This is a genomic window from Streptomyces sp. NPDC088252 (assembly GCF_044740965.1).
Classification (GTDB): Bacteria; Actinomycetota; Actinomycetes; order Streptomycetales; family Streptomycetaceae; genus Streptomyces.
This window is the reverse complement of record NZ_JBIURS010000013.1, coordinates 1-57,305: the sequence shown is the minus strand read 5'-3', so window position 1 is coordinate 57,305 and position 57,305 is coordinate 1. Positions and strand designations below refer to the sequence as shown.

General features: G+C 71.0%; 48 protein-coding genes and 1 pseudogene (1 of these 49 running past the window's edge). 28 read left to right on the top strand and 21 right to left on the bottom strand.

Annotated features, from left to right (window positions below):
• The 4 genes from ACIOHC_RS25605 to ACIOHC_RS25590 form a co-directional block, all read right to left on the bottom strand.
• Positions 1–979 carry the 5' portion of a glycoside hydrolase family 13 protein gene (locus ACIOHC_RS25605; RefSeq protein ID WP_351082851.1) on the bottom strand. It extends 728 nt beyond the left edge of the window, so the window shows 979 of its 1,707 coding nt (coding positions 1–979); the start codon lies at positions 977–979; its stop codon lies beyond the left edge, outside the window.
• A 182-nt stretch (positions 980–1,161) separates the two neighbouring features.
• Positions 1,162–2,055 (bottom strand): carbohydrate ABC transporter permease, encoded by an 894-nt coding sequence (locus ACIOHC_RS25600; protein WP_351082854.1) that lies wholly within the window; start codon positions 2,053–2,055, stop codon positions 1,162–1,164.
• Positions 2,052–3,068: a sugar ABC transporter permease gene (locus tag ACIOHC_RS25595; protein WP_365688426.1), complete on the bottom strand. Its 1,017-nt coding sequence runs from the start codon at positions 3,066–3,068 to the stop codon at positions 2,052–2,054. Before ACIOHC_RS25595 ends, ACIOHC_RS25600 begins: the two co-directional genes overlap by 4 nt.
• A gap of 19 nt (positions 3,069–3,087) precedes the next feature.
• Positions 3,088–4,362 carry an extracellular solute-binding protein gene (locus ACIOHC_RS25590; protein WP_351086481.1) on the bottom strand — a complete coding sequence of 425 codons (1,275 nt, stop codon included), beginning with the start codon at positions 4,360–4,362 and terminating at the stop codon, positions 3,088–3,090.
• 357 nt (positions 4,363–4,719) lie between these two features.
• Between ACIOHC_RS25590 and ACIOHC_RS25585 the strand changes: the two genes are divergently transcribed.
• Together ACIOHC_RS25585 and ACIOHC_RS25580 are read left to right on the top strand one after the other, a co-directional pair.
• Entirely contained in the window at positions 4,720–5,787 is a 1,068-nt protein-coding gene (locus tag ACIOHC_RS25585) for a LacI family DNA-binding transcriptional regulator (protein ID WP_351086479.1), read from the top strand.
• A gap of 168 nt (positions 5,788–5,955) precedes the next feature.
• Positions 5,956–6,852, top strand: coding sequence for a phosphatase PAP2 family protein (locus tag ACIOHC_RS25580; protein WP_389637335.1), 897 nt, complete (start codon positions 5,956–5,958; stop codon positions 6,850–6,852).
• An 87-nt stretch (positions 6,853–6,939) separates the two neighbouring features.
• Here ACIOHC_RS25580 and ACIOHC_RS25575 read toward each other — a convergent pair whose 3' ends face one another.
• Complete coding sequence (locus ACIOHC_RS25575; protein ID WP_351086476.1) at positions 6,940–8,538, bottom strand: amidohydrolase; 1,599 nt, start codon at positions 8,536–8,538, stop codon at positions 6,940–6,942.
• A gap of 11 nt (positions 8,539–8,549) precedes the next feature.
• A complete protein-coding gene (locus tag ACIOHC_RS25570; protein WP_351086474.1) occupies positions 8,550–10,028 on the bottom strand; it encodes an APC family permease in 1,479 nt (492 codons plus the stop codon).
• Between the two features lie 150 nt (positions 10,029–10,178).
• Here ACIOHC_RS25570 and ACIOHC_RS25565 point away from each other — a divergent pair, with 150 nt between their 5' ends.
• Positions 10,179–10,811, top strand: coding sequence for a TetR/AcrR family transcriptional regulator C-terminal domain-containing protein (locus ACIOHC_RS25565; protein WP_351086472.1), 633 nt, complete (start codon positions 10,179–10,181; stop codon positions 10,809–10,811).
• A 51-nt stretch (positions 10,812–10,862) separates the two neighbouring features.
• Here ACIOHC_RS25565 and ACIOHC_RS25560 read toward each other — a convergent pair whose 3' ends face one another.
• Entirely contained in the window at positions 10,863–13,853 is a 2,991-nt protein-coding gene (locus ACIOHC_RS25560) for a bifunctional [glutamine synthetase] adenylyltransferase/[glutamine synthetase]-adenylyl-L-tyrosine phosphorylase (protein WP_351086470.1), read from the bottom strand.
• 461 nt (positions 13,854–14,314) lie between these two features.
• Between ACIOHC_RS25560 and ACIOHC_RS25555 the strand changes: the two genes are divergently transcribed.
• The gene (locus ACIOHC_RS25555) at positions 14,315–14,827 is read left to right on the top strand and encodes a pyridoxamine 5'-phosphate oxidase family protein (RefSeq protein WP_351086468.1); all 513 of its coding nucleotides are present in this window, start codon (positions 14,315–14,317) and stop codon (positions 14,825–14,827) included.
• 84 nt (positions 14,828–14,911) lie between these two features.
• Positions 14,912–15,232 (top strand): DUF6191 domain-containing protein, encoded by a 321-nt coding sequence (locus ACIOHC_RS25550; protein ID WP_365688422.1) that lies wholly within the window; start codon positions 14,912–14,914, stop codon positions 15,230–15,232.
• Between the two features lie 38 nt (positions 15,233–15,270).
• Here ACIOHC_RS25550 and ACIOHC_RS25545 read toward each other — a convergent pair whose 3' ends face one another.
• Positions 15,271–16,071: a putative protein N(5)-glutamine methyltransferase gene (locus ACIOHC_RS25545; protein ID WP_389637318.1), complete on the bottom strand. Its 801-nt coding sequence runs from the start codon at positions 16,069–16,071 to the stop codon at positions 15,271–15,273.
• Between the two features lie 344 nt (positions 16,072–16,415).
• The gene (locus tag ACIOHC_RS25540; protein WP_351086483.1) at positions 16,416–17,918 is read right to left on the bottom strand and encodes an MDR family MFS transporter; all 1,503 of its coding nucleotides are present in this window, start codon (positions 17,916–17,918) and stop codon (positions 16,416–16,418) included.
• Between the two features lie 149 nt (positions 17,919–18,067).
• On the opposite strand from ACIOHC_RS25540, the gene ACIOHC_RS25535 reads away from it, so the two are divergent.
• Positions 18,068–18,658, top strand: a complete 591-nt coding sequence (locus ACIOHC_RS25535) for a TetR family transcriptional regulator (RefSeq protein WP_351086462.1) — start codon at positions 18,068–18,070, stop codon at positions 18,656–18,658.
• 180 nt (positions 18,659–18,838) lie between these two features.
• A pseudogene (locus ACIOHC_RS25530) lies at positions 18,839–18,935 on the top strand (integrase); the annotation flags it as partial.
• Positions 18,936–19,036: 101 nt separating this feature from the next.
• Here ACIOHC_RS25530 and glnA read toward each other — a convergent pair.
• Positions 19,037–20,398, bottom strand: a complete 1,362-nt coding sequence (glnA, locus tag ACIOHC_RS25525; RefSeq protein ID WP_093897617.1) for a type I glutamate--ammonia ligase — start codon at positions 20,396–20,398, stop codon at positions 19,037–19,039.
• A gap of 245 nt (positions 20,399–20,643) precedes the next feature.
• Between glnA and ACIOHC_RS25520 the strand changes: the two genes are divergently transcribed.
• The 5 genes from ACIOHC_RS25520 to ACIOHC_RS25500 all read left to right on the top strand — a co-directional run bounded on the left by ACIOHC_RS25520 (position 20,644) and on the right by ACIOHC_RS25500 (position 26,661).
• Positions 20,644–21,321: a DUF3105 domain-containing protein gene (locus ACIOHC_RS25520; RefSeq protein ID WP_351082455.1), complete on the top strand. Its 678-nt coding sequence runs from the start codon at positions 20,644–20,646 to the stop codon at positions 21,319–21,321.
• Positions 21,318–22,043, top strand: coding sequence for a DUF305 domain-containing protein (locus ACIOHC_RS25515; protein ID WP_401844143.1), 726 nt, complete (start codon positions 21,318–21,320; stop codon positions 22,041–22,043). Before ACIOHC_RS25520 ends, ACIOHC_RS25515 begins: the two co-directional genes overlap by 4 nt.
• Positions 22,044–22,170: 127 nt before the next feature.
• The gene (locus tag ACIOHC_RS25510) at positions 22,171–22,596 is read left to right on the top strand and encodes a CBS domain-containing protein (protein ID WP_351082461.1); all 426 of its coding nucleotides are present in this window, start codon (positions 22,171–22,173) and stop codon (positions 22,594–22,596) included.
• 403 nt (positions 22,597–22,999) lie between these two features.
• Complete coding sequence (locus ACIOHC_RS25505) at positions 23,000–24,829, top strand: multicopper oxidase domain-containing protein (protein WP_365688414.1); 1,830 nt, start codon at positions 23,000–23,002, stop codon at positions 24,827–24,829.
• 77 nt (positions 24,830–24,906) lie between these two features.
• On the top strand, positions 24,907–26,661 hold the full coding sequence (locus tag ACIOHC_RS25500) for an NAD+ synthase (RefSeq protein WP_351082466.1): 1,755 nt from the start codon (positions 24,907–24,909) through the stop codon (positions 26,659–26,661).
• A gap of 106 nt (positions 26,662–26,767) precedes the next feature.
• On the opposite strand, the gene ACIOHC_RS25495 is transcribed toward ACIOHC_RS25500, so the two are convergent.
• From ACIOHC_RS25495 to ACIOHC_RS25480, 4 genes are all read right to left on the bottom strand, one after another.
• Positions 26,768–27,991: an MFS transporter gene (locus ACIOHC_RS25495; protein ID WP_401844141.1), complete on the bottom strand. Its 1,224-nt coding sequence runs from the start codon at positions 27,989–27,991 to the stop codon at positions 26,768–26,770.
• A 386-nt stretch (positions 27,992–28,377) separates the two neighbouring features.
• Positions 28,378–29,406, bottom strand: coding sequence for an endonuclease/exonuclease/phosphatase family protein (locus ACIOHC_RS25490; protein WP_351082470.1), 1,029 nt, complete (start codon positions 29,404–29,406; stop codon positions 28,378–28,380).
• 191 nt (positions 29,407–29,597) lie between these two features.
• A complete protein-coding gene (locus ACIOHC_RS25485; protein ID WP_351082472.1) occupies positions 29,598–30,260 on the bottom strand; it encodes a TetR/AcrR family transcriptional regulator in 663 nt (220 codons plus the stop codon).
• A 129-nt stretch (positions 30,261–30,389) separates the two neighbouring features.
• Positions 30,390–32,003, bottom strand: a complete 1,614-nt coding sequence (locus tag ACIOHC_RS25480) for an MFS transporter (RefSeq protein WP_401844138.1) — start codon at positions 32,001–32,003, stop codon at positions 30,390–30,392.
• A 179-nt stretch (positions 32,004–32,182) separates the two neighbouring features.
• Between ACIOHC_RS25480 and panB the strand changes: the two genes are divergently transcribed.
• The 3 genes from panB (at position 32,183) to ACIOHC_RS25465 (ending at position 35,130) form a co-directional block, all read left to right on the top strand.
• Positions 32,183–33,070: a 3-methyl-2-oxobutanoate hydroxymethyltransferase gene (panB, locus tag ACIOHC_RS25475; protein ID WP_351082476.1), complete on the top strand. Its 888-nt coding sequence runs from the start codon at positions 32,183–32,185 to the stop codon at positions 33,068–33,070.
• A gap of 180 nt (positions 33,071–33,250) precedes the next feature.
• Complete coding sequence (locus ACIOHC_RS25470) at positions 33,251–34,273, top strand: ATP-binding cassette domain-containing protein (protein WP_351082478.1); 1,023 nt, start codon at positions 33,251–33,253, stop codon at positions 34,271–34,273.
• The gene (locus ACIOHC_RS25465) at positions 34,270–35,130 is read left to right on the top strand and encodes an ABC transporter permease (RefSeq protein ID WP_351082480.1); all 861 of its coding nucleotides are present in this window, start codon (positions 34,270–34,272) and stop codon (positions 35,128–35,130) included. Before ACIOHC_RS25470 ends, ACIOHC_RS25465 begins: the two co-directional genes overlap by 4 nt.
• Before the next feature lie 17 nt (positions 35,131–35,147).
• Here ACIOHC_RS25465 and ACIOHC_RS25460 read toward each other — a convergent pair whose 3' ends face one another.
• Complete coding sequence (locus tag ACIOHC_RS25460; RefSeq protein ID WP_351082482.1) at positions 35,148–38,471, bottom strand: BTAD domain-containing putative transcriptional regulator; 3,324 nt, start codon at positions 38,469–38,471, stop codon at positions 35,148–35,150.
• 204 nt (positions 38,472–38,675) lie between these two features.
• On the opposite strand from ACIOHC_RS25460, the gene ACIOHC_RS25455 reads away from it, so the two are divergent.
• Positions 38,676–39,473, top strand: a complete 798-nt coding sequence (locus tag ACIOHC_RS25455) for a site-2 protease family protein (RefSeq protein ID WP_351082484.1) — start codon at positions 38,676–38,678, stop codon at positions 39,471–39,473.
• Between the two features lie 8 nt (positions 39,474–39,481).
• Here the strand turns inward: ACIOHC_RS25455 and ACIOHC_RS25450 are convergent, their stop codons facing one another.
• A complete protein-coding gene (locus tag ACIOHC_RS25450; RefSeq protein ID WP_351082486.1) occupies positions 39,482–39,709 on the bottom strand; it encodes a hypothetical protein in 228 nt (75 codons plus the stop codon).
• 39 nt (positions 39,710–39,748) lie between these two features.
• Positions 39,749–40,459 (bottom strand): NADPH-dependent F420 reductase, encoded by a 711-nt coding sequence (npdG, locus tag ACIOHC_RS25445; RefSeq protein ID WP_351082488.1) that lies wholly within the window; start codon positions 40,457–40,459, stop codon positions 39,749–39,751.
• Between the two features lie 141 nt (positions 40,460–40,600).
• Here npdG and ACIOHC_RS25440 point away from each other — a divergent pair, with 141 nt between their 5' ends.
• Together ACIOHC_RS25440 and ACIOHC_RS25435 are read left to right on the top strand one after the other, a co-directional pair.
• A complete protein-coding gene (locus tag ACIOHC_RS25440; RefSeq protein ID WP_351082489.1) occupies positions 40,601–41,203 on the top strand; it encodes a hypothetical protein in 603 nt (200 codons plus the stop codon).
• 82 nt (positions 41,204–41,285) lie between these two features.
• Entirely contained in the window at positions 41,286–42,587 is a 1,302-nt protein-coding gene (locus tag ACIOHC_RS25435) for an MFS transporter (protein ID WP_365688400.1), read from the top strand.
• A gap of 63 nt (positions 42,588–42,650) precedes the next feature.
• Here ACIOHC_RS25435 and ACIOHC_RS25430 read toward each other — a convergent pair whose 3' ends face one another.
• On the bottom strand, positions 42,651–42,881 hold the full coding sequence (locus ACIOHC_RS25430) for a hypothetical protein (protein WP_351082491.1): 231 nt from the start codon (positions 42,879–42,881) through the stop codon (positions 42,651–42,653).
• A 58-nt stretch (positions 42,882–42,939) separates the two neighbouring features.
• Here ACIOHC_RS25430 and map point away from each other — a divergent pair, with 58 nt between their 5' ends.
• On the top strand, positions 42,940–43,797 hold the full coding sequence (gene map, locus ACIOHC_RS25425; protein ID WP_351082493.1) for a type I methionyl aminopeptidase: 858 nt from the start codon (positions 42,940–42,942) through the stop codon (positions 43,795–43,797).
• Between the two features lie 265 nt (positions 43,798–44,062).
• A complete protein-coding gene (locus ACIOHC_RS25420; protein ID WP_365688398.1) occupies positions 44,063–44,728 on the top strand; it encodes a biliverdin-producing heme oxygenase in 666 nt (221 codons plus the stop codon).
• 63 nt (positions 44,729–44,791) lie between these two features.
• On the opposite strand, the gene ACIOHC_RS25415 is transcribed toward ACIOHC_RS25420, so the two are convergent.
• From ACIOHC_RS25415 to ACIOHC_RS25405, 3 genes are all read right to left on the bottom strand, one after another.
• Entirely contained in the window at positions 44,792–45,541 is a 750-nt protein-coding gene (locus tag ACIOHC_RS25415) for a PhzF family phenazine biosynthesis protein (protein WP_351082498.1), read from the bottom strand.
• Positions 45,542–45,635: 94 nt separating this feature from the next.
• The gene (locus tag ACIOHC_RS25410; RefSeq protein WP_401844132.1) at positions 45,636–47,225 is read right to left on the bottom strand and encodes an HtaA domain-containing protein; all 1,590 of its coding nucleotides are present in this window, start codon (positions 47,223–47,225) and stop codon (positions 45,636–45,638) included.
• A 47-nt stretch (positions 47,226–47,272) separates the two neighbouring features.
• A complete protein-coding gene (locus ACIOHC_RS25405; protein WP_401844130.1) occupies positions 47,273–48,721 on the bottom strand; it encodes an HtaA domain-containing protein in 1,449 nt (482 codons plus the stop codon).
• 134 nt (positions 48,722–48,855) lie between these two features.
• Here ACIOHC_RS25405 and ACIOHC_RS25400 point away from each other — a divergent pair, with 134 nt between their 5' ends.
• The 8 genes from ACIOHC_RS25400 to ACIOHC_RS25365 form a co-directional block, all read left to right on the top strand.
• The gene (locus ACIOHC_RS25400) at positions 48,856–49,938 is read left to right on the top strand and encodes an ABC transporter substrate-binding protein (protein WP_351082537.1); all 1,083 of its coding nucleotides are present in this window, start codon (positions 48,856–48,858) and stop codon (positions 49,936–49,938) included.
• Complete coding sequence (locus ACIOHC_RS25395) at positions 49,935–51,038, top strand: FecCD family ABC transporter permease (RefSeq protein ID WP_389637331.1); 1,104 nt, start codon at positions 49,935–49,937, stop codon at positions 51,036–51,038. Before ACIOHC_RS25400 ends, ACIOHC_RS25395 begins: the two co-directional genes overlap by 4 nt.
• Positions 51,035–51,874, top strand: a complete 840-nt coding sequence (locus ACIOHC_RS25390) for a heme ABC transporter ATP-binding protein (protein WP_401844128.1) — start codon at positions 51,035–51,037, stop codon at positions 51,872–51,874. Before ACIOHC_RS25395 ends, ACIOHC_RS25390 begins: the two co-directional genes overlap by 4 nt.
• A gap of 189 nt (positions 51,875–52,063) precedes the next feature.
• Complete coding sequence (gene efeO / locus ACIOHC_RS25385; protein WP_351082507.1) at positions 52,064–53,200, top strand: iron uptake system protein EfeO; 1,137 nt, start codon at positions 52,064–52,066, stop codon at positions 53,198–53,200.
• A gap of 19 nt (positions 53,201–53,219) precedes the next feature.
• Positions 53,220–54,497: an iron uptake transporter deferrochelatase/peroxidase subunit gene (gene efeB, locus ACIOHC_RS25380; RefSeq protein ID WP_351082509.1), complete on the top strand. Its 1,278-nt coding sequence runs from the start codon at positions 53,220–53,222 to the stop codon at positions 54,495–54,497.
• 17 nt (positions 54,498–54,514) lie between these two features.
• On the top strand, positions 54,515–55,351 hold the full coding sequence (efeU, locus tag ACIOHC_RS25375) for an iron uptake transporter permease EfeU (protein WP_351082511.1): 837 nt from the start codon (positions 54,515–54,517) through the stop codon (positions 55,349–55,351).
• A gap of 170 nt (positions 55,352–55,521) precedes the next feature.
• Positions 55,522–56,514, top strand: a complete 993-nt coding sequence (locus ACIOHC_RS25370; RefSeq protein WP_389637334.1) for a hypothetical protein — start codon at positions 55,522–55,524, stop codon at positions 56,512–56,514.
• Between the two features lie 154 nt (positions 56,515–56,668).
• A partial coding sequence (locus ACIOHC_RS25365) for an IS701 family transposase (protein ID WP_401844124.1) occupies positions 56,669–57,305 on the top strand: 637 nt, incomplete at its 3' end.

Sequence of the window (57,305 nt, the reverse complement as noted above, 5' to 3'; positions counted from 1 at the left end):
CGTCCCAGGCGGTGGACAGGTACTGGAAGTTGAACGCCTGATGCATCTCGTCGGGGCGCACGTAGTTGGCGGTGCGCTCGACGGTCGGGGTCCAGGCCTCCGCGACGAGGATGCGCTCCGACGAAGGCCCCCCTTCGGGCCCCCTCTTCGCGGGGTACTCGTCGAGGATGGTGCGCCAGGAGCGGTAGATCTCGTGGACCCCGTCCTGGTCGAAGAACGGCATGACGTCGTTGCCGAGCAGCTTGAGCTGGTCGTGGGTGCCGAGGTCGGGCAGGCCCTCGGCCTTGACGAGGCCGTGGGCGACGTCGACCCGGAAGCCGTCGACGCCCATGTCGAGCCAGAAGCGCAGGATCGAGCGGAACTCGTCGGCGACGGCCGGGTGTTCCCAGTTGAAGTCGGGCTGCTCGGGCGCGAACAGGTGGAGGTACCAGTCGCCCGGGGTGCCGTCCGGGTTCGTGGTCCGCGTCCAGGCGGGGCCGCCGAAGATGGACTCCCAGTCGTTGGGCGGGAGTTCGCCGTCCTCGCCCTTGCCGGGGCGGAAGTGGTAGCGCTCGCGCAGCGCGGAGCCGGGGCCCTCGGCGAGGGCGCGCTTGAACCACTCGTGCTGGTCGGAGGAGTGGTTGGGCACCAGGTCCACAATGATCCGCAGACCCAGGTCGTGGGCGTCCCGGATCAGCGCGTCGGCGTCCAGCAGGGTGCCGAACATGGGGTCGATGGCACGGTAGTCGGCGACGTCGTAGCCCGCGTCGGCCTGCGGGGACGCGTAGAACGGGCTGAGCCAGACCGCGTCCACACCGAGGTCCTTGAGGTGCTGGAGTCTGCCGCGTACGCCTGCGAGATCGCCCATGCCGTCGCCGTTGCCGTCGGCGAAGCTCCGTGGATAGACCTGGTAGATCACCGCGTCCTGCCACCAGCCGGTCTGGTGGGCCGGAGCGTCGGCGGACGTGCCGGTGGAGGGGGCAGCGAGGTGCTGGGTCATGTCGTCCCTGGGGTGTCTGGGGTGGGGAGCGTCGCCGGACCGGGTCGGGATACCGGCGATCACCCCGGCACGGGGTCGGCCCGTGCCGGGGGGCGTGGTCGGTTGCGGTGGGGAAGGTGTTTCCCCGAGGTGCCGGCGGACGCCGTGACTTGGTGCGTGCGGGTCGTACGGGGCGGGCCGCGTCAGCCCTTGACGGCTCCGGCGGACATGCCGGTGACCAGATGGCGCTGGGCGAAGAGGAAGACGAGGGCCGCGGGTATCGCGATCAGCACGGACGCGGCGGTCATCGCTCCCCACTGGGCTCCGTACTGGTTGACGAAGAGCTGCAGTCCGCCCGCGAGGGTGAGGTTGTCCTCGCCGACCATGAAGGCGGAGGCGTACGCCACTTCGCCCCAGGCGGTGATGAAGGAGTAGAACGCGGTGACGGCGAGGCCGGGCTTGGCGAGCGGCAGGATGAGCCGCCAGAACGTGCCGAACGGGGTGAGGCCGTCGACCTGGCCCGACTCGTCGATCTCGCGCGGAATGGTGTCGAAGAAGCCCTTCATCATCCAGGCGCAGAAGGGCACCGAGATGGTGAGGTAGGTGATGACGAGGCCGGCGGGCTGATTCAGCAGCCCCATGCCGGCCATGATGTTGTAGATCGGCACGATGAGGACGGCGACCGGGAACATCTGGGTGATCAGCAGCGTCCACATCAGCCCGCGCTTGCCGGGGAACCGGAAGCGGCTGACGGCGTAGCCGGTGGAGGCGGAGACGATGACGCCGAGAAGTGTGGTGAGCCCCGCGATGAGCAGGGAGTTGCCGAACCAGGTGAGGAACTTCGTGTTCTGGATCAGGTTCGTGTAGTTCTGAGTCGTGGTCTCTTTGAAGAAGTCCGTGGTGGTCGCGTACGCGGCGGGCTTCAGCGAGGTGAGCAGGACCCACAGCACGGGGAAGACGGCGATCACGGATGCGACGATGAGCGTGAGGTGCAGCCCGACCGAGGCGATCGGCGAACGCTCGCCGCGCAGCCGGACCTTGCGCGCGGAATGCCGGGCGGGCGCCGCCGGGACGGTGGTTGCGGGGGCGGTGGTCACCAGTCGTCTCCCTGGGTGCGCAGGACGCGCCGGTACACGGCGGCGAAGATCAGCAGGAGTACGAGGATCAGCACGCCCCAGGTGGAGGACTGCGCGAAGTCGCGTGGGCTGATCTCGAAGGAGAACTTGTACGCCTGGGTGACCAGGATCTGGGTGGCCTCACCGGGTCCGCCGCGGGTCAGCAGGTAGATCACCGGGAACATGTTGAAGGTCCAGATGGTGGAGAGCAGGATCACCGTGGTGGAGACCGGCCGCAGTCCGGGCAGCGTGATGTGGCGGAACCGCTGCCAGGCGGTGGCGCCGTCCATCTCCGCGGCCTCGTAGTGCTCACTGGGGATCGACTGCAGTCCGCCGAGCAGGGCGACCATCATGAACGGCACGCCGAGCCAGACGTTGACGGCGATGACGGAGAGCTTCGCCCAGGTGGGATCGTTCAGCCACGGGACGGCGTCGATCCCGCCGCCGGAGAGGATCTTGTTGAGCAGCCCGCGGTCCTCGTTGTAGAGGAAGCGCCAGGCGAAGACGGAGACGAAGCCGGGGATGGCCCAGGGCAGGATGAGTGCCATCCGGTACGCGGAGCGGCCGGCGATCTTGCGGTTGAGGATGTTGGCGAGGGCCATGCCGAGGGAGAAGGTGATGGCCACGCAGGAGACCGTCCACACCAGGGTCCAGCCGAGCGTGCCGAGGAACTGCTCGCCCGTGAGCGCCTCGGTGTAGTTGTCCAGACCCACGAACTTGTACGTGGCGGGCATGTGGTTGACACCGATGGACCGGGCGACGTTGCGCTCGTTGGCGTCGGTCATCGACAGGTAGATGCCGCGGACCAGCGGATAGCCGATGATCACGCCGATCACGACGACGACCGGGGCGACCATGGTCCACGCGTACCAGTGGGTCGACAGGGCCCGCCGGAGCCTGCTCGGCGGCGGGGGGTTGCCAGTACCGCGGCTCCGGCCGCGGGCGACGTCGTCGCCCGCGGCCTTCGCCACCGACTGGCTGGTGTGGACAGCCATCAGCCGGCCTGCCTTCCTGTTACTTCCAGCCCTTGAGGAGCTTGCGGTAGGAGTCGCCGGTCGTCTTGACGGCCTTCTCCGGCGTGGTCTGGCCGGTGAGGACCTTGGTGTACTCGGTGACGAGCGGCGCGAAGAGGCTGCCGGTCTCCGGGATCCAGGGGCGCTCGACGGCGGTCTCGACGACGGGCTTGAAGAAGCCGACGATCTCGTTGTCGACGACGTCCTGCTTGGCGTAGGCGGAGGTACGGGTCGGCAGGAGGCTCAGCTCCTTGGTGACCTTGGCCTGGGTGTCCGCGGACGTCATGTAGTCGACGAACGCGTAGGAGGCGTCGAGGTTCTTGGAGCCCGCGTAGACGGCCAGGTTGTGACCGCCCTGCGGGGCGCCCTGCGCGGCGGAACCGGCCGGAACCGGGGCGATGCCCAGGTTGGCCTTGTCCTTGAACTCCTTGCCGGCGTATGTGTCGGCGACGGCCCACGGGCCGTTGATCATCATGGCGACCTTGCCGTCCTTGAAGGACGTCTGCATGTTCTCCCAGCCGTCCGTGGCATCGGTCTTGGCCGCACCGGAGTCGACGAGGTCCTTGACGACCTTCATCGCCTTGACGCCCTCGGGGTTGTCGATGGTGACGGACTTGGTGGAGGCGTCGACCATGTCGCCGCCCTCGCCGTACAGGAAGGAGAGGAACCAGTACGCGTCGTCGCCGCGCAGGTACATGCCGGTCTTGCCGGTCTTGTCCTTGATCTTCTTGGCGACGGTCTTCAGTTCGTCGACGGTCTCGGGGACCTCGACGCCTGCCTCCTTGAAGATCTTCTTGTTGTAGAAGATACCCATGGAGTCGATGACCTGCGGCACCGCGTACGTCTTGTCCTTGTACTTGGTGGACGCAGCGGCCTGCTTCAGGAAGTCGTCGGAATTCTTCAGCGCGGCGGTGCCGTCGAGCGGGGCCAGGTAGCCGAGGTCCGCGAACTCGGGGGTCCAGGCGACCTCGGAGCGGATGACGTCGGGAGCGTCGGAGCCGGACTGGGCCGCGTTCTTGAACTTGTTCTGCGCGTCGCCGAAGGGCACGTTGACGTACTTGACGTGGACCTTCGGGTGCTGCTTGGTGAAGTCCTCGGCGATCTTCTTGAAGACCTTGTCCTCGCTGCCCACGGTGGAGGTGTCCCACCACGTCACCGTGCCGGAGAGCTCGCCCGAGCTCTTGCTCGTGCCGTCGGACTCGCTGTCGCTGCCGCAGGCGGTCGCCGCGAGCGCCAGGGCCGCGACCAGGGCGGTGGCCGTTATGCCACGTCGCATCTGAACTCCTTCAACTGCCGTACCGCTCCGTCGCGGCGCCGGGTCGACGTGAACGTAACAAGGATGAAAGAACGCCGAAAGAGTTTGCGGAAGATTTCTGCAAGCTTCGGCGATCGTTACATTCGCGTGTCCTCACGGTTGCCGTCAAGCCTCTTGACGGGAGCCGTCGATCCCTGACAGGGGCAGGCCACAGCGCGTGAACCCGTGGTACGACGATCCGACCGCAGTCGGCAAACCGGGCCCGCAAGGCTTTGCAAGAAGTTGCCGCGGCACCCTCCCGGACCGGCGGTCGGTCGCGGCCGCCCGATTCCTGCGGATGGTGGGCAATCCGACATACGCCCGGTACAGTCCACTTCCATGACCGCACGGCTTGCCGATATCGCAACTCAGGCGGGGGTCAGCGAAGCGACGGTCAGCCGCGTACTGAACGGCAAGCCCGGTGTTGCAGCGGCCACCCGTGAATCCGTTCTCGCCGCGCTCGACGTTCTCGGCTACGAACGGCCGGTACGGCTGCGCAGGCGCAGCGCGGGGCTGGTCGGGCTGATCACGCCCGAGCTGGAGAACCCCATCTTCCCCGCGCTCGCCCAGGTCATCGGCCAGGCGCTGACCCGGCAGGGCTACACCCCGGTGCTGGCCACCCAGACCCCCGGCGGCTCCACCGAGGACGAGCTGACCGAGATGCTGGTCGACCGCGGCGTCTCGGGCATCATCTTCGTCTCCGGGCTGCACGCCGACACCTCGGCCGATATGCAGCGCTACGAGCAACTGCGCGCCCAGGGCGTCCCGTTCGTCCTGGTCAATGGCTTCTCCCCCAAGGTGCAGGCGCCGTTCATCTCACCGGACGACCGGGCCGCCATGCGGCTCGCGGTGACGCATCTGGTGTCGCTGGGCCATCAGCGGATCGGTCTGGCGGTCGGGCCCAAGCGATTCGTGCCGGTCCTGCGCAAGATCGAGGGCTTCCGTTCCACCGTGCAGGAGCAGTTGAACCTCGCTCCGGACGCGGTGGAGGAGCTGATCCAGCACTCGCTGTTCACTCTGGAGGGTGGTCAGGCCGCCGCGTCGGCGCTGATGGAGCGGGGCTGCACGGCGGTGGTGTGCGCGAGCGACATGATGGCGCTCGGTGCGATCAGGGCCGCCCGGCGGCTGTCGCTGGAGGTACCGCGCGACCTGTCGGTGGTCGGCTTCGACGACTCGCCGCTCATAGCGTTCACCGATCCGCCGCTCACCACGATCCGTCAGCCGGTGACGGCGATGGGCCAGGCCGCCGTCCGCACCCTCCTTGAGGAGATCGGCGGGACACCCGCTCCGCACAGCGAGTTCGTCTTCATGCCCGAGCTGGTCGTTCGCGGTTCAACGGCCGCGGGCCCCGGGCCCGCTCCGACCGCCGCAGCCGGAACCGTTCCAGGATCGCACGCCCGCTCCTAACCCGCAGTCCCGGCGCGGACTCCACTGGTTCCGGCGGTCAGATGTGCGGCCTGTTCCCGAGCGGCGGATGATCGGGTGGGAGGAACATTTCTGGCAGACTCTGTGCCTATGGGTGAATTGAGTGTGACGTCACAGGAAGGCCCGTCGGAGGCCACCCCGTCACCCATCGTGGACGAGGCGGCCTCTGCGGCTCACGCGAAGCGGAACGCCAGGCGGCGCGACAGCGGCCTGGCGAGACTGCGTTCCCTGCGATCCCCTCGCCGGCCGCGCATCTGGTTCGAAATCCTGCTCGTCGCGGCCAGTTACTGGGTGTACTCACTGGTGCGCAACGCCGTCCCGGAGCAGAAGGCCGAGGCCCTGCGCAACGCCGACCGGATCTGGTCGGTCGAGACCTATCTGGGCATCGCCGTGGAACAGACCGTCAACCACGCGGTGAATTCGGCGACATGGCTGATCGTGTCGATGAACTACTACTACGCGACGCTGCACTTCGTCGTCACCGTCTGCGTGCTGGTGTGGCTGTTCCACCGTCACCCCGGCCGGTACGCGGCGGCCCGGCTGGCCCTGTTCGCGACCACGGCCGTGGCGTTGCTCGGTTACTACCTGTTTCCACTCGCGCCGCCCCGCCTGATGAACGGCGGCCATTTCATCGACACCGTCCTGGCCCATCACACCTGGGGTTCGATGGCCTCGGGCAACTTCAAGAACATGTCGAACCAGTACGCGGCCATGCCCTCGATGCACATCGGCTGGTCGCTGTGGTGCGGCCTGACCGTCTTCGCACTGGTCTCCGCCCCCTGGGCCCGCGTCCTCGGCCTGCTCTACCCGGCGGTCACCCTGCTCGTGATCGTGTCGACGGCCAACCACTTCTGGCTGGACGCGCTGGGCGGCATGACGTGTCTGGTCCTCGGTTACGCGGTCGCATGCGCCTGGCACGGCTCGCTGCCGCACCATCTCCCGAAACGGGTGCCGCCGACACGGGGGAGGCTGCGGCCGGCCGGCCTGTCCACGGGCACGGCGGTCCGCACGCCGCGTCCGACGGCGGACGCGACGGCGCGCCGCTGAGAGCACCGGCCCGGCCCGCCCGAGGGCCGAGGCCGATACGGGGACCATCGGGGAGCAGGCGCCCGGCGGGCCCGCTCCCCCACCGCCTCACCCCTGGTGCACCACACGCCCCCCGCACACCGTGAGCCGCACCGGAGCCTCCCCCAGCTCGTCCGCCGGAGCGGCCACCGGGTCCACCCCGAGCGCCGTCAGGTCGGCCCGGTACCCCACGGCGATGCGCCCGGCGACCCGCTGCTCCCCGGCGGCGACCGCCGCGTGCGAGGTGCAGCCCTCCAGCGCCATCAGCCCGGTCAGCGCCTGCTCGGCGGTGACCGGTTCGGTGTCGGACGCCCCGGGCAGCCGGCGCAGCCGGGCCGTGGCCAGCACCTGCCGTACGTCGTAGTGGGCGATCGGCCAGTCCGAGCCCAGCGCCAGGTACGCCCCGGCGTCCCGCAGGTCCCGGCAGCGCCAGGCCCGCCCGGCCCGCTCGTCGCCGAGCCGCTTCGACCACTCGTCGGTGTGGTCGGCACGCGTGTACGCGGTGTGTGTGGGTTGCATGGAGGCGATCACCCCGAGTGAGGCGAACCTGGCCGCCAGACCGTTCGGCACGGTCTCGATGTGCTCGATGCGGTGGCGGAGCCGGCCGCTCTCCCCCAGCGCCTCCACCGTGTCCAGCACATGCCGGACGGCCGCGTCCCCGATGGCGTGCGTGGCGGTCCCCACCCCGGCACGGTGCAGATGGTGCACGGCCGCGGTGTACGCCGCCGGGTCCGGCCAGAACGCCTCGGTTCCCTCCCCGTGGCAGTCGGCGTGCTCCAGCCACGCGGTGCCGCCCTCGACGGTGCCGTCCATGAAGAACTTCACGCCGCCGACCCGCCAGAGCCGGCCCGCCTCGCTCTGCACCCGTACCAGCTCGTCCAGGGCCTCCTTGTCGGCGCCCGGCATGCACCAGGGGGCCAGCCGGAGCCGTACCGGCAGATCCGTCCGCTCCTCCACGCCGGCCAGCAGCTCGGGTACGGAACCGTCGCCGAGGTCCATCACATGGGCCCCCGTGAGGCCGGTGGCGGCCATTTCGGAGAGGAGTTCCACGAGCCGGCCGCGGCGCTCGGCGGACGAGGGCCTGGGCAGTCGTTCGGCGACCAGATCCATCGCGGCGTGCTCGACGAGATGGCCGGTGGGACGCCCGTCGGGGTCGCAGACGACGGCGGAGCGCTGGGCGAAGGCGCGGGGGCCCGTGATTCCGGCGCGTTCCAGGGCCGCGCCGCTGACCAGCGCGGAATGTCCGTCGTAGAGCCGGATGAAGGCGGGGGCGCCGCCGACGGCGTCCTCGATGAGGGCCCGGTCGACGGGCCGGCCGCCGAAGGCGTTGTGGTCCAGCCCCCAGGCGATGACCCAGCCCTCGGTCCGTTCGGCCCCCGCGAGTGCGGCGCGCAGCTGGTCGAGGTCGCGGACGGCGGTGAGGTCGGCGCCGTTGGCCATCTCCAGACCCCAGACGGGGTGGCTGTGCGCGTCGACCAGGCCGGGCGTCAGGGTGGCCCCCGCCAGGTCGATGCGCTCGGTGCCGGTACCGCGCCATTCGCGCAGCCCGGCCTCGTCGCCGACGGCGGTGATCACCCCGTCCTTGACCGCCACGGCGGTGGCCTCGGGCCGGGCCGGGTCGAGGGTGCGGACATGGGCTCCGGTGAGCAGGAGATCGGCTGCGGGCACGGTGGGACTCCTTAGACGGTGGTGGAGGCGGGCGTGGTGGGGTCGGAGACGGTCGCGGCCCCGTCCTCACCCGGCGGCGACGGCTCGGCCGCGAACCGGGCGTACACCTCGGGTCTGGTGCGCTTCAGCCGGTACGCGAGTCCGAGCCCGATCAGGAAGACCGCGGGCACCAGCGAGACGAGCACGACGTTCACACCGGTCGAGGCCCCGGAGAACAGATCGACGTTGTCCGTGACCAGGACGATCGCGGCGGCGAGCAGCACCGTCGCGACAACCGGCGCGACGACGGTGCGGAGCCTGCCCTCGCCGTGGTCGAACCGCCGGAAGTAGAGCGGCACGGCGATCGCGGCGAGCAGTTGCAGCGCCATCAGGCCGATCATTCCGGGGGTGTTGACCCAGAGCAGCAGTTGCGCGTACGGGTCGGCGCCGGCCGCCGCGAAGCCGATGACGATCACGGCGCCGAGCACGGACTGGGCCACACCGGCCACGTACGGGGAACGGTGCCGGGGGTGGACGCGGCCGAGGGCGGCGGGCAGCACCCCCTCCTCGGCGAGCGCGAGCCCGTACCGGTTGATGGCGTTGTGGAAGGCCAGCAGCGAGGCGAGCACGCTGGTGACGATGAGGACGTGCATCAGGTCCGCGGCCCAGCCGCCGACGTAGTGGGTGATCGCGGAGAAGAACAGCCCGCCCGGGTCGGTGGCGGCGGCCTTGACGACCTGGGCGTCGCCGAAGGCCTGGATGACGGTCCAGACGATGAACGAGTAGAAGAGCCCGAGGAACGCCACGGCGATGTAGGTGGCGCGCGGCACCGTACGGTCCGGGTCCCGCGCCTCGCGCCGGTAGATCACCGTGGACTCGAACCCGGTGAACGCGGCGAAGGCGCAGGCCAGTACGGCTGCCATGCCCGGTACGAAGACATGGCCGGCCGTGAACGAGGCGAGCGAGATCCCGTCGGCCCCGCCGTCCAGCAGCACACCGCCCGCGAGCAGCACGAGGATGCCGGTCTCGGCGACGAGCAGCACCCCGAGGACCTTGGCGCCGAAGTCGATGGAGCGGAAGCCGCCGTACCAGATGAGCAGCAGTCCGGCCAGGGAGACCGGCAGCCAGGGGATGTCGATGCCCCACAGGGCCTGGGCGGTGTCTGCGGTGGCCGAGCCGAGGAGCCCGTAGACGCCGATCTCCATGCCGTTGTAGCCGAGCATCGCCAGCAGGGCGGCGGCGATGCCGAGGGGACGGCCCATCCCTCGGGTGATGTACGCGTAGAACGCGCCTGCGCTGCGGACATGGCGGCTCATCGTGGTGAACCCGACGGCGAAGACCGCGAGGGTGATGCCCGCCAGCAGATAGCCGACGGGGGCGCCGATGCCGCCGAGCAGGATGGCGATGGGGGCGACCCCGGCCATCACCGTGAGCGGTGCGGCGGCCGAGACGACGAAGAAGGCGATGTCGGCGGTGCCGAGGGTGCCTCTCCTGAGGGTGGGCGCGGACATACGGAAGGAAGCCCTTCTGCGACGGGCGGGGCAGGGACCGGGAACCAGAAACCTAAAGGCTTTCGGTTTCGGCAATGTAACCTCGCCCACGGGTATCCGGGAAGACCTTTCAGCAGACTTGCCCGCAGGCATACGTCAGGAGAACGGCACATGGGACGGCCGCGCACGGCGCTGCTCGACCGGGAGCGCATCACCGCCACGGCGCTCGAAATCATCGATGAGCAGGGCGAGTTCAGCGTCCCGCAGATAGCCCGGCGACTCGGGGTGCAGACCGGGTCGGTCTACCACCATGTGGACGGAAGGGGTGGAGTCGTCGAGCTCGTCCGGGAGCGCGTCTGTTCGGCGATCGACTCCGCGACCCTCGACGCGGAACCGTGGGACGCGGCGATGACGGCCTGGGCCCGTTCCTACCGCGCCGCGTTCGCCGCCCACCCGCAGGCGATCCCGCTGCTGACGACGTCACCGGTGCGCGCCCCGAAGGTCCTGGAACAGTACGAGCGCGCGGCACGGCTGCTGCTGGGCGTCGGCTTCGCCATGGCCGAGGTGATGACGGTGATCACCGCCCTGGAGAACCTGGTCCTCGGCTCCGCGCTGGACCTGGCGGCGCCGGAGACGATGTGGGAACTGCCGGACGACAGCACGACACCCCGCCTCGCCGAGGCGCTGGCCGCGGTGGGGACGGGCCGGGCGGACGCGGCGTTCGAACTGGCGCTGGAGGCCTTCATCGGGCACTGCCGCGCCCTGCTGGACGAGGACACGTCAGCCCCGTCCGCCGCCGACTGAGGGCCCGCGCCTTCCGGGGCGCGGCCCTCGAAAGGCCCACGCAGTACGCCCTCACGCCCCGTAGAACCGCTCCTCCACCACCGCCCGCGCCCGTCGCGTGATCCGCCGGTAGTCGTCCAACATGTCCCCGACATGCCCCGGCTCATACCCCAAGTACCGCCCCACCGCGGTGAGTTCACGTGGTCCGGACGGAAACGTGTCGCCCGGCCGCCCCCGTACCAGCATCACCGCATTGCGGACGCGCGTCGCCAGCACCCAGGCCTCGTCCAGCGTCTGCGCGTCCTCGACCGGGATCAGCTCCGCCGCGCACGCCGCGGCCAGCGCCTCGCGGGTGCGTGTCGTCCGCAGCCCCGGTTCCACCCAGCCGTGCTGCATCTGCATCAGCTGGACCGTCCACTCGACATCGCTCAGCCCGCCGCGCCCCAGCTTCGTGTGGAGCGTCGGGTCCGCGCCGCGCGGCAGCCGTTCGGACTCCATCCGGGCCTTCAGACGGCGGATCTCGCGGATCGCGTCCTCCCCGAGACCCTCCATCGGGTAGCGCAGCGGATCGATCAATTCGATGAACCCACGGCCGAGTTCCTCGTCGCCCGCCACCGGTTCGGCGCGCAGCAGCGCCTGGCTCTCCCAGACCAGCGACCAGCGCCGGTAGTAGGCCTCGTACGAACGCAGCGTACGCACCAGGGGCCCGTTCTTGCCCTCCGGCCGCAGATCCGCGTCGATGATCAACGGCGGGTCGGCGGTGGGCAGTTGCAGCAGTCTCCGCACCTCGGCGACCACCGCGTTCGCGGCCTGCGCCGCCTCGTGCTCGTCCACGCCCTCGCGCGGTGAGTGGACGAACAGCACATCGGCGTCGGAGCCGTATCCGAGCTCGTGCCCGCCGAATCGGCCCATGCCGATGACGGCGAACCGAGTGGGCAGGGTGTCCCCCCACCGTTCGCGCACGGCGGCGCGCAGGGCGCCCGCGATCGTGACGGCGTTCAGATCGGTGACGGCGCCGCCGACCCGGTCGACGAGGGCCCCGGGATCCTCCTCGGCGGGGCTCTCCTCCGTACCGTACGAGCCGATGAGGTCCGCGGCCGTGGTCCGGAACAGTTCCCGCCGCCGCACTCCGCGCACCGCGGCGACGGCGGATTCGGCATCCTCCGCCCGCCCCACCGCGGCCAGCACCTCCTGTTCCAGGTGTTCCCGGCTGCGCGGTTTCAGTCCCTGCGGATCGCCGAGCAGAGCCACCGCCTCGGGGGCGCGCAGCAACAGATCGGGGGCGAGCCGGCCGGCCGACAGCACCCGGGCGAGATTCTCGGCGGCGGCGCCCTCGTCCCGCAGCAGCCGCAGGTACCAGGGGGTCTTGCCGAGCGCGTCGGACACCTTGCGGAAGCCCAGCAGTCCGGCGTCCGGGTCGGCGGAGTCCGCGAACCAGCCGAGCAGCACGGGCAGCAGGGTGCGCTGGATGGCGGCCTTGCGGGAGACCCCGGACGACAGTGCCTCCAGGTGCCGCAGCGCGGCGGCCGGGTCGGCGTATCCGAGGGCTTCGAGCCGGTGCCCGGCCGCCTGGGCGCTGAGCCGGGTCTCGCCGGGCGCGAGCTGGGCGACGGCATCGAGCAGCGGCCGGTAGAACAGCTTCTCGTGCAGCCGCCGCACCACGGAGGCGTGCCGCTTCCAGGCCTGGTTGAGCTCGGTGATCGGGTCCGTGCGCATCCCCAGGGAGCGCCCGAGCCGTCGCAGATCCCGCTCGTCCTCCGGGACCAGATGGGTACGGCGCAGCCGGTAGAGCTGGATCCGGTGCTCCATGGCGCGCAGGAAGCGGTACGCGTCGTCCAGTTGCGTGGCGTCCACGCGTCCCACGTAGCCGCCCGCGGCGAGTGCCCGAAGCGCCTCCAGGGTGGAGCCGCTGCGCAGCGTGGCGTCGCTGCGGCCGTGCACCAACTGGAGCAGCTGTACGGCGAATTCGACGTCCCGCAGCCCGCCGGGACCGAGCTTGATCTCGCGGTCGACGCGGTCGGCGGGGATGTTGTCGACGACGCGTCGGCGCATCTTCTGCACGTCGGCGACGAAGTTCTCGCGGTCCGCGGCCTGCCATACGAGCGGCGAGACGGCCTCGACGTACTCCGCGCCCAGTTCGGGATCGCCGGCCACCGGCCGGGCCTTGAGGAGCGCCTGGAACTCCCAGGTCTTGGCCCAGCGCTGGTAGTACGCGAGATGCGAGGACAGTGTCCGGACGAGGGGCCCGTTGCGGCCCTCGGGGCGGAGGTTGGCGTCGACGGGCCAGATGGTGCCCTCGACGGTCGTGTCGGAGCAGATCCGCATCATGTGTGCGGCCAGCCGGGTGGCGGCCGGCACGGCCGCGCTCTCCTCGACGCCGTCGGCCGGTTCCGCGACGAAGATGACGTCGACGTCGGAGACATAGTTCAGCTCGTGCCCGCCGCACTTGCCCATCGCGATGACGGCGAGCCGGCACAGGGCGGCGTCGCCGGGTACGGCCGTTCGGGCGATGGCGAGCGCCGCCCGCAGGGTCGCCGTGGCCAGATCGGCCAGTTCGGCGGCGGCCTCGGCGACGTCCGTCGTACCGCACACGTCGCGGGCCGCTATGGCCAGCAGGCACCGGCGGTAGGCGACGCGCAGCGAATCGGGGTCGTCGGCGCCGGCGAGCTCCTGCTCGAATTCGTGCACCCCGGGGTGCAGGTCGGTGGCCTCGTAGGTGACGAGCGCGTGCCAGTCGCGGGGGTGGCGGGCCAGATGGTCGCCGAGCGCCTCGGACGCCCCGAGCACTCCGAGCAGCCGGTCCCGCAGCGGTTTGGCGGTGACGAGGGTGTCCAGCAGGATCTGCCGCTCGTCCGGCTCCTCGGACTCCACCAGCCGGACGACCCCTTGCAGCGCCAGATCGGGGTCCGCGGTGGCACCGAGGGCGTCGAGCAGCACCGGATCGGAGCGTACGGACGACAGCACGGGCAGATCGAGGAGGCGCTCGGCGGCCGAGGGGTCGGTGAATCCGTGCCGCAGCAGTCGGGTGAACGTACTGCTCCTGCGTCCCGGCACCGTCGTCATTCCGCGCTCTCCTGCTCGCCGCCCACACACCATCCAGCGTTCCGAGCCTAACGGCCTGGCGCACGATGGAGAGCGGATCAGGGAGCGGTGTCATGCGGCTTCGGATCCCGAGGCGGAGGAGGGAGGCGACGCGGAGCGTCGTCGACCGACGACCACGCCGGAGGCGAAGTCGCATCGCTCCGGGAGCCCGCTCGCCAGCGTGCACCGGGCCGTAAGGGCTGTCCCGTGATCCTTGGCGGGCGCACGACGACAGCCACGGCACCTCGCCGCGTTGTCGGACCATCCGAATACATCCAGTATGCGGATGTCCCTCTGCCTTGTGAGGCACCGCATCCGACGTCGCGCGCCGGTCCACGGGGGATTACGGGACAGCCCTTTGTCCCGCGCCGATGAATCCGGAGCAGATGCGCGGTCCACACTGCGCAGACAAAATGCTTCAAGGACCCGACCGGGAGGCCCGCATGTCCACATTCGAACCCGTCGCCGAGCTGGATGCCCGCTACAGCGCCGAGGGGGCGACGGCGGGCTCGTGGCCGGCGGCGGAGTCACTGCTGACCGGCGCGGAGATCTACTGGCTGAGCACGGTCCGGCCGGACGGCCGCCCGCATGTCACCCCGCTCATCGGGGTGTGGTCACAGGGCGCGCTGTGCTTCAGCACGGGGGCGTCGGAACGCAAGGGCCTGAATCTGGCCGCCAACCCGGAGGTGGTGCTGACGACCGGCGACAACACCCTTTCGGAGGGGTTCGACGTGGTGGTCGAGGGCCGGGCGGAGCGGGTGACGGACGAGGACCGGCTGAACCGGCTGGCCGCGGCCTGGGAGTCGAAGTACGGCCCACAATGGCACTTCGACGTCCAGGACGGCACGTTCCGGCACGCGGGCCACGAGGCGCTGGTGTTCGAGGTGTCGCCGCGTACGGTCTTCGGCTTCGGCAAGGGCGCCCTGTTCAGCCAGACGCGGTGGCGGTTCGGCTGAACGGCGTGACCGCGCGTACCCGGCTCGTCGTACGGCGGTGGGAACGGCGGTCCGGCGCCCGGCGTTGGGACGGGCATGGTGATGATGTCGAGTCTCTTGGTCATGGCCGTGCTGGTGACGGTGCCGTTCCTGCTGGCCTCGGCCCGCTACGCCGTCGTCCGTACCGGCCGGCCCGACCGGTTGCGACGCGTCCTCGCCGCCCGCACGCCTCGTCATGGGCTGGGTGTGGGGGCCTCTGTCGTCGATGAGCTGCACGCGTTCCTCAACTCGGCAAAGCGTCTGGAGATCGAGCACCGGGTGGAGGAACAGGTTCTGAAGGACGACGCGTTGGACGGCGCACCGCCCCGCATGGGAGTCGACCTGGACGCCGGGACGGCGGTGGTCCGGCGGAAGCCGGAATCCTGAGCCCGGACCGACCGGGCCGCCTCGGCGTCCGTCCGCGCTCAGTTCCCGGACGGCTCGGGCCGGGTCGCGATGACGACGGTGGCGTACAGCTCGTCGGAGGTGACCACACGCGGGATCAGACCGCTGCGGGCGACGGTCTCCTCGGCCCGAGCCGCCTGCCGCTCGCTCGTCTCGACCAGCAGATGCCCGCCCGGCGCCAGCCACCTCGGCGCCTCGGCGGTGACCCGCCGCAGGACGTCGAGGCCGTCCGCGCCCCCGTCGAGTGCGACGCGCGGCTCATGGATACGGGCCTCCGGGGGAAGCAGTTCGACATCGTCCGTCGGCACGTACGGCACATTGGCGAGCAGGATCTCCACCCGGCCGCGCAACGAGCCGGGAAGCGGGTCGAAGAGGTCGCCCTCGTGGACCCGGCCCGCGTCACCGACGTTGCGGCGGGCGCACCGTACGGCGGCGGGCGCGACATCGGCGGCGTGCAGTTCGATCCGGCCCAGCGTCGCGGCGAGCGCGGCGCCGAGGGCTCCGGAGCCGCAGCAGAGGTCGACGACGACCGCCCCGGGCCCGGCGAGGGCGACGGCCTGCTCCACCAGGAACTCGGTGCGGCGACGGGGTACGAAGACGCCGGGGTCCACGGCGATCCGCAGGCCGCCGAACTCTGCCCAGCCGAGGACGTGTTCCAGGGGAAGACCGGCGACCCGCCGTTCGACCATGGCCGCGAGTCCGGCGGGGTCGGCGGCCGTGGAGACGATCAACTCCGCCTCGTCCTCGGCGAATACGCAGCCGGCGGCGCGGAGGGTGGTGACGATGGAGGAGACGGTGAGCGGTGAAGCGGAAACCGACATGAAGCGCAGCCTTTCGGGAAAGCCGATGGGCGCTCCGCGGTCGATTACGTCGGGTCGACCGCGCGATCGTGCGGGATGAGCACCCAGCCTGATACAGCGGTAATGGGGCTCACCTCCTTGGTCGGTCCCCGTGTTCGGGATGGGTCACACTACCTCAGCGCGACGTCGGTGGAGGTCGCCTCGCGCGAAGCGGCCGTCCCGGACTCGTCCTTGACCTGTGCGGCGCACATGGCTGTGCCCCGCGCCGTCAGGACGCGGGGCAAGGCAGGGGAACCGGCCGGGCAGGATCGACCACGGGTCCACGCAGATCAGCTGTGGATCGACCACGGATCAGCGGGGACCTGCTACAGGTCGACGCTGTCACGCAGCTTCGTCGGCGTCAGGAACAGCGCGGCGATCACACCGATCACCGCGATGCCCGCCGAGATCAGGAAGATGGTGCCGGTCGCGTCACCGTACGCGGCGCGCACCACCTCCTGGATCTGCGGCGGCATCGCGTCGATGTTCAGCGTGGAGCCGCCGCCCGAGGACGAGGCCGCCGGGTCGACGCCGAGCTTCGCCAGGCCGTGGGTGATCTTCGTGGCGACCTGGTTGGCGAGCACCGCCCCCAGCACCGAGACCCCGATCGTGCCGCCGAGCGAGCGGAAGAAGGTGATCGCGCCACTGGCCGCGCCGAGTTCGCCGAGCGGGACGGTGTTCTGCAGCACCAGGACCAGGTTCTGCATCGACATGCCGACACCGATGCCGACCGCGAGCATGCCGATCGAGACAAGGACCAGCGAGGTCTCGTGGTCGATGGTGGACAGGCCCAGGAAGCCCAGGGTGAGGACGACCACGCCGGTGATGATGTACGGCTTCACCTTGCCGGTCCTGGAGACCAGGCGTCCGGCAACGGTGGAGGAGACCAGCACGCCGAACATCAGCGGAATGGTGAGGAGTCCGGCCTCGGTCGGTGAGTAGCCGCGGCCGATCTGGAAGTACTGGCCGAGGAAGACCGCGCCGCCGAACATCGCCATGCCGACCGCGAGACTCGCGACGATGGCGAGCGCGGGGTCGCGGCGGCGTACGACGTGGAGCGGGACGACGGGCTCCTTGACCCGGCTCTCGACCACGACGGCCGCGATCAGGATCAGGGCGCTGGCGCCGACCATGACGACGGTCTGCCAGGACAGCCAGTCGAAGTCGTTGCCGACGAAGGTGACCCAGAGCAGCAGCAGGCTGACGCCGCCGGCGATGAGCGAGGCACCCAGGTAGTCGACCTTCGTCTCCGGGCGGCGCACCTCGGCGAGATGCAGGGTGCGGGTGAGCATCACGAAGGCGACCAGCGTGAACGGTACGGCGATGAAGAAGCACCAGCGCCAGCCGAGCCACGAGGTGTCGGTGATGAAGCCGCCCAGGAGCGGTCCACCGACGGTGGCGACGGCCATGACGCCGCCCAGGTAGCCGTTGTAGCGGCCGCGTTCCTTGGGGCTGATCATCGCGGCGATGATCACCTGGACGAGCACCTGGAGCGCGCCCATGCCGAGTCCCTGCACGGCGCGGAAGGCGATCAACTGCCCGGTGGACTGGGCGAATCCGCACGCGATCGACGCGAGAACGAAGATGCCGATGGATATCTGGAGCAGCAGCTTCTTGCTGAACAGGTCGGCGAGCTTGCCCCAGATCGGGGTGGAGGCCGTGGAGGCCAGCAGGGTCGCGGTGACGACCCAGGTGTACTGCGACTGGGTGCCGTTCAGCGAGCCGATGATCTTCGGCAGCGCCACCGAGACCACCGTGCTGCTGATCATGGCCACGAACAGCACGATCAGCAGCCCGCTCAGCGCCCGCAGCACATGACGGTGATCCATCGGCGCGACTTCGGTCGGCGCGGCCGTTTGTGCGCTCACGCGCAACCTCCGGAAGGTTCGAACAGGAGCAGGGAAAGACTTCACCATACATGCCCACTGAGCAATTTTGCTCGCTGGGCAATTATGCCCGGCGGGGCGATACTGAACCCATGGAGAGCTCTGTGGGACTGCGGGAACGCAAGAAGGAAGCCACGCGGCAGGCCGTGCACGAGGCGACGCTGCGGCTGACCGTCGAGCACGGCTTCGACCACGTCACGGTGGAGGCCGTCGCGGACGCGGCCGGAATCTCCCGCAGAACGTTCTCCAACTACTTCACGGGCAAGGAGGACGCCCTCCTGTACGGCGAGGAGCAGCAGATAAGGGCCCTCGTCCAGACCGTGCGCGACCGCCCCGCCGAGGAGAGCGCGTGGACCGCACTGCGGGCGGCCGTGTCGCGGTTCGCCGAGCGCGTCTCGCCCCCGGAGCGCGAGTGGGCCCTGCGGACCAGACTGGCGATGCGCCACCCCTCACTGCTCGCCCGGCAACTCGCCAACCACGCCGCCCTGGAACGGGACCTGGCCGAGGCGGTGGCAGTCCGCCGGAGCCCGTCGGAGAAGCCGGTCCGCCCCCTGGTCCTGGCCGCGGCGTTCCTGTCCTCGCTGCGGATCGCCATGCGCATGTGGATCGAGGAGGACCTGGCCCGGGAGCCCGCCGAGGTGATCGACGAGATCCTGGACGAAATGGGCTGCCGGTTCGACTGAGCGAGAAGGGGCGCGGGACCGAAGCCACAGCACCGGCAGCAGGGCCTCCAGCTCGAAGGCGGTGACCTCGCTGCGGTATTCCTCCCACCCCTGCTGCTTGTCGCGGCAGGAAGTGGCCATTCGAGCCGGTCAGGTGGGATTGTCCGCAGTCGTCCGTGCTCGTCCGTCGCTGTCCGTCGGCTCGGCCACAGCGACCCAGGCTTCACGCTGCGGGTCTACACGCACCTCATTCCGAGCAGCGAAGGACGTACCCGTAAGGCCGTGGAGGGGATGTACGCGACCGTCGACGCGGCACCGGACGGCCCAGGGCGTCCAAGAACGGCTTCGGGCCGACGGTGCGACACCGTCGGCCCGAAGCCGCTCGCTTTCGAACCGCGCCTACAGCACCGGCAGCAGCGCCTTCAGCTCGAAGGCGGTGACCTCGCTGCGGTACTCCTCCCACTCCTGCTTCTTGTTGCGCAGGAAGAAGTCGAAGACGTGCTCACCGAGCGTCTCGGCGACCAGTTCGCTCTTCTCCATCAGAGAGATCGCCTCGCCCAGGTTCTGCGGCAAGGGCTCGATGCCCATCGCACGGCGCTCCGCGTCGGACAGCGCCCAGACGTCGTCGTCGGCACCGGCCGGGAGTTCGTAGCCCTCCTCTATGCCCTTGAGTCCCGCGGCGAGCAGCACCGCGTACGTCAGGTAGGGGTTGGCGCCGGAGTCGATGGAGCGGACCTCGACGCGCGCCGAACCGGTCTTGCCGGGCTTGTACATGGGGACGCGGATGAGGGCGGAGCGGTTGTTGTGGCCCCAGCAGATGTACGAGGGGGCCTCGCCGCCGGCGCCCGCGGCGCGGGAGGAGCCGCCCCAGATGCGCTTGTAGGAGTTGACCCACTGGTTCGTCACGGCGGAGATCTCCGCGGCGTGGGTGAGCAGGCCGGCGATGAAGGAGCGGCCGACCTTGGACAGCTGGTACTCGGCGCCCGACTCGTAGAAGGCGTTGCGGTCGCCCTCGAAGAGGGAGAGGTGGGTGTGCATGCCCGAGCCGGGGTACTCGGAGAACGGCTTCGGCATGAACGTCGCCTGCACGCCCTGCTCCAGCGCGACCTGCTTCATCACCAGGCGGAAGGTCATGATGTTGTCGGCGGTGGAGAGCGCGTCCGCGTACCGCAGGTCGATCTCCTGCTGGCCGGGGGCGCCCTCGTGGTGGCTGAACTCGACCGAGATGCCCATGGATTCGAGCATGGTGATCGCCTGGCGGCGGAAGTCCATGCCGACGTTCTGCGGGGTGTGGTCGAAGTAGCCGGAGCTGTCGGCGGGGGTGGGGCGGCTGCCGTCCACCGGCTTGTCCTTCAGCAGGAAGAACTCGATCTCCGGGTGGGTGTAGAAGGTGAAGCCCAGGTCGGAGGTCTTGGCGAGGATGCGCTTGAGGACGTAGCGGGGGTCGGCGAAGGACGGCGAGCCGTCGGGCATCAGGATGTCGCAGAACATCCGGGCCGTGCCGGGGGCCTCCGCGCGCCACGGCAGGATCTGGAACGTCCCCGGGTCCGGCTTGGCGATCATGTCGGACTCGTACACCCGGGCAAAGCCCTCGATGGCCGAGCCGTCGAAGCCGATGCCCTCGTCAAACGCCTGTTCCAGTTCGGCGGGGGCCACGGCAACGGATTTGAGGTAGCCGAGGACATCGGTGAACCACAGCCGTACGAAGCGGATGTCGCGCTCCTCAAGCGTTCTGAGGACGAATTCCTGCTGCTTGTCCATAGCTACATCCTTGCAGTTCAGACGGTCCGTGCACCACCACCCGGGGTAGGGGAGGAACTCCAGTATCACGACCCGGGATTTCACCCAGATTACGCACACGACGTGAGATGGAGCACCCGGCCACCCACTACGATCGGCGCCCATGGTGCGCACGGGGTGGAGCGGCTTCGCGACCGCCCGGTGCCCGCCGGTTCTCCCGACCGATTCCTGTCACTTCCCGCCCCTTCGCAGAAGGACCCGACGCCATGAGCTTCGACCGCAGGACCCGTATGGAGCAGATGCGCAACGCCGACCGCGCCCGCGAGCGCCGCAACCGTGTCCTGGCCATAAGCCTGAGCGTCCTCGTCGTCGTGGGGCTGGTCGGCTTCGGCTCGTACATGGTGCTGGACAAGTCCGAGGCGTCGGAGAAGAAGCCGGACGTCCGGGCCGAGGACGCCAAGGCGCCCTCGGCGGATCGGCAGAAGCCGGCCGACGGGCCGATCGAGGGCCTGAAGACGTGGGACGCCGAGAAGCTGACCCGCAACCACGTCACGACGCCCGTCACGTACCCGATGAAGCCCCCGGTCGGCGGTGACCACAACCCCGTATGGATGAACTGCGACGGCGAGGTCTACCAGAAGGCGATCCCCGACGTGAACGCCGTGCACTCGCTGGAGCACGGCTCGGTGTGGGTGACGTACACCGACAAGGCATCCGACGCCGATGTGGCGAAGCTCGCCGAGCGGGTCGGCCGGACGCCGTACTCGCTGATGAGCCCGTACAAGGACCAGGCCGGGACGATCATGCTGAGTGCCTGGGGCAATCAGGTCACGGTGGACGGCGCCGACGACCCGCGGGTCGGCCGGTTCTTCGCCGCGTTCGTGCAGGGGCCGCAGACCCCCGAGCCCGGCGCGGCGTGCACGGGCGGGCTGGGGGCCCGGTGACCGCTGTACGGCGTGGCCGGCGCGTCGAGTGGGTGGCGGGCTCCGCCGCCGGGCTCGCGCTGTTGTTCGCGGGGGTGGCGACGGTGGCCTCCGCGCGGGACGACGGTGCGCGCCATGCCGCCGCCCCCGCCCCGCGCACGCCCGCGGTGGACTCGGCGGACGCCGGTTTCGCCCGCGACATGGCGGTCCACCATCAGCAGGCCGTGGAGATGTCCTTCATCGTGCGTGACCGCACGCGTGACGAGGAGGTGCGCCGCCTCGCGTACGACATCGCCAATACGCAGGCCAACCAGCGGGGCATGCTGCTCGGCTGGCTGGACCTGTGGGAGCTGCCGAAGGCGGCCGCCGGGCAGGAGCCGATGGCCTGGATGGCGGCCGACGGGCACGAGGGACACACCATGGACGGCATGGGCGGCATGGCGGGGACGGAGGGCACGGGGACCGGGTACCGCGCGCACGACGGCTCCCTCATGCCCGGCATGGCCACCAGGACCGAGCTGGACCGGCTCCGCAGGGCGGGCGGCAGGAGTGCCGAGGTCCTGTATCTCCAGCTGATGACCGACCACCACAAGGGCGGCATCGACATGGCTCGCGGCTGCGCCCGGCTGTGCACGGTGAAGGTGGAGAAGCGCCTGGCCCAGGGGATGGCCGACGCCCAGCAGTCCGAGCTGGACACGATGGCGCGGATGCTGGCGGCACGAGGGGCGAAGCCCCGGTCCTGAAGGATTCCCTCCGAGCCGCAGATGCACCCGAATGGGCGATAGCGGTCGCGTCCGCCGAACGGGCCGATGACGATGGGTTGGCTCGGGGTCGTACAGCATGCCCGACGGCACGCAGGAGGAATCCCTCATGACCACCGCCAAGGACATCATGCACACCGGGGCCACATGGATCCCCGCGCACGAGACGCTCGACCGCGCCGCACAGCTGATGCGCGACCACAAGGTGGGCGCGCTGCCCATCTCGGCCAACGGCGAGGAGGACCGGATGATCGGCATCCTCACGGACCGCGACATCGTGGTCGGCTGTGTGGCGATGGGACACGATCCGTCGAGGATGACCGCGGGCGACCTCGCCCACGGCACCCCGCGCTGGATCGACGCGGGGGCGGGTGTGGAGCAGGTTCTGGAGGAGATGCAGACCCATCGCATCCGCCGGCTTCCGGTGGTCGAGAACAAGAAGCTGATCGGCATGATCAGCGAGGCCGATCTGGCGCAGCACCTCTCCGAGGAACAGATCGCCGCCTGGGCGGAGAAGGTCTACGCCCGCGGCTGACGGTTCCGCGAACGCACCGCTCAATGGCCCGGTACCCCTCGTGCGCGAGAGGTACCGGGTCGCTGTGCTGTGTGCCCGGCCGAGCCCTCAACACTGAGGAGATACGTATCAGCACTCCGTCGGTACAGCTCCCCGCGCGGCGCATACCCGGCAGGGGTAGGGTGCTCGACATGACACTGAGTGGATGTGCGACATACGGACAGTTGTTTCCGTCCGTCGTGCTGCCCATCGAGGTCGCCCACCTCGTCGGGGGCGGCGCGACGCGGGTGTCGCCGGTTCCCGGGCCGGACGCCCGGCCGGGCCGGACGCGTCGTGCCCCGTTGTCGGTGCTGCGGATACGGAAGGGGTGCCGCCCCTCCCCCAGCAGACCGTCCACCGACAACACCCCGAGGTGCTCTCCGTCATGCGCACTCCACCCACCCGGCGCGCCGTGCTCGGCGCCGCCGTCGCCACCGCCGGTACGACGGTCCTGGCCGCTTGTTCCGGCGAATCCGAGACGGGCCGCAGCGGCACGAAGGCCGGCGGCGCCGACGCCGACGGCACGACCCGCGGCGGCGTGAACCGCGGGACCTCCCCCCGGGGGAGGTCCACGGGCGAGTACGTCTCCCCCGACGGGGAGGAGGTCGCCGCGGCCGAGGCGAAGCGACCCTCCGGTCCCTCACGGAAGATCGATCTCACCGCCACCCCGTCCCGTCTCGATCTGGGCGGCGGGCTCGTCGTCGGCTCCTGGGCCTACGAGGCCCGGCTGCCCGGCCGGGAACTCCGGTTCGCGGTGGGCGACAACGTGACACTCACCCTCGCCAACCACCTTCCGGCCACGACCACCCTGCACTGGCACGGCCTCAACGTGCGCAACGACATGGACGGCGTCCCCGACCTGACCCAGAAGGCGATCAGGCCGGGCGCGGAATTCACGTACCGCTTCAAGGTGCCGCACCCGGGCACGTACTGGTTCCATCCGCACACGGGCGTCCAGCAGGACCGCGGGCTCTACGCACCACTGATCGTCGACGATCCGAAGGAGCCCCTCAAGTACGACAAGGAGTGGGTCGTCGTCCTCGACGACTGGGTCGACGGGGTGGACGGCTCCACGCCCGACTCGGTGCTCGACGAGCTGAGCCGGGGCAGGGGCGGCATGGACCACGGCGGTTCGGACGGCATGGACCACGGCGGCTCGGACCAGGGCGGCATGGACCACGGCGGTTCGGACGGCATGGACCACGGCGGCTCGGACCAGGGCGGCATGGACCACGGCGGCTCGGACCACGGCGACATGGACCAGCAGGGCGACATGGACGACAAGGGCGACGCGGGGGACAGCGGGCACGGTGGGTCCCCCAAGTCCGCCAAGCGCCGCTCCGGCCCCTCGCGGATCATGACGGACTCCTTCAGCAGACTGCTCGACAGCCACGGAGGCAATGTCGCGTACCCGTACTACCTGATCAACGGCCGCATCGCGAATTCGCCCTCCTCCTTCTCCGCCAAGCCCGGCGACCGCATCCGGCTGCGCATCATCAACGCGGGCGGCGACACCGCCTTCCGCGTGGCGCTCGGCGGTCACCGCATGACGATCACCCACACCGACGGCTACCCGGTCCGGCACACCACGACGGACGCCCTCCTGCTGGGCATGGGCGAGCGGTACGACGTGATGGTCACCGCCGGGGACGGGGTGTTCCCGCTGACCGCGCTCGCCGAGGGCAAGCGGGCTTCGGCGCTGGCCCTGCTCCGTACCGGAAGGGGCACGGCACCCTCCGCCTCCGTGCGGCCGAGGGAACTGGACGGAAGGCTGGTCGAGGCGGGCGAACTGTCGCCGGACGGGTCCGTGGCGCTGTCCGTCCGCGAGCCCGACCGCACCATCCGGTTCAAACTGACCGGCAACATGAAGGCGTTCGACTGGGCCTTCGACCGCGAGCCGTACAACCCCCGGCGACGCCATCCGGTCAAGGAGGGCGAGCGGGTCAGGCTGGAGTTCTACAACGTCACGACGATGTGGCACCCCATCCATCTGCACGGGCACTCGTTCGGCGTGGTGGGAGCGGCGGGGCCGCAGCACCGGGCCTCCCACCGGCGCGCGGCCACCTGGGCGCGCAAGGACACCGCGATCGTCCGCCCGCACAGCTCGCTGGCCATCGAGTTCGACGCGGACAACCCGGGCCTGTGGATGCTCCACTGCCACAACATCTACCACTCGGACGTGGGCATGATGACGGTCGTCGGCTACCGCCGCTGACCCGCTCCCGGCGGGCCACCTCGCGGGCGCGCGGCCCGCGAGGACATCGCGTCAGTCAGACGATTACACTGGTGCGCGTGCCTCAACTACGCCTCGCACTGAATCAGATCGACTCGACCGTCGGTGATCTCTCCGGCAACGCCGAGGCGATCGTCCACTGGACCCGGCACTCCGCCGAGCAGGGCGCCCACCTGGTGGCGTTCCCCGAGATGATGCTGACCGGCTACCCCGTCGAGGACCTGGCCCTGCGGTCGTCCTTCGTCGAGGCCTCGCGTCAGGCCCTGCGCGCGCTCGCCGCCCGTCTCGAAGCCGAGGGCTTCGGGGAGCTGCCGGTCGTCGTCGGTTACCTCGACCGTTCCGAAACGGCCCAGCCGCGCTACGGCCAGCCGGCCGGCGCCCCGCAGAACGCCGCGGCGGTGCTGCACCGCGGACAGGTCGCGCTGACCTTCGCCAAGCACCACCTCCCCAACTACGGCGTCTTCGACGAGTTCCGGTACTTCGTGCCGGGCGACTCGATGCCGGTGGTGCGGGTCCATGGCGTCGATGTGGCGCTCGCGATCTGTGAGGACCTCTGGCAGGACGGCGGCCGGGTGCCGGCCGCGCGGGCCGCGGGCGCCGGGCTGCTGCTGTCGATCAACGCCTCGCCGTACGAGCGGGACAAGGACGACACCCGGCTGGACCTGGTCCGCAAGCGGGCCCAGGAGGCCGGCTGCACCACCGCGTATCTGGCGATGATCGGCGGCCAGGACGAGCTGGTCTTCGACGGTGACTCGATCGTCGTCGACCGCGACGGCGAAGTGATCGCCCGTGCCCCGCAGTTCGCCGAGGGCTGCGTCGTGCTCGATCTGGACCTGCCGGCCGCCGAGGCCGAGGCGCCGTCGGGCGTGGTGAACGACGGGCTCCGGATCGATCGCGTGGTGCTCTTCGAGGAGCCCCTCGCGGCGTACGAGCCCGAGCTGGCCGGCGGATACGCGGAGCGGCTCGACGACGACGAGGAGCTGTACTCCGCGCTGGTCGTGGGCCTTCGCGCGTACGCCGCCAAGAACGGCTTCAGCAGTGTGCTGATCGGGCTCTCCGGCGGGATCGACTCGGCGCTGGTCGCGGCCATCGCCTGCGACGCGCTGGGCGCGCAGAACGTGTACGGCATCTCGATGCCGTCGAAGTACTCCTCGGACCACTCCAAGGGCGACGCGGCCGAGCTGGCCCGCCGTACCGGGCTCAACTTCCGCACCGTACCGATCGAGCCGATGTTCGACGCGTACATGGGCTCGCTGGGGCTCACCGGCCTCGCCGAGGAGAACCTGCAGTCCCGGCTGCGCGGCACGATGCTGATGGCCGTCTCCAACCAGGAGGGCCAGATCGTCCTGGCCCCGGGCAACAAGTCCGAACTGGCGGTCGGCTACTCCACGCTGTACGGCGACTCGGTCGGGGCGTACGGCCCGATCAAGGACGTCTACAAGACGTCGATCTTCCGCCTCGCGAAGTGGCGCAACCGCGCCGCCGAGGAGCGCGGGCAGACCCCGCCGATCCCGGAGGCGTCCATCACCAAGCCGCCCAGCGCCGAACTGCGGCCGGGCCAGGTCGACACGGACTCGCTGCCCGACTACGACGTACTGGACCGGATCCTGGAGCTGTACGTCGACCGGGACCAGGGTCTGGACGAGATCGTCGCGGCCGGGTTCGACGAAGCCCTGGTGACGAAGACGCTGCGGATGGTGGACACGGCGGAGTACAAGCGGCGGCAGTACCCGCCGGGCACGAAGATCTCCCCGAAGGGCTTCGGCAAGGACCGGAGACTGCCGATCACGAACCGGTGGCGCGAGTCGGGCTGAGCCGTGGGGTACCGGGGCCGGCCGGTGGCCGTCCTGTCCTCGGTCACCGGACGCCCCGGGTCGGGCCCGCCCTCCGGTAGCGGACGGGCCCGACCAGGCCCGCACCTCAGCGCGCGTCCGCCCGGACCTGGCTCCGCGCGGTTCGTGCCTCCGCGTCGGCGCTCGCGACGATCCGCGACGAGCTCGGACGGTCCCGGTCCAGCAGGCCGGCCACGGCCGCGACCGCCAGGCCCGCGACGGTGAGGGCCGCGCCGACCAGGGCCGGGGACGTCCAGCCCCAGCCCGCCGCGATCGCCGCGCCGCCCAGCCACGCGCCGCCCGCGTTGGCGAGGTTGAACGCGGAGTGGTTGGAGGCGGACGCCAGGGTCGGGGCGTGCCTGGCCTTGTTCATGACCAGCATCTGAAGCGGGGTGGTCGTCATGAAGCCGACCCCGCCGAGCAGGACGATCGTCACCAGCGCCGCCCACCGCACATGGACGGCGAACGGGAAGACGAGCAGGACGACGGCGAGGGCGCCGAGCGATCCGTACAGCGTCGGGCGCAGCGCCCGGTCCGTGAGCGGTCCCGCCGCGAGTGCGCCGAGCGTCATGCCGATGCCGAAGAGCGCGAGCACCGGCGTCACCGAGGACTCGCCGAAGCCCATCACCTCGGTCGTCATGGCCGAGAGGTAGGAGTACACGGCGAAGACCCCGGCGAAGCCGAAGACGGCGGTGAGCAGGCCGAGCAGCACCTGTCGGTCGCCGAGGGCACGCAGCTCGCGGCCCAGGCCCTGGTGGGCGTCGACGGGTACGTACGGTACGAGGCGGGCGAGCGCCGCCATCGCGCAGAGCCCGATCGCCGCGACCACCAGGAAGGTGGCCCGCCAGCCGAGGTGCTGGCCGAGCAGGGTTGCCGCCGGGACGCCGATGATGTTGGCCACGGTGAGGCCGAGGAACATGGTCGCCACGGCCCGTGCCCGCCGCCCCTCGGAGACCAGTCGGGCGGCGACGACCGCGCCGACGCCGAAGAACGCCCCGTGCGGCAGGCCGGCGAGGAACCGGCCTGCGATCAGCCAGCCGAATCCGGGCGCGAGCGCGGAGGCGAGGTTGCCGACCGTGAAAAGGGCCATCAGCAGCAGGAGCATCCGCTTGCGCGGGACCCGGGAGCCGACGGCGGTGAGCAGCGGTGCGCCGAGGACGACACCGATCGCGTACGCCGAGACGAGATGTCCGGCGGTGGGTACGGAGGTGCCGAGATCGTCCGCGACATTGGGCAGCAGGCCCATCATCACGAACTCCGTGGTACCGATGCCGAAGGCGCTCACAGCGAGTGCGAGCAGAGCCAGAGGCATGAGGAGAGACCTTTCCGCAGTGGAGGCGTGCCCGCCCCGGCCGGGCGTGTCCGACCGGCCGGGGCGGGAGCAGCGGGAGGAACCGGGGCACGACGGCAGGGCCGGGCCGGCTCCATCGCCGGCCGCCCTTGGTTCCCAAGCGGAACAAATTCTCTCAGACGGATCGTTCCGCGAGGTGAACGGACCGTTTCGGCAGAGTTGGACGCGGGCGGCGGCGCGGATCGGCCGACCGGGCCGGGCGACGGTACGGCCGACACGTCACGGCCGCATGTGTGCGAGGGCACGGCTCCCCCATCGCACCGCCCCCGCGCGAGCGCACGGTTCGCGCGTCACGGCGCCGCACGGGCGGGGACGGGCCGGGCGGGGGCGGGCCTACCTCGTACCTGTCACAGCTTCAGGCGTGCGGCGATCGGGAGATGGTCGCTGCCCGTCGACGGGAGCGTCCACGACGACACCGGCTCGACGTCCTTCACCAGGATCTGGTCGATCCGCGCCATCGGGAACGACGCCGGCCAGCTGAAGCCGAAGCCGTTGCCGGCCGCGCCCTGGGTGGACCTCAGCTGCGAGGTGACCGCGTTGAGCGAGCGGTCGTTCATCGTGCCGTTGAGGTCACCGAGCAGGATCACCTTGCCGAGCCGTTCGTCGGCGATGGCCTCGCCCAGGGCGTCCGCGCTGTCGTCGCGCTGGTTGGCCGTGAATCCGGCGTGCAGCTTGACCCGTACGGACGGCAGATGGGCCACATAGACGGCCACCTCGCCCCGGGGCGTCTTCACCGTGGAGCGCATCGCCCGGGTCCAGCCCATCTTGATGTCGACCGGCCGGGTGTTGCTCATCGGGTACTTGCTCCACAGGCCGACGGTCCCCTGCACCGAGTGGTACGGGAAGCGTTCGGCGAGCGCCGCCTCGTACTTCGACACCTGGCGGGTCGGCAGCTCCTCCAGAGCGATGATGTCGGCGCCGGAACCCGCGACCTGCCGGGCGGTGCCCGCCGGGTCGGGATTGTCGGCGTTGACATTGTGCGTGGCCACGGTGAGGTCGCCGCCGCTGCCCGACTTGTCGGTGAGCAGCCCGCCGAAGACGTTGAACCAGACCACGATCGGCAGCAGCAGGGCGATCAGCGCGGTCGCGGAGCGGCGCACCAGCCCCAGGATCAGCAGCAGCGGGACGAACGCGCCGATCCACGGCAGGAACGTCTCGGAGAGGCTGCCCAGATTGCCGATGGTGTTCGGGATCTTCGCGTGGAAGGCCATCACCAGGGTGAGGAGGACCGCGCAGAGGGCGAGCACGATTCCGCGCCGCCAGATGCCCGGGTCGCGGGTCCACTTGTCGCGCAGGTCCCGGAAACGGGATCCGGACCCGGTGCGCTGCGGCCCCGTACGGTCGTTCCCGGTGTCCGCTCCGTACGCCTGCACCATCGCGCTGTCCTCACTGCCTTGCCGTGCGTATCGCCGAGCCCTCGACCCTAGGTGATGGGCGGCGTGTTTCCTGCCGTCCACGACGGCTGTACTGCCACGAGGACGAAGGGCGGGGCCCTGAGGGTTCCTGACAGGAGCGGTGTGCGGGGGCTTGTGACAGAACGATCACACTCGCGCGGGCCCCGGGCGCGTCAGCCGTCGGCGGCCGGGGCGGAACCCGTCCGGGCGGCGAGGCCCTCGGTCAGGGTCCGGATGATGCGGTCGGCGAGGTCCTCGGGCAGCGGAGCGTCGGGCCGGTGGATGGTGCGGACGAGCATGGGTCCCAGGAACAGGTCGTTCATCAGCTCCACGTCCAGGTCCCCGCGCAGCTCGCCCGCGTCGACCGCCCGCCGCACGGCGGCCAGCAGGGCAGCGCGGCGGGGCGCTATGACGGTGCACTGGTATGCGGACCACAGCTTGGGGTGGCTCTTCATCTGCGCGAAGACGTTGTGGAGCAGGACGGAGGAGCGCTGGGCGAGGCCGCGTCTGCGCAGGGAGTCCAGCAGCAGCCGCAGGTCGTCGAGTCCGGCGGTGCCGGAGACGGCGGGTTCGGGGGGTTCGATGTCGCGCAGGACGTCGACGAAGAGCTCCTCCTTGCCGCTCCAGCGCCGGTAGATGGTTGCCTTGCCCACCCCGGCGGTCCGGGCGATCCGCTCGATGGACACGCCGGCGAGGGGCTCACCCGCCTCCAGCAGCTGGACGACGGCGTCCAGGATCGCCCGCTCGGCCGCCGCGCTGCGCGGCCGGCCCCTTCGCGGTTCCGGATCCTGCCGGACAGGGTGGTTCCGGCCCTGTGCCTGCGCCTCTACCTGCACCTGAATCCGCCTCTCGCCGCATCGTCCGCCCTTCCGATTCTCGCCGAGGGCGGCGGTGCCCGGTGCGCCGCCTCCGGGTCCCGGGGCCGGCCGGGACCCGGAGGCGGCACTTTCAGCTCTCCGGGGCCGTCACCGGCCCGCCTCGGCAGGTATCGAGGGCTCGCCCTCGTCGGAGCCGCTGGAGCTCTGTTCGACGGGTGTCTTCCCCGGCAGGAAGAGCGCGACCACGAGCGTGCCCACCAGGGCGACGGCCGCCGAACCGATGGCGGTGACGTGCATGGCTTTCAGGAACGCGTCGTTCGCCGCGGCGACCAGCGGGGCACCCGCCGGGCCCAGCTTGTCCGCGATGCCGAGCGTCGCCTCGATCGACTCCCCCGCCGCCTGCCTGGCGGCGGCAGGGAGCGCACCGAGGTGACCCTCGATGCCGCCGCGGTAGACGGTGGACAGCACCGAGCCGAGCACGGCGATGCCGAGCGCCCCACCGACCTGCCGGAACGTGTTGTTGACCGCCGATCCGGAACCGGCCTTCTCCCTGGGCAGCGCCTGCATCACGGAGACGGTGACCGGCGTCATCACGTGCGCCATGCCCGCACCCTGCACGAAGAAGAGCACGCACAGCACCCAGACCGGCGTGGTGGCGTCGAACAGCGCGAAGGCCGCGAGGCCGAACGCGACGAGCAGCATGCCGACACTGCAGACCAGGCGGGCACCGAACCGGTCGACGACCAGCCGGGCGCGCGGCGCGAAGATCATCTGGGCGACGGCCAGCGGCAGGATCAGCAGACCGGCCTCCAGCGCGCTCCAGCCACGCACGCTCTGCATGTAGAAGGCGGAGAAGAAGGTCACCCCCATGAGCGCGAAGAAGACCAGCGCTATGGCGGCGACGGCCGCGGAGAACGACGGCTCCTTGAAGTACGTGATGTCGAGGGCCGGGTGGCTGGTGCGCTTCTCGTACCGGACGAACGCGGCCAGGACGATCAGGCCGCCGACGACCGAGAGGAGCATGACGGGGTCGGTGAAGTCGGCGAGCTGTCCGCCGCGGATGATGCCGTACACCAGCAGGACGAGACCGACGATGGACAGCAGCACCCCGACGGGGTCGGTCCGGCCCGGCTTCGGGTCCCTGGAGTCCGGCACCAGCAGCACCATCGCGATCAGCGCGACGACCACCACGGGCACGTTGACCAGGAAGATCGAGCCCCACCAGAAGTGTTCGAGAAGCAGCCCGCCGGTGATCGGGCCGATCGCGATGGCGAGGCCGACGCTGCCGGCCCAGATGCCGATGGCCTTGGGCTGCTCGTCGCGTTCGAAGACGTTCATCAGGACGGCGAGCGTGGCGGGCATGACGAACGCGGCGCCGAAGCCCATCACGGCTCGCCAGGTGATCAGTTCACCGGGCGAGCCGGACATGGACGCGAAGGCGGAGCCGACTCCGAACAGGAGGATGCCGAAGAGCAGCACCTTCTTGCGGCCGATGCGGTCGCCGAGCAGCCCCGCCGTGAAGAGGAGTCCGGCGAAGACGAGCGTGTAGGCGTTGATCGCCCACTCCAACTCGCTCTGGGTGGCACCGATGCCGGTGGGCGCGGGACTGGCGATGGTCTTGACCGCGACGTTCAGGATCGAGTTGTCCAGCACCACGATGAGCAGACTGAGCATCAGAACGACGAGGATCGCCCAACGGCGGCGGTGAACCGCCTCGGGAACCTGGGGCAGGGCGGGGCGAGCGCCCGAGGGTATTGACATGTCACGGAGCTTATATGATTTCGATACGACACCGTCTCGTATTGGAAGCTCTTTACCGGGGTACCGCCACGGGCGCGGACGGACGGGCCCACTTCCCGTGGACGGCCGCGGGATGCCACCATGGAACCGGTCCGGGGACGCCGTCAGGGCGCCTCGAGATGACGAAGGAGCCATTGGCAATGTCGCTTCAGGCTGCGCAGAACAAGTCCGCCGCCACCCCCGCGGGGGCCACCACCGACAGCAGCAAGGCGCTGTACGGGGGCAAGGGCACCCGCCGTATCTCCATCCATGACATCGCCGCCGCCACCGAGCGCGGCGAGAAGTGGCCCATGCTCACCGCCTACGACGCGATGACCGCGTCCGTCTTCGACGAGGCCGGCATCCCGGTCATGCTGGTCGGTGACTCCATGGGCAACTGTCACCTCGGCTACGAGACCACCGTGCCCGTCACGATGGACGAGATCGCGATCCTCTCCGCCGCTGTCGTACGGGGCACCAGGCGCGCCCTGATCGTCGCCGACCTGCCCTTCGGGGCCTACCAGGAGGGGCCGGTCCAGGCCCTGCGCAACGCCACCCGGCTGATCAAGGAGTCGGGTGTCGGCGCGGTCAAGCTGGAGGGCGGCGAGCGCAGCCACGAGCAGATCCGGCTGCTGGTCGACGCCGGTGTCCCGGTCATGGCCCACATCGGTCTGACCCCGCAGTCCGTCAACGCGATGGGCTACCGGGTGCAGGGCCGCGGCGAGGAGGCCGCCCAGCAACTGCTGCGCGACGCCAAGGCCGTGCAGGACGCGGGCGCGTTCGCCGTCGTCCTGGAGCTCGTCCCGGCCGAACTGGCCGCCGAGGTCACCCGCACCCTGCACATCCCGACCGTCGGCATCGGCGCCGGTCCCGACACGGACGCCCAGGTGCTGGTCCACACCGACATGGTCGGGCTGACCGGCGGCAAGGTGCCGCGCTTCACCAAGCAGTACGCGAACCTCCGCCAGGTGCTGGGCGATGCCGCGAAGGAGTTCGCGGAAGAGGTCGTGGGCGGCGCGTTCCCGGCCGCGGAGCACACCTTCCACTAGGGCCCTTCGTCAGGATCAGGCCTGATCCGGACGAGGACCCCGGTTCTCCCGGGGCCCGGCCCGCACAGCGGGCCGGGCCCCGGATCCGGACCACTGCCCGCACCACCGACAGCCCGCCGACATCCCCCATCGGCGGGCTGTCGGCCCGTTGTCGGCGGACTGTCGGTGGCACCTGGTCCCATGGTGGGCATGACGCGAATCGACAAGAACCCCAGGAGCGGCCCGAACGCCGTCGAGGTCCGGGGACTGGTCAAGCACTACGGCTCGACCAAGGCTCTGGACGGCGTGGACCTCGATGTCCGCGAGGGCACCGTGCTCGGTGTGCTCGGCCCCAACGGAGCCGGCAAGACCACGCTCGTACGCTGCCTGTCCACCCTGATCGTCCCCGACGCCGGGCACGCCGTCGTGGCGGGCTACGACGTGGTGAAGCAGCCCCGGCAGCTGCGCCGCACCATCGGCCTGACCGGGCAGTACGCCTCGGTCGACGAGAAGCTCTCCGGCTGGGAGAACCTCTACATGATCGGGCGGCTGCTCGATCTGCCGCGCAGGACCGCCCGCGCGCGTGCCGACGAGCTCCTGGAGCGGTTCTCGCTCACCGACGCCGCCAGGCGCGCCGCGATGGACTACTCCGGCGGCATGCGGCGCCGCCTCGACCTGGCCGCGTCGATGATCGGCAGCCCGGCCGTCCTCTACCTCGACGAGCCGACGACGGGGCTCGACCCCCGGACCCGCAACGAGGTCTGGGACGAGGTGCAGCGGATGGTCGCGGAGGGGGCGACCGTCCTGCTCACCACCCAGTACATGGAGGAGGCGGAGCAGCTCGCGAACGAGCTCACCGTCATCGACAAGGGCCGGATCATCGCCAACGGCCGGGTCGACGAACTCAAGGCGAAGGTCGGTGGCCGCACCCTGCAGATCCGGCCATCGGATCCGGCGCAGCTGCCCGCGATGGCGCAGGCGCTCAGGGAGGCCGGCCTCGACGGCGTCGCGGGCGCGCAGGCCGTCCCGGACGAAGGGCTGCTGTACGTACCGATCCTCAGCGATGAGCAGCTGACCGCCGTCATCGGGCTGCTCGGCACCCGGGGTTTCTCGCTGGCCCATGTCGCCACCGCGCTGCCCAGCCTGGACGAGGTCTTCCTGGCCATCACCGGCGAGAAGAGCACTTCCGCCACCGACACGATCCCCGCGGAGGTCGCGGCATGAGCACGACGATCCAGAAGCCCGCTCCCGCCGACACCGCCACCGCTGCGGGCCGGCCGAAGGCGCCCGCCGGTGAGGGCCGGATCGGGCTGCGCGGCAACATCCGGCACATCGGGGCGCTGATGCGGCGCAATCTGCTCCAGATCAAGAAGGATCCGGAGTCGATGTTCGACGTGCTGCTGATGCCCATCATCTTCACCCTGCTGTTCGTGTACGTCTTCGGCGGGTCCATCGGCACGAGCCTGGGCGGCGACCGGCAGACCTACATCAACTACGTGGTCCCCGGCCTGATGGCGATGATGGGCATGAACATCGCCACCGCGGTCGGGACCGGTGTCAACGAGGACTTCCACAAGGGGGTCATGGACCGGTTCCGGACGATGCCGATCGCCCGGTCCTCGGTCCTCGTCGCGAAGATCGCGGTCGAGCTGGGCCGGATGATGGTCGCCACGACGATCCTGCTGGGCATGGGCTTCCTGCTCGGCATGGAGCTGAAGACCTCGGTGCTCGGTCTGCTCGCGGCGGTCGGCCTGTCGGCGGCCTTCGGTGCCGCCATCATGTGGATCTTCATCCTGCTCGGGCTGTCCCTGAAGACACCCCAGGCGGTTCAGGGACTGGGGATGCTGGTGCTCATTCCGCTGCAGTTCGGCTCTTCGATCTTCGCCCCGACCGCCACGATGCCCGGCTGGCTCCAGGCGTTCACCGACTACAACCCGCTGTCCAACCTGGCGGACGCGGCGCGCGGGCTGATGATCGGCGGGCCGGTCGCCCACTCGGTGTGGCTGACGCTCGGCTGGGCGGTGGCGATCACCGCGGTGACGGCTCCGCTCGCGGTCGCCAAGTTCCGCAAGCGGACCTGACGCGCACCGGTGACGGTTCAGTCCCGGCACGCCTCGGCGAGAGCGGTGGCCTCCTTCAGGGAGAGGCCGCCGCCCTCGGCGTACGCGGTGTCGTAGGCAGCCCGGCCGAGAACGGCGACGGCCAGTCGCTCCGCCTCGGCCCAGTCGTGCCGCTCCATCGACGACGGTGCGTGGCCCCGGGGCAGCAGTCCGCGGCCGGCCCCCAGCAGCCGGGCCGCAGTCGCGGCCCGGCGCTCGCCGCCGATGCCGGCCAACGACCGTGCGAGGCCGACGAGGTGGATCACGGACATATGGGGCGCCACCATCTGGGACAGCCGGTCGTGGGACCGGACCAGCGCCTCCAGTCCCCTGGACAGGGCCTCGGCGTACCGGCCGTCCTGGTTGTCCAGCCAGGCCAGTCCGCCCAGCATGAAGCCCTCGAAGATGGCCAGCGTCTCGGAGCGGAACTCCTCGCGCACCGCGTCCAGTTGCTCCCGGGCCTCGCCGGTGCGTCCGGTCCGTCCCAGCCACAGGGCGAGGTAGAGCCGGGCGGCGGGCATCGCCTCGTGACCGGTACGTCCCTCCGCAACCACCTCCCGCAGGATCGCCTCGCCCTCGTCGCCGCGGCCGAGTTCGGTGAGCACGGACGCGTACCGGGACCGCAGGACCGACACCTGGGATTCGGCGCCGAGCTTGCGCGCGTAGTCGATGGCGGCCCGGAAGTCCTCGGCCGCGCGCGCGTACTCGCCCCGTTTCTCGTTCGCCTCGCCCCGGGAGGAGAGCGCCTCGGCGGCGCCCCAGTCGTCGCCGAGCCGGACGAAGATCTCCAGGCTCTCGTCCGCGTCACGGCGCGCGTCCCCCGCCCATTCGGACCGGTTGGCCAGCACGTTGGCACGCATCTGGAGCGCGCCGGCCAGTTCCCACACGTAGCCGAACTCCCGGCTGGCGCGGACCGTTTCGTCCAGCAGCTCGCGCAGGTCGTCGACCCCGCCGGTCAGCATGACCGCGAAGAACCAGAGCGATGCCGGGGTGCGGCAGGTCTGCGGCTGCCCCGCGTGGTAGGTGTCCGCGATGACGCGCAGCCGGGCCATGCCCCTCGCGTCGGTCCACAGGTCCCGGGAGTGGTCCATGCTGACCAGTTGGACCAGGCCCACCTGGCGCCGTGCTTCCTGGAGCAGTTCGGGCGACATGGGCGGCGGCGCGTCGGTGCAGCGCTCGCGGAGGGACGGCGCGGGTTCGGCGGGCCCGGCGAACGGGTCGGGGCCCAGCGCGGCGGCCGCGTCGGCCCAGTGCAGGGCGTCGGCGCGCAGATCGTGCATCTGCCAGTACCAGCACAGCGACAGCACCATGCAGAGCACCTCCTGCTCGTCGCGGGAGGCGACGGCCCTGCGCAGGGCGGTACGGAGGTTCTCGTACTCGCTCTGGAAGAGGTCGATGGCGGCCCGCTGACCGGCGCCGCGGAGCTCGGGGTCGGTGGTCCGGGCCAGTTCCCGGAAGTGCACCAGGTGGCGCCGCTCCACGGCGTCCCGCTCCGCCGCCTCGTCGAGCCGTTCGGCGGCGTACTCGCCCACGGTCTCCAGCAGCCGGTAGCGCATCTCGCCGTCGTCGGCGGGCGCGGCGACGACGAGGGACTTGTCGACGAGCGAGCCGAGCAGCCCGGCGACCTCGGGCACGCCCCGCGGGTCGTCCGTGCAGACGGCCTCGGCGGCGGCCAGGGTGCAGCCGCCCGCGAAGACCGACAGCCGGCGCAGCACGGCCCGTTCGGAGTCGTCGAGCAGGTCCCAGGACCAGTCGACCACGGCACGCAGCGTCTGCTGGCGGGGCAGGACGGTACGGGCGCCGCTGGTGAGCAGGCGGAACCGGTCGTCGAGCCGGTCGGCGATCTGGCGCGGGGTGAGCATCCGCAGCCGGGCCGCGGCGAGTTCGATGGCGAGCGGCAGCCCGTCGAGGCGGCGGCAGATCTCGGCGGCGGCCGCGGCGGTCTCCTCGTCCGCGTCCACCCGGAAGCCGGGCCGCGCGGCGGCGCCGCGGTCGGTGAACAGCCGGAGCGCCATCGGGTCGGGCAGCGGGTCGACGGGCCGCACGAACTCGCCGGGCACCCCGAGGGGTTCGCGGCTGGTGGCCAGCACGGTGAGTTCCGGACAATGGGCGAGGAGATGGTCGGCGAGGGTGGCGGCGGCCCCGACGACGTGCTCGCAGTTGTCCAGCAGGAGGAGCATCCGGCGCCGTGAGCAGTGCTCGGTGAGGCGTACCAGGGGGTCGCCGGCATTGCCCTCGGCGACCCTCAGTTCCTCGGCGCCGGCCCCGCGCAGCACGGTCTCGCGGGCGCCGAGCGCGGTCAGCACGGCCTCCGGTACCGCCTCGGGGTCGTCGACGGGGGCGAGTTCGGCCAGCCAGACGCCGTCCGGCCAGGCGGCGGCGACGGATTCGGCGGCCTCCTGGGAGAGCCGGGTCTTGCCCGCCCCGCCGGGACCCAGGAGGGTGACCAGCCGGGCGTGCGAGAGGTCCTCGCGCAGGGCGTCGATGTCGCCCTCGCGCCCGACGAAGCTGGTGAGCCGGGCCCGGAGGTTTCCCTGCGGGACGGCGGGGGCCCGGGTACGGGCGGCCGGGACCGGCTCGGCCGCCACGACCGGTCGCTCCGGGGCCTGGTGGAGCAACTCGGCGTGCAGGGAACGCAGTTCGGGGCCGGGATCGGTGCCGAGACGGTCGGCGAGCAGGGTGCGCATCTCGTCGTACGCGGCCAGTGCCTGCGCCGGGCGCCCGGCGTCGCGCAGGGCCCGCAGCCGCAGTGCCTGGAGGGGTTCGTCGATCGGGTGCTCGGCGCAGAGGGCGAGCAGTTCGGGCAGGACCTCGTCGGCGCGGCCGAGCGCGAGGGCCGCGGCGAGCCCGGTGCGCCGGGCGTCCAGACGCCGGGCCGCCCAGCGGGCCGCGACGGCGCCGCGGTCGGGGAGATCGGCCAGGACCGGCCCCCGCCACAGGGCGAGCGCGTCGGCGACCACGGCCTGGGCCTTCGCCGCGTCACCCTCCTCCAGCGCCCGCGCCCCCTCCGCCGCGAGCCGCTCGAAGCGGTACAGGTCGACCGCGTCCGGCTCCGCGGCGAGCCGGTAGCCGCTCTCCGCCGAGGCGACGGCCGCATGGCCGAGCGCCCGCCGGAGCCGGCCGACCAGCGCCTGCAGGGCGCCCACCGCGTCGGCCGGCGGGTCGCCGTCCCACACCTCGTCGATGAGGACGGCGGCCGGGACGGCGCGGCCGGGGCGCAGCGCGAGAACGGTGAGGAGCGCGCGCAGCCGTGCCCCGCCGAGGGCGACGGCCGTGCCGTCGTCGCGGAGTGCCAGAGTGGTCCCGAGGATGCAGTAACGCACGCGCCTATTCTCCGTGACCGGGATCGGGAAGGAGACGCGCGTTCGGTCGTACCCGTGTTCGCCGTGTGCCGGAATCGCTCGTCATGCCCCCACCCTTCACGGAACCACCGCCCCGGCGCGAGACGTTTGTGACGTGTCGGCTGTACGGTCGCTCTCGCCGCCCGTCGCCCCGCCCCCTTCCGGCCAGCCACCAGGAGTTCGCCGATGACCACCGCAAGCGCCCGCAGCGACCGGCGGATCAGCCCGGTCTTCCTCGGGATCGTCGCCGTGATGGCGGTGTCGGCCTGGGCGGTGTGGACGGATTTCGCGAAGCAGCCCGGAATCGCCTTCTTCCTCTTCGTGACGGCGGCCTGGGTGGTGTCGCTCTGTCTGCACGAGTACGCGCATGCCCGTACCGCCCTGCACAGCGGGGACATCTCCATCGGATCGAAGGGCTATCTGACCCTGAATCCGCTGAAATACACCCACGCGCTGCTGAGCATCGTGCTTCCGGTGCTGTTCGTGATCATGGGTGGTATCGGTCTGCCCGGCGGTGCGGTCTTCATCGAGCGGGGCCGGATCAGCGGTCGCTGGAAGCACAGTCTGATCTCCGCGGCGGGCCCGCTGACGAACGTGCTGTTCGCGATCGTGTGCACGGCGCCGTTCTGGCTGCACGCGCTGGACGGCGTGCCGGTCGGCTTCCAGTACGCGCTGGGATTCCTGGCGCTGCTCCAGGTCACCGCGGCGATCCTGAATTTCGTCCCGGTGCCGGGGCTGGACGGCTACGGCGTGATCGAACCCTGGCTCTCGTACCGGATCCGCCGACAGGTGGAGCCGTTCGCCCCGTTCGGGCTGATCGCGGTCTTCGGCGTGCTGTGGATCCCCGAGATCAACCACGCGTTCTTCGACGCGATCCACGCGCTGCTGCGGACACTGGGCATCAGCGAATTCACGACGTACTGCGGATTCGACACCTACCGCTTCTGGCAGGCGGCCGATCCGGTCTGCGCGGTCAATCTCTGATCCGCCGCTCAGCCGGCGGCGTGTGCGCGCTGCCTGCGGAGGTAGAACCACGCCATGTTGGACGAGAGGCCGGCCAGCAGCACCCAGACGATCCCGAGCCAGCTGCCCTGGACGAACGAGATCACGGCCGCGACGACGGCCAGGACGCAGACGGCGACGGCGTAGAGAGCGAGGCGGGGCATGGGGGGCGGCTCCTGTCCGGGGGGTGGTGCACGGTCCCGTCCAGTGTCCCCCATGCCCCTTTCCGCTCGCCGCAGGGTGGGGCGGGAACGTGCTCAGACGTCGGTGGTACGCAGCCCCGCGTGCGCCTTGTAGCGGCGATTGACCGAGATCAGGTTGGCGACCAGCGACTCGACCTGATGGGCATTGCGCAGCCGCCCGGCGAAGATGCCGCGCATGCCGGGGATCCGGCCCGCCAGCGCCTGCACGAGGTCGGTGTCGGCACGGGCCTCGCCGAGCACCAGCACATCGGTGTCGATCTCCTCGATGGCCTCGTCCTGCAGCAGCACGGCGGAGAGGTGGTGGAAGGCCGCGGTGACCCGGGACTCCGGCAGCAGGGCGGCGGCCTGCTCGGCGGCACTGCCCTCCTCGGGCTTCAGGGCGTAGGCGCCCTTCCTGTCGAAGCCGAGCGGGTTGACGCAGTCGATGACGAGCTTGCCCGCGAGCTCGCCGCGCAGCGACTCCAGGGTCTTGGCGTGGCCCTCCCACGGCACGGCGACGATCACGACATCGCTGCGGCGCGCGCATTCGGCGTTGTCCGCGCCCTCGACACCGTGGCCGAGCTCGTCGGCGGCGGTCCGCGCGCGGTCGGCGGCACGGGAACCGATGATCACCTTCTGCCCGGCGCGGGCGAAGCGGTAGGCGAGTCCGCGGCCCTGCGGCCCGGTGCCGCCGAGCACGCCGACGGTCAGTCCGGACACATCGGGGAGGTCCCACGGGTCCTTGGCGGGGGGCTTGGGCGCGCTGTCGCTGTCATTCGTAGTCATGGCTGCGACACTACTGCCCGCGAGGGGAAGGAACGTTCCCTCGTCCCATCGGCGGTCCGGCTCGCGACGGCGGACCCGTTCGGGGGGTTCCGGCGTCGTTCACCGGCGGCGGGGCCGGGCCCTGGGGCAGGATGCCGGGCCATGGATGCCGTACGTGTCGCCCTGCTGCGCGAAGTGCTCGCCGGGACGGAGTGGCCCGCGGCGGCCCGGCGGTTCGCCGGGGCGCTCAGGTCCTCCGTCGTCCCGCACGGCGGCGGTCTGCTGCTGGTGGGCACGGCGGCGTACGAGCCGTGGCACCTGGCGGCCCATCTGGTCGACGAGTCCGCCTGGTCCGGGCTGCCGGAGCTGGCGCCCACCCTGGTGCGCCATCGGGTGGATCCGGGTGATCCGGCGCATCTGGCCGTCGGGCCGACCCGGATCGAGGCGGCCGGACGGGGCGAGACGCTGCTGCTGGTGGCCCCGGAGCGGCCCGGGGCCGGGCTGCTGGAGCGGGTGCACGACGCCCGTCGGGCCGGGGCGACGGTCCTCTCGCTGGACGGCGGCGACCCCGAGGTACGGGGGCTCGCCCACGAGGCGCTCGCGGTGACCGCCACCGACGATGTCGACCTGGACACCGTTCAGCACCTGGTGAGCGCGGCCGCCGGGGAGAACAGCGTCCCCGCGCCGCGTGGCCGCCGTCGCTTCCGGGACCGGCTGTCCCGGCTCGCCGACCAGCTGACCGCGCCACCACCGGCCCGGTGGTGAGGGCGGCACGATCCGCCGGGCCCCCGGGAGGCCGCGAAAAGCTGTTGCAGCGTGCACCCGCGGCGCCGGAGCATGGCCTCTCGTGACCTCAGCTCCCTCCCCGGCCACCCGACTGCGCGCCCTGCTGCCCGACCTCTCGCCACTGCGTTCCTCGGCCGACTTCCGGCTGCTGTGGATCCAGGGCCTGGTGACCTACTTCGGCAGCTTCATGGCGTTGATCGCGCTGCCGCTCCAGATCAAGGAGCTGACGGGTTCACCGCTGGCCGTCGGCGCGATGGGCGCGGTCGAGCTGGTGCCGCTGGTCGTCTTCGGCCTGTACGGAGGGGCGCTCGCGGACTCCGCGGACCGCCGCAAGGTGATCCTGGGCACCGAGGCGGGGCTGGGGCTGCTCGCCCTCGTACTCCTGGTGAACGCCGCGCTGCCCGACCCCCTGCTCTGGCCGCTCTATCTGGTCGCGGGCGGGGTCTCCGCGCTCGCCGGGCTCCAGCGGCCCGCACTGGACTCCCTGATGGCCCGGATCGTGCCGCACGACCAGCTGACCGCGGCCGCCGCGCTGAACTCGCTGCGCTGGCAGTTCGGCGCGATCACCGGCCCCGCGGTGGCCGGACTGGTGGTGGCCTACGCCGGACACGCCACGGCGTACACGGTCACGGTGGTCACGTTCGCCGTCTCCGTGCTGCTGTGCCTGCGGCTGGCACCCGCGCCGCCCTCCCCGGACAGCCGGAAGCCCTCGCTGCGCGGCATAGCGGAGGGGGCGAGGTACGCCTGGAGCCGGCCGGTGCTGCTGGGAACGTACGCGGTCGATCTGGCGGCGATGTTCTTCGCCTTCCCGAACACGATCTTCCCGTTCCTCGCCGACGAACTGGACGCCGAGTGGTCACTGGGCCTGATGTACGCGGCGGGGTCGGTCGGCTCCCTGGTCCTGGGCCTGACCAGCGGCTGGACGTCGCGGGTGCGGCGGCACGGGCTCTTCGTGGTGTTCGGGGCGGCGGCCTGGGGACTGGCGATCGCGGCGGCCGGGTGGTTCGGCGACGTATGGCTGGTGCTGCTCTGTCTGGCGGTGGCGGGCGCGGGCGACATGCTCAGCGGTCTCGGCCGCTCCACGATCTGGAACCAGACCATCCCCGAGGAGCTGCGGGGCCGACTGGCGGGCATCGAGGTGCTCTCGTACAGCGTCGGCCCGCAACTGGGCCAGGTGCGAGCCGGTGCGATGGCGGGGTGGACGGGGACCCGCTCCGCGATCTGGAGCGGGGGCGTGGCGTGCGTCGCCTCGGTCGCGCTGCTGACCGCGGCGCTGCCGAAGCTGCTGACGTACGACTCCGAGACGGACGAGGACGCGGCGCGCAGGCGCGCGGCCAGGGAGTCGAGCCCGTCCGGCGTGTGAGGAACGGGCACCGGGGGCGTGCCCCCGGTGCCCGCGCCCCGGCGTCCCGGTCCCGGCACCCGGTCAGGCCTCCGAATCAGGCGGTGTGCCCCGGTCGTGCCACTTGGGGTCCGTCTCCCACTCCAGATTCCGCTCCTGCGCCGTCTCCATCGCGTGGCGCGCCTCCTCGGGGGAGGCATACGGCCCGAAACGATCCTTGGCCGGGCACTCGGGGCCTTCCTCGACCTTCCGATGCTGCAGGCAGTAGTACCACTCGCCCGGCTTGCCGGCCGTGCGCTTCTTGAACAGGGCCATCATCGGCTCCTTCCCTCGGGGCCATGCTGCCCCAAGCGCGCTGGTTAGACTCGCTGACATGTCTGGCCAGTCGCTGCTCGTACCCGGGGAGATCACTCCCATCCGTTCCGTACCCGGAAACATCCGGCGCCCCGAATACGTGGGCAAGCCGGGCCCCACCCCGTACACCGGTCCGGAGCTCCAGGACGCCGACACCGTCGAGCGCATGCGCATCGCGGGGCGGATCGCCGCGCAGGCGATGGCGGAGGCCGCGAAGCACATCGCCCCGGGCGTCACGACGGACGAACTCGACCGGGTCGCCCATGAGTTCATGTGCGACCACGGCGCCTACCCGTCGACGCTCGGCTACCGGGGATTCCCCAAGTCGCTCTGCACCTCGCTCAACGAGGTGATCTGCCACGGCATCCCGGACTCCACGGTGCTGCGCGACGGCGACATCGTGAACCTCGACGTCACCGCCTACATCAACGGGGTGCACGGCGACAACAACGCCACGTACCTCTGCGGCGACGTGGACGAGGAGTCCCGGCTGCTCGTGGAGCGCACCGAGGAGTCGCTGAACCGGGCCATCAAGGCGGTCCGGCCGGGGCGGCAGGTCAATGTGATCGGGCGGGTCATCGAGTCTTACGCGAAGCGCTTCGGGTACGGGGTGGTACGGGACTTCACCGGGCACGGGATCAATTCCTCGTTCCACTCCGGTCTGATCATTCCGCACTACGACAGCCCGCACGCGACCACCGTGATGCAGCCGGGCATGACGTTCACCATCGAGCCGATGCTGACGCTGGGCAGCCATGACTACGACATGTGGGACGACGGCTGGACCGTGGTGACGAAGGACCGCAGGCGTACGGCCCAGTTCGAGCACACGCTGGTGGTCACGGAGACGGGCGCCGAGATCCTGACGCTCCCGTAACCACGCGGACAGTTCCTTCCCCGAGCGGCCGCCCCCGGGCGGCCGCTTTCGCATGTTCCCGCTGCTCCCGCTGTCCGCGCGGACTCCCGCGCGGAGGCGGAACCAGGCGTATCGTTTTTACCGACAGGCTGTCGGGAAGCTGTTGACTTAGGTAAGCCTAAGTAGGAAGATCGGGGATGTCGACAGCCACCGCCGTACGCGGTCGCCGCCGATATTTCTGTCTCTTTCCGGACTTCCCGTCCCCCTCGGCCCCCGGAGGCCCGCCTTGGACGCAACCGCCGCTCCCACGCCCTTCTCGACGCTCATCCGCACCGCCTCGCACGAGCAGCACACCGAGGCGGAGACCTCGACCTTCATGAGCGACCTGCTCGGCGGGCGGCTCGGAGTGGACGCGTACACGCGCTACACCGAGCAGCTGTGGTTCGTGTACCGGGCACTGGAGGAAGGGGCCCAGGCGTTGCGGAGCGACCCGGTCGCCGGTCCGTTCATACGGCCCGAGCTGATGCGCACCGCCGAACTGGAGCGCGATCTGGCCCATCTGCGGGGTGCCGGCTGGCGCGGGGGGCTGGAGCCGCTGCCCGCCACGGCCGCCTACGCCGCCCGGGTCGCCGAGTGCGCCCGCACCTGGCCCGCCGGTTACGTCGCGCACCACTACACCCGGTATCTCGGCGACCTCTCGGGCGGCCAGATCATCCGTGACAAGGCGGAGAGGACCTGGGGCTTCGCGCGCAAGGGTGACGGGGTCCGGTTCTATGTCTTCGAGGAGATCTCCAACCCCGCCTCGTTCAAGCGGGGTTACCGCGAGCTGCTGGACGCGGTGAACGCGGACGACCTGGAGAAGCAGCGCGTCGTCGACGAGTGCAAGCGCGCGTTCGCGCTGAACACGGCGGTGTTCCGGGAGCTGGGCGAGGTGTTCCCGCTCAGCGCGTAACGGCCTGGCGGCGGGGCCGACCGGGGTCCGCCCGCCGGCCCCGCCGGCCGCGCCGCTCCGTCCTCAGACGCCGGAAGGGCTCGGACTCCCGCCGAACGGGATCGATCGAGCGGCCGGCATGACGCGCCCCCCGATCTCCACCGTGCCGTCCGGCGCGGGTGCGGTGAGGATCTGGGAGCCGCGTCCCTGTGTGATGTTGAGGGCGCGCCCCAGCTCCGCGCTGAGCAGCAGGGCCGCCGCGCCCGTCGCCTCGTCCTCCACCATGCCCGTGGTGCGGGCCCCGGCTCCGTCGGCGCCGCACCCGTCGACACGCCTCGGGAACGCCCGCGCCCGCACCCGCCCCGCCGCCTCGTCCTCCCAGGCCCATACGTACAGCCAGCCCTCGCCCGGCGGCGGCCCGGTCAGCGCCTCGACCTCGGCGACGGACGCGTACCGCTCCAGCGTGCGCGGCGGCGCCCACTCGGGGCGGGCCGTGATCCAGGTGAACTCCCCGTCCTGGCGGGCGAAGACGTCCCCGACCGGCAGTTCCAGGATCCCCAGATCGAGCAGCCAGGCGGTGCCGACGAGCGGATGCCCGGCGAACGGGAGACGGAGTCCCGGGGTGTGGATGTCGACGTGTCCGCGCTCGGGGTCGTCGACGAACACGGTCTCGCTGAAGCCGAGCCGCACGGTCAGGGCCTGCCGGGACGCCTCGTCGGGGTACCTGCGCCCGTCGCGCACCACCCCGAGGGGATTGCCGTGCCGGCCGTCGGGGCCGCAGAACACCCGCAGTACGTCGATGCCCGCGGGTACGTCGAAGTCGCTGTCGCTCACCCGGGCATTGAAGCATCGCCCGAGCGCCGGCCGTACAACTGGGCCGTCACCCGGGCGATGTCGTCGCACGGCGGAGTCCCGCGGAGCGTACGGATCAGACGGTACGGCGACGGCGGGCGGCGAACACCGCTCCGGCTCCGGCCGCCACGACGACGGCCGAGGCGGCGAACAGGGCGCCGGCCGGGAGGTCGGAGCCGGTGGAGGCGAGGGAACCCGAACCACCGACCGAACCACCGACCGAGCCGCCGCCCACGCTGCCGCCGCCGGCGGTCGTGGAGCCTTCCGCCAGGCCGGTGGAGCCCGTACCACCCGCACCACCGGGGAGTGCGGCGTCCTCGTCGAGGGCGACCGCGACGGTCAGCGCGTCGAGCTGCTCGCCCGCCGGGTACATGCCCCCGAAGGCCTTGGTGCCGTCGGCGCTGAGGGTCGCCGGCACCGCCGAGAGGGTCACCACGCCGTCCTTCGCGGCGAGTTCGCCCTTGGGCAGCTGCAGGTCGGCGATCGCGAGACCGGTGTAGGTGGAGACCTTCTTCGTCTCGCGGTCCTTGGTGGTGACGTCCGCGATCAGCGTGCCCTTCGTCCCGTTCACCTGGATCTCCAGGCCGGTCAGGGAGAGGTCAAGGGTGTACGCGCCGTTCTCCTCGTGCCCCAGGAAGCGGACCTTGCCGTCGAACCCGGCGTTCAGGGTCTGCTTCGCCGCGTCGAAGTGGCCGGTGGCGTCGGGGAACCGGTAGCCGTCCCCGGACGCGGTGGCACCGCCCGTCGTCTCGATCCTGCCGTGGGCGACGGGGCCCGTGAGGTAAGCGCGGAAGGACTTCTTCACGCCCCAGTCCAGGGTGCCGTCGACGATCGCGCCCGGGTCGGCGGCGGCCGGCTCGTCGGTGGCCGGGGCGGAGGGGGACGGGGACGCGGGCGAAGTGGGCTTCCCGGTCGGCCCGGTGGTCGGCTCCGTGGTCGGCTCCGTGGTGGGCTTCCCGGTGGGTTCGGTCGTCGGCTTCCCGCTCGGCTCGGTGGTCGGCTCCTCCGTGGGCTTCCCGGTCGGGGCCGTGACCGCCTTCACCGAGAGTGTGGCCGGGTCGAGCTCGTCGCCCTCCTTGTACTGGCCGTTGAACGCCTCGGAGCCCGCCTTCGTCAGTGTCGCCGGGATGTCCTTGAAGACCATCGCACCGCCCGCACCCTGGCCCGGCTTCACCGCCGAGAGGTCGAGAGCGGCGAACGCCACGTCGTCGCGGGTGCCCTCCGGGGTCGTGACGTCGACGGTGATCGTGCCGCCGGTACGGGTCGTGGCGAGCTTCACGTCGGAGAGCGTGATGTCGAGAACGCCCCCGTGGGCATAGAAGTTGACGCCGCCCCCGAAGGCGGTGTCGGTGCCGTGCGTGGCCGTGTCATAGGTGCCCTTGCCGTCGGCGAAGGTGAACACGCCGTTGTCGGGAGCCTGGGTGGCGCCGTCCTTGACGGTGATTCTCCCGCCGGAGAACGACGAGGCGAGGTACTTGCGGAAGGACTCCTTGACGCCCCATTCCAGCGTGCCGTCCTTCAGCTCCAGCTTCGGCGCGGTGGCGGTCGCCCCGTCGGAGGCGGTGCTGTCGGAGGCGAACGCCGGGAGGGCGAACGCGGTCGCGCCGAGGGCGGCTGCCGTGGCGACGGCGGCGGCGAGAGCTGTGGGACGGCGGGTGGCTGCCATGGTCGGTGGTCTCCTCAGGGGATGGAAAGCGGGGGTGGGACGGGGGTCTAGTTGTCGTTCTGCCGGGCGTTGTCGTTCCGCCGGGCGTTGTTGTTCCGCCGGGTGCTTCTGCGGCGGGCGAGGTACAGCGCGCCCGCCGCGGCGGCGAGTACGCCCGCACCGCCGACGCCGAGGTACAGCCCGGACCGGGGACCGGAACCGGGGTCGGCGTCGGATGCCGACGCGGCGGTGGTCGCGCTCTTCTCCGCCGGCGGGCCGGACGGGTCGGGTGTGCTGCCCAGGTCGGGCAGGGCGGGGAGTTCGGCCCCGGTGTCCACGGCCACGGCCAGCGAGACCGGGTCCATCGCGGTGCCGGCCCGGTAGAGCGAGCCGAACGCCTTCGCACCGTCGGCGGTGAGGGTCGCGGGGGCCTCGGTGAGAACGGCGAGCCCGTTCTCCGGCGTGAAGTCCTTCGCGGTGAAGGTGACGAGCGGGACGGCCTTGCGCCGGTCGCCGCCGCTCGTGACGTCGGCCGAGAGCGTGCCCTTGCCCGCCTTCACCCGGACCGCGACCGCGGAGAGTTCCAGATCGAGCCCATCGGCGCCCGTGAAGCGGACGCTGCCCGCGAAGCCTGCGTCCAGGGTCCGCCCCGCAGGGTCGTACGTGCCCTTGCCGCGGGGGAAGCGGAAGAGCGCTCCGCCGTCCTCGGCGCCCTCGGCGAGGGTCCACTTCCCCTTGCCGATGGAACCCGTGACGTATTCGCGGAAGGTCCGGCGCACGCCCCAGTCGACGGCGGCGTCCTCGAAGCGTCCCGCCGTCTTCCGCGCCTTCTCCGTCCGCTTCGAATCCTTCGGCCTCTCGGGGGACTTGGACGCGGACGGCTGCCCGGCGGGGGCGGAGGTGTCCACGGAGAGGCTGATCGGGTCGAGCGGCGTGCCGGCCGTGTAGTAGCCGGCGAACGCCTTCGCGCCCTGCGAAGTCAGTGTCGCCGGGATGTTGTTGAGGGCGATGGGGGTGGAACCGCCCTTCATGTCGATCCCGGACAGGCCGAGCCTCGCCAGCGGCACCTGGGCGGCCGAGGTGACGCGACCGCTCCCCCGGTCCTTGCCGACCATGTCCGCGTGGACGGTGCCGATCCCGCCCGTGATGCGAACCGTGGGGCGGCTGATGGTGAGGTCCAGCTCGTAGCCGCCGACGGCCTTCTTGTGGCCGAGGAACCGCACCCCGCCCGCGAAGCCGGAGCTGAAGGCACCGGTCGCCGGGTCGTAGGAACCGGTGGCGGAATGGAAGCGGAACTGGCTGCCGCCGACCGTGGCGGCACCACCGGTCAGGCTCCAACTGCCCTTCGCGACGGGGCCGGTGACGTAGCTCTGGAAGGAGGACTTGATGCCCCAGTCCAGCCTGCCGCCCTGCACCGTGCGACTCGCCGCTTGCGCGGCGGTGGCCGGGAGCAGCGCTCCGAGCAACACCGCGAGAAGCGCGACAGCGAGCGCGCGGGCAGATCTGGACGACAGCATGAGGACCCCTCCGAGGTCTGGAAAGTGAGGTAAGGCTAACCTAAGTCACACGAGTCTTCCGGGGGCCCCTTCCACCGCATGGCTCGCGAACCATTCCCAACCGCTCACCGCAGAAGGACAGGACGGTGCCCCCAGTGCGCTTCTCGCAGGACTTCGCCCCGCCGGTCCGGGGCGCCCGGCGACCACGGCGCGGGCCGGTCAGGACCCGTGGACCACTGGCCGCGCTGGCGGCCGTCGTCACCCTCGCCCTCGTCCTGACCGGCTGTGGCAGCAGTTCGGACACGGGGGCTCCCGTCGCCCGTTCCGGCAACGCCGGGGCCGATCTCGTCGAGCCCCTGACCACCGCGCCGGAGCCCCGGCTGCCGGTCACGGTGGAATCGGCGGACGGCACCGAGGTCACCGTCGCCTCGACCGACCGCATCGTTCCGCTGACCGGTGGCCTGAGCGAGATCGTCTTCACACTCGGTCTCGGCGAGCGGGTCGTGGCCCGTGACATCACCGCCACCTTCGAACAGGCCGCGGAACTCCCGGTGGTGACCCGCGCCCATGACGTCTCGGCGGAGAGCGTGCTCTCGCTGAAGCCGACGGTCGTCCTGGCGGAGACCACGACCGGCCCCGCGGAGGCCATCGACCAGATCCGCGACGCGGGCATCCCGCTCGTCGTCGTCGCACCGGCCAGGGAACTCGACGACGTCGGCCGCCGGATCGACGCCGTGGCGGCGGCCCTCGGCGTGCCGGACTCGGGCGCCGAACTCGACACGCGCACCCGGTCCCGCATCGAGGCCGTACAGAAGTCCGTGCCCGCCCCGGCCGACGGGCGCGAGAAGCCCCGGGTCGCCTTCCTCTATCTGCGCGGTTCGGCCTCCGTCCATCTGCTGGGCGGCCGGGATTCCGGCGCGAGTTCGCTCATCGAGGCGGCGGGGGCCGTCGACGCGGGCAAGGCGTCCGGGCTGAAGAAGGACTTCACCGCCATCACCAGCGAGGCCCTGGCCAAGGCCGCGCCCGACGCCATCCTGGTGATGACCAAGGGACTCGACTCGGTGGGCGGCGTCGACGGCCTGGTGAAGATCCCGGGCGTCGCCGAGACCCCGGCCGGAATGGACCGGCGGATCATCTCCATCGACGACGGCGTGCTGCTGAACTACGGGCCGCGCACGGACCGGGTGCTGAGCGAACTGGTCGCCCGGCTCCACCCGAAGGACGGGGCGGGCCGGTGACCACCTCGTACGACGAACGCACCCGGCCGGCCACCACCACCGCGACCCCGGAGCCCCGGACGCCCGGACCCCGGCGCTCCACCGGCCTCGCGCTGGCCGGGGGGCTGCTCGCCGCCCTCGTGGTGTGCTGCCTGCTCTCCGCCGGACTCGGCGCGTACAGCATCCCGCTCGGCGACGTCCTCGCCTCCGTCCAGCACCGGCTCGGCCTCGGCGGCGCCGCGCTCGACCGGGTCGGGGAGAGCGTGCTGTGGAACGTACGGCTGCCGAGGGTCGTCCTCGCACTGCTCGTCGGGGCGTCGCTGGGCTGCGCGGGCGCCCTGATGCAGGGCGTGTTCGGCAATCCGCTCGCCGAGCCCGGGGTGATCGGGATCTCCTCCGGCGCGGCGGTCGGTGCCGTCGCCTCGATCGCGCTCGGGCTGAACTTCCTCGGCAACTGGACCATCACGGTCTGCGCGTTCGCCGCCGGGCTCGCGACCGTACTGCTGGTGTACACGCTGTCCCGGTCGGGCGGCCGGACGGAGGTCGTGACGCTAATCCTCACCGGAATCGCGGTCAACGCCTTCGCGGGGGCGCTGATCGGGCTGTTCGTCTTCTTCGCCGACAACGCGCAGATCTCCCAGATCACCTTCTGGCAGCTGGGCTCGCTGGCGCAGGCGACCTGGCCCAAGGTGCTCGCCGTGCTGCCGTGCGCGGCGCTCGGGCTGCTCGTGGCGCCGCTCCACTCCCGGAGGCTGGACCTCCTCGCGCTCGGCGAGCGGCCCGCCCGGCATCTGGGGGTCGATGTCGAGCGGCTGCGGATCGTGCTCGTCCTCGTGGTGGCGCTGCTGACCGCCGCCGCGGTGGCGGTCGCCGGGATCATCTCGTTCGTGGGGCTGCTGGTTCCTCATCTGCTGCGGATGGCCAACGGTCCCGGGCACCGCTTCCTGGTCCCCGGCAGCGCGCTCGGCGGCGCCCTGGTGCTGGTGGCGGGTGATCTCGCGGCCCGCACCGTCGCCGCTCCCGCCGAGCTGCCACTCGGCGTGCTGACCGCGCTCTTCGGCAGCCCGTTCTTCTTCTGGCTGCTGCGCAGGACCCGTCGTGGGCAAGGTGGTTGGGCATGAGGTCACCGAGGAATCCGTTCCGGGTACGGGGCCGACGGCTGCCCGCTCCCGTCCCGCCCGGCTCCCCCGTCGCCGAGGCGCGCGGGCTACGGGTGCGGCTGGGCCGGCGGCCGGTGCTGGACTCCGTCGAACTGACGGCGTACGCGGGCGAGGTGTTGGCACTCGTCGGACCCAACGGGGCGGGGAAGTCGACCCTGTTGGCGGCACTGGCCGCCGATCTTCCCGCCGAGAGCGGCGTGGTGCGGATCGACAGGCGTCCGGCCACCGACTGGTCCGCCGCCGAACTCGCCCTGCGCCGGGCCGTGCTGCCGCAGTCCGCCGCGCTGTCGTTCCCGTTCCCGGTGGCGGACGTCGTACGGATGGGGCGGGCACCGTGGGCCGGGACGGAGCGGGCGGACGAGGACGATCCGGCCGTCGCCGCGGCGATGGCCGCCACCGAGGTGGCCGAGTTCGCCGGACGGCCCTTCTCCGCGCTGTCCGGTGGCGAGCGGGCCCGGGTCGCGCTGGCCAGGGTGCTGGCACAGCGCGCCCCGCTGCTGCTGCTCGACGAGCCGACCGCCGCGCTCGACCTGCGCCACCAGGAGTTGGTGCTGCGACTCTGCCGGGAGCGGGCCGCCGCCGGGGACGCGGTCGTCGTCGTGCTGCACGATCTGGGGCTGGCCGCGGCGTACGCGAACCGGGCCGCCGTGCTGCGCGACGGGCGGATCGCGGTGGCGGGCCCGCCCGTCGAGGTGTTCACGGGCGAGCTGCTCGGCGAGGTCTACCGGCAGCCGGTCGAGGTCTTCCCGCATCCGCGCACCGGGGCGCCCCTCGTCGTACCGACACGAGAGGCTTGACCATTGCTTGACCTTCTCATGAGCCTTCCATGGGGTGATTGTGATCTCTCCGTTCCCGCGCCGCCGGGATGAGAGCTGAATCACTGCGCAGGTGGGGACGGGTCAGGTAAGCCTCCGTTAAGTTAGGTCCGCCTCACCTGTCTTTGTCCGACCTTCTCCCTCTTCTCCTTCATCCTCTGTGGAGCCCGTATGCGAGCCGTTCGTTTCTCCGTCGTCACCGCTGCCGCGACGGTGGCAGCCCTGACCGCCGTCACGGGCTGCGCGCAGAAGAGCGACGGAAAGGGAGACAACGCCCTGCAGGTCGTCGCGAAGGACGACGCCTGCGAGCTCTCGAAGAAGAAGCTCCCGGCCGGTCACGTCGAACTGGCCGTACAGAACAAGGGCTCGAAGGTCACCGAGGTCTACGTCCTCTTCCCGGACGACCGCATCGCCGCGGAGCGCGAGAACATCGGCCCCGGCACCAAGGCCACCATCACCGCCGAGCTGAAGGCCGGCTCGTACAACGTCGTCTGCAAGCCCGGCATGAAGGGCGAGGGCATCCGGCAGCAGATCGAGGTCGCCGGCGGCACCGTCGCCAAGCGCAGCCCCGAGATGGACAAGGCCGTCGCGGAGTACCGCACCTACGTGCAGGCGCAGGCCGACGAGACGCTGCCCAAGGCCAAGAAGTTCACGGACGCCGTGGCCGCCGGTGACATCGAGGCCGCCAAGAAGATCTACGCCGACTCCCGGCTCGGCTGGGAGCGCACCGAGCCGGTCGCCGAGTCCTTCGGTGACATCGACCCGAAGGTCGACCTCCGCGAGGACGGTCTGGAGGACGGCCAGAAGTGGACCGGCTGGCACCGTCTGGAGAAGGCGCTGTGGCAGGAGAAGAAGCTGGGCGCCGAGGAGAAGGCCCTGGCGCCGGTGCTCTACAAGGATCTGCTCGACTGGCAGAAGCGGGTCGGCACGGCGGAGATCACCCCGACCTCGATGGCCAACGGCGCCAAGGAGCTCCTCGACGAGGTCGCCACCGGCAAGGTCACCGGTGAGGAGGAGCGCTACAGCCACACCGACCTGATCGACTTCAAGGGCAATGTCGAGGGCGCGGAGAAGTCCTACGAGCTGCTGAAGCCGATCGCCTCGAAGAACGACCCGGCGCTGACGGCGACCCTGGACAAGCAGTTCGCGGCGTTGAACACGCTGCTGGACAAGTACCGCAAGGACAAGAGCTCCTACGAGTTCACCTCGTACGAGAAGGTCGGCAAGGCCGACCGCAAGGAACTGTCGGACGCGGTCAACGCGCTGGCCGAACCGCTGTCGCGGCTCGCCGCCGCGGTGACGAAGTAACGGGCCGGGAGGGACCGGGATGTCCGAGGAGACGCAGAACACCGTCGTGGACGACGCCGGGACCGGTGGCCGTGCCCCGTCCCGTCGGGCACTGCTGGGGTGGGGAGGCGCCGGACTGGCGCTGGGCGCGGCCGTGGCGGGTGGCGCGGTCGCCGCGGTGCGGCCGGGGAGCGACGCGGTGCCGACCGCGGACAGCGGTGCGGCCGTTCCGTTCCACGGTGCGCACCAGGCCGGTATCGCCACCGCCGTGCAGGACAGGCTGCACTTCGCCGCGTTCGACGTGACGACGAAGGACCGCGCCGAGCTGATCTCGCTGCTCAAGGAGTGGACCCGGGCGGCCGAGCGGATGACGGCCGGTCACGCGGTCGGCGACGGTGCCTACGGTGGTCTCGCCGAGGCCCCGCCGGACGACACGGGCGAGGCGCTGGGGCTCAAGCCGTCGCGGCTCACGCTCACCATCGGCTTCGGCCCCTCGCTCTTCGCCAAGGGCCGCTTCGGGCTGGAGGACAGGCGTCCCGAGGCGCTCGTCGATCTGCCGAAGTTCCCCGGAGACAACCTCGACGCGGCCCGCAGCGGCGGCGACCTCTGCATCCAGGCCTGCGCGGACGACCCGCAGGTCGCGGTGCACGCCATCCGCAACCTGGCCAGGATCGGCATGGGCCGCACCGCGATCCGCTGGTCCCAGCTGGGCTTCGGCAAGACCTCCTCGACGACGCCCGGCGCCCAGACCCCGCGCAACATGTTCGGCTTCAAGGACGGCACCCGGAACATCTCCGGCACCGACACCGCCGCTCTGGACAAGCACGTGTGGGTGGGCGAGAAGGAGGACGCGGGCTGGATGACCGGCGGTTCGTACCTGGTGGCCCGGCGCATCCGGATGCACATCGAGACCTGGGACCGCACATCGCTCCAGGAGCAGGAGGACGTCTTCGGCCGCGACAAGGGCGAGGGAGCCGCGGTCGGCAGGTCCAAGGAGCACGACGAGCCGTTCCTGAAGGCGATGCTGCCGACCGCGCACGTGCGGCTCGCGCACCCGGACAGCAACGACGGTGCGACGATCCTGCGCCGCGGGTACTCCTTCACCGACGGCACGGACGGCCTCGGACGGCTCGATGCCGGGCTGTTCTTCATCGCCTACCAGCGCGATTCCCGCAAGGCGTTCATTCCGCTGCAGCGGCGCCTCGCGGCGAACGACGCACTCAACGAGTACATCCAGCACGTGGGTTCGGCGCACTTCGCCGTCCCGCCGGGCGTCCGCGACAAGGACGACTGGTGGGGCCGGGCGCTGTTCTCGTAGAGAAGGAGAACCGAGACGTGTTCAGCAATTTCCTGATCGGCCTGCGCGAGGGCCTTGAGGCCAGCCTGGTCGTCTGCATCCTCATCGCCTATCTGGTGAAGACCGGCAACAAGAGCAAACTGGTGCCGATCTGGATCGGTGTCGGTATCGCGATCGTCGTCAGCCTGGCGTTCGGCGCCGGTCTCGAATTCGGTTCGCAGGAGATGACGTTCAAGGCCCAGGAGGCGCTCGGCGGTTCGCTGTCGATCGTCTCGGTCGGTCTGGTCACCTGGATGGTCTTCTGGATGCGGCGCACCGCGCGGCATCTGAAGACGGAACTGCACGGCAAGCTCGACGCGGCGCTCGCGATGGGTACCGGCGCGCTGGTCGCCACGGCGCTCCTCGCGGTGGGCCGGGAGGGCCTGGAGACCTCGCTGTTCGTGTGGCGTGCGGTGCACGCGGCGGACGACGGCTGGCACCCGATGATCGGCGCGTTCCTCGGTATCGCGGCCGCCGTCGTGCTGGGCTGGCTGTTCTACCGCGGCGCGCTGAAGATCAACCTGTCGAAGTTCTTCACCTGGACCGGCGGCATGCTGGTGATCGTCGCCGCGGGCGTGCTCGCGTACGGCGTCCACGACCTGCAGGAAGCCGAGTTCCTGGGCGGTATCCACAACCAGGCGTTCGACATCAGCGCCACGATTCCGCCGGACAGCTGGTACGGCACGCTGCTGAAGGGCACGTTCAACTTCCAGCCGGACCCGACCGTTCTTCAGATCACGGTGTGGGCGCTGTATCTGATCCCCACTCTCGCGCTGTTCCTCGCCCCGGTAGGGTTCGGACGGTCAGAGGGCCGGGCAGTGGGCAGCGCGGGTTAAGGAGCGGGGCCGGGGTGCGTGCATCGCAAGGCGGAGGATCGAGTCGACGCGGAGCGTCGGTGATTGACGACAACGCCACGAGGTGTGAGCCCCGGCCCCGCGACGCCGCGAAGTCCGCTGCCCGGCCATCTCCGTGGGGGCGACGGATCAGAAGGCGCGGAAAGCAACGGATGAGAAGCCCGAGGCCGATTCGGCCTGCGACGGTGCTCGCGACGGTGACGATGCTGTCCTTGACGGCGAGCGGGTGCGTGACGGTGCACGGCGAGCTGGAAGTGGTGCCGACGGCAACCAGGTCCGAGGCCGCCCGGGCACTGAAGGATTTCACCTCCGCGTACAACGCGGCGGACAAGGCTTACGACCCGGCTCTGGACGCGGACCGGGTCACGGGCCCGCTCGGCGCGATCAACCAGGCCGGGCTGCGGGCGCGGCAGAAGAACAATCCGAACGGCAACGCGAACCACAAGCCGTTGGAGCTGACCGACGCCAGATATCTCATCCCGAAGAAGGCCGGCTGGCCGCGCTGGTTCCTCGCGGACACCGACTCCAACCGCGACGAGGACACCGGGAAGCTGGACACCCGCTGGCTGCTCGTCTTCGTCAAGTCCGGGCCCGGCGCGGGCTGGAAGACCTCGTATCTGTCGGTCGTCCCGTCGTCCCAGGTACCCCGCTTCTCGAAGGACGACGACGGCCGGGCCGAACCGGTGGCCCCGGACGGTTCCGAACTGGCCCTGGCACCGGAGGATTTGAGCACCCGGTACACGGAGTACCTGCAGAAGGGCACCCCGGACGTCTTCGCCCCCGGCGCCGCCACTTCGGGCTGGCGGGAGGCGCGCCGCACCACCCGGCGGGCCGGCTTCTCGTACCAGTACATCGATCAGCCGCTGGACAGCGGCACGTTCGCCCCGCTCGGCCTGAGGACGGACGACGGCGGGGCGCTGGTCTTCTTCAGCAGCAAGCACTTCGAACGGCAGACCGCGGCGAAGGGGCTGCGCCCGCCGCTCAACGCGGATGTGGAGGCGCTGCTGACCGGTGAGGTGCGGTCCACCCTCACCAAGGAGCGGGTCTCCAGTCAGCTGGTGTACGTCCCGAAGAAGGGCGCGAAGGACGGCAAGGTGGTCATGCTGAACCGGCTGCCGGGCCTGACGGCGGCGAAGGGTTCCTGAGCAGGGGCGATATCGAACCCGTCGCCCAGGATCCGCCCTGGCCGGTCCGGCGGACCGGCCGGGCCGAGCACTAGTAGTGCTTGGTCATGTGCGGTCTGCGATGGCGTGTCTTCTTGATGGGTCGTGTCGTTGACAGGACGTGCTGAGTGGGGAGTTGGCTGCGGTCCGGTGTGATCTGGAGGACTTCGCGGCGGAGATGTTCGAGCCGTTCGCGCGAGCGGATCAGCGTCGGTGGGGTGGGGTCTATCTGCGGGGCCTGCTGCTGGACGGCGGGCGCAAGTCGGTGGAACCGATGGCCGCCCGCCTGGGCGAAGACGGGAACCGGCAGGCGCTGGCCCACTTCATCACCTCCAGCCCGTGGGATGCGGCGCATGTGCGGGCCCGTCTGGCCTGGCGTATGCAGCCGGTCGTCAAGCCCACCGCGTTGATCATCGATGACACCGGGTTCCTCAAGGACGGGGATGCGTCGGCGTGTGTGACCCGGCAGTACACCGGCACTGCGGGCAAGGTCACCAACTGCCAGGCCGGGGTGTCGCTGCACCTGGCTTCCAACGGCGCCTCGGCGGCGGTGAACTGGCGTCTGTTCCTGCCCGGGAGCTGGGATCCCGCCTCGCCGAAGGCCGATCAGGCCAAAGTGGCCCGCCGTGGCAAGTGCGCCATCCCTGCCCAGGTGGGCCATGTCGAGAAGTGGCAGCTGGCCCTCGACATGATCGACGAGAGGCGGTCCTGGGGCATCGAGGTGCCCCAGGTCATCGCCGACGGCGGCTATGGTGACACCGCCGCCTTCCGGC

Coding starts and splice junctions, on each gene's coding strand:
- ACIOHC_RS25595 (WP_365688426.1), bottom strand. CDS start 3,068: ATGGCTGTCCACACCAGCCAGTCGGTGGCGAAGGCCGCGGGCGACGAC.
- ACIOHC_RS25590 (WP_351086481.1), bottom strand. CDS start 4,362: ATGCGACGTGGCATAACGGCCACCGCCCTGGTCGCGGCCCTGGCGCTC.
- ACIOHC_RS25585 (WP_351086479.1), top strand. CDS start 4,720: ATGACCGCACGGCTTGCCGATATCGCAACTCAGGCGGGGGTCAGCGAA.
- ACIOHC_RS25570 (WP_351086474.1), bottom strand. CDS start 10,028: ATGTCCGCGCCCACCCTCAGGAGAGGCACCCTCGGCACCGCCGACATC.
- ACIOHC_RS25565 (WP_351086472.1), top strand. CDS start 10,179: ATGGGACGGCCGCGCACGGCGCTGCTCGACCGGGAGCGCATCACCGCC.
- ACIOHC_RS25560 (WP_351086470.1), bottom strand. CDS start 13,853: ATGACGACGGTGCCGGGACGCAGGAGCAGTACGTTCACCCGACTGCTG.
- ACIOHC_RS25555 (WP_351086468.1), top strand. CDS start 14,315: ATGTCCACATTCGAACCCGTCGCCGAGCTGGATGCCCGCTACAGCGCC.
- ACIOHC_RS25550 (WP_365688422.1), top strand. CDS start 14,912: ATGTCGAGTCTCTTGGTCATGGCCGTGCTGGTGACGGTGCCGTTCCTG.
- ACIOHC_RS25545 (WP_389637318.1), bottom strand. CDS start 16,071: ATGTCGGTTTCCGCTTCACCGCTCACCGTCTCCTCCATCGTCACCACC.
- ACIOHC_RS25540 (WP_351086483.1), bottom strand. CDS start 17,918: ATGGATCACCGTCATGTGCTGCGGGCGCTGAGCGGGCTGCTGATCGTG.
- ACIOHC_RS25535 (WP_351086462.1), top strand. CDS start 18,068: ATGGAGAGCTCTGTGGGACTGCGGGAACGCAAGAAGGAAGCCACGCGG.
- glnA (WP_093897617.1), bottom strand. CDS start 20,398: ATGGACAAGCAGCAGGAATTCGTCCTCAGAACGCTTGAGGAGCGCGAC.
- ACIOHC_RS25520 (WP_351082455.1), top strand. CDS start 20,644: ATGAGCTTCGACCGCAGGACCCGTATGGAGCAGATGCGCAACGCCGAC.
- ACIOHC_RS25510 (WP_351082461.1), top strand. CDS start 22,171: ATGACCACCGCCAAGGACATCATGCACACCGGGGCCACATGGATCCCC.
- ACIOHC_RS25505 (WP_365688414.1), top strand. CDS start 23,000: ATGCGCACTCCACCCACCCGGCGCGCCGTGCTCGGCGCCGCCGTCGCC.
- ACIOHC_RS25495 (WP_401844141.1), bottom strand. CDS start 27,991: ATGCCTCTGGCTCTGCTCGCACTCGCTGTGAGCGCCTTCGGCATCGGT.
- ACIOHC_RS25490 (WP_351082470.1), bottom strand. CDS start 29,406: ATGGTGCAGGCGTACGGAGCGGACACCGGGAACGACCGTACGGGGCCG.
- ACIOHC_RS25480 (WP_401844138.1), bottom strand. CDS start 32,003: ATGTCAATACCCTCGGGCGCTCGCCCCGCCCTGCCCCAGGTTCCCGAG.
- panB (WP_351082476.1), top strand. CDS start 32,183: ATGTCGCTTCAGGCTGCGCAGAACAAGTCCGCCGCCACCCCCGCGGGG.
- ACIOHC_RS25470 (WP_351082478.1), top strand. CDS start 33,251: ATGGTGGGCATGACGCGAATCGACAAGAACCCCAGGAGCGGCCCGAAC.
- ACIOHC_RS25465 (WP_351082480.1), top strand. CDS start 34,270: ATGAGCACGACGATCCAGAAGCCCGCTCCCGCCGACACCGCCACCGCT.
- ACIOHC_RS25455 (WP_351082484.1), top strand. CDS start 38,676: ATGACCACCGCAAGCGCCCGCAGCGACCGGCGGATCAGCCCGGTCTTC.
- ACIOHC_RS25450 (WP_351082486.1), bottom strand. CDS start 39,709: ATGGGGGACACTGGACGGGACCGTGCACCACCCCCCGGACAGGAGCCG.
- npdG (WP_351082488.1), bottom strand. CDS start 40,459: ATGACTACGAATGACAGCGACAGCGCGCCCAAGCCCCCCGCCAAGGAC.
- ACIOHC_RS25440 (WP_351082489.1), top strand. CDS start 40,601: ATGGATGCCGTACGTGTCGCCCTGCTGCGCGAAGTGCTCGCCGGGACG.
- ACIOHC_RS25430 (WP_351082491.1), bottom strand. CDS start 42,881: ATGGCCCTGTTCAAGAAGCGCACGGCCGGCAAGCCGGGCGAGTGGTAC.
- map (WP_351082493.1), top strand. CDS start 42,940: ATGTCTGGCCAGTCGCTGCTCGTACCCGGGGAGATCACTCCCATCCGT.
- ACIOHC_RS25410 (WP_401844132.1), bottom strand. CDS start 47,225: ATGGCAGCCACCCGCCGTCCCACAGCTCTCGCCGCCGCCGTCGCCACG.
- ACIOHC_RS25405 (WP_401844130.1), bottom strand. CDS start 48,721: ATGCTGTCGTCCAGATCTGCCCGCGCGCTCGCTGTCGCGCTTCTCGCG.
- ACIOHC_RS25390 (WP_401844128.1), top strand. CDS start 51,035: ATGAGGTCACCGAGGAATCCGTTCCGGGTACGGGGCCGACGGCTGCCC.
- efeO (WP_351082507.1), top strand. CDS start 52,064: ATGCGAGCCGTTCGTTTCTCCGTCGTCACCGCTGCCGCGACGGTGGCA.
- efeB (WP_351082509.1), top strand. CDS start 53,220: ATGTCCGAGGAGACGCAGAACACCGTCGTGGACGACGCCGGGACCGGT.
- ACIOHC_RS25370 (WP_389637334.1), top strand. CDS start 55,522: ATGAGAAGCCCGAGGCCGATTCGGCCTGCGACGGTGCTCGCGACGGTG.